The sequence below is a fragment of the Chryseobacterium sp. Leaf405 genome, from assembly GCF_001425355.1.
Classification (GTDB): domain Bacteria; phylum Bacteroidota; class Bacteroidia; order Flavobacteriales; family Weeksellaceae; genus Chryseobacterium.
On record NZ_LMQN01000021.1, the window covers coordinates 11,346 to 69,016 of the forward strand.

A 57,671-nucleotide genomic window follows, 5' to 3' on the forward strand; every position below is an offset into this window, starting at 1 on the left:
ACCAAAGGTGCCGCCGAAATTATTAAAGATATATAAGTTGTGTCTTCAATACCTTTCTCCCCAGGCTTTCAAGGATTCTTTTATAATTCTCAATCTGTTTATCATTTTTCTCAGTTTCTTCACCGGTTTTAAAATCAACAATCATATAGCCTTCATCACTTTTCAAAAGTCGGTCGGGACGATACATTTTGCTTTCTCCGTTTTCTGAGATCATGATATCTTTTTCATTTAGAACTTTCCACTTTTCATCGAAGAATTCAGAATACATCTCAACAATTTCGTGCAGATCCTTTTGAATTTTCGTTCTTTCTTCTATCGTAATCTGACCTTCCAGCACATACCTTTCTAAAACCTTCGCAATATCTTTTTCAGTATTGATTTTTGATAACAATTCATGTACAAAAAGACCGATTCTCACCTTTTCATTTCTTACCTGATAGTTTTTTGAAGGCGTTGCAATCTTTATAGAAGTACTTTTCTCATTAACATTTTTAAGATTTCTAATATTTTGGGTTTTGAAAGATGAGGTCTTGTCCTTTGAATATTTTTTCAGCGTTTCAGGATTCGTTTCGTACAAATCAAATTCATCAAGATTTTCAGAATTTTTAGATTGGAGAAATTCCAGAAGTTCAAGATTATTTGAAGTTTTATTGGCTTTCTGAATGTAAAAAAACAACTGTTCTACGGGTCGGGTGGTTGCCACATATTGCAAACACAATCGGTCTACAAAGTTTTTGTAAGAATTCTGGACATTAAAAAACAGTATTTCTTCATCATACACTTCAAGATTTTTGTTGAACTGATTGATATTAACCGATTTCAACGCCGAATTGTCATTAGTTTCAAACCAATTGGAAAATTCAGCATCACGATTTTTATTCATCATCGGAATAAAAACGATAGGAAATTCCAGACCTTTCGCTTTATGAATCGTCATAATCTGAATGGCATCAATATTTTCCGAAGCCTGAATGGTGTAAGTTGATGCTTCCTCATCCCAATATTTCAAAAATTCTTTCGTACTCGCACTCGCATTTTGCGTGAAGTTGAACAGCATTTCCAAAAAGTTGAGAAGAAAATCTGTTTCTTTATTTTCAAATGAAAATTCGTTGATGTAATATTCTACAAAATTATATAAATTAAACTTAGGAAAATTTTCCTGTTTAAGCTGTAAAGAATAGTTGTTGTGGATGAACTGTAAAATCTCTTCATGCGATTCAATCTCCAGGATTTTCATCATTTCCAAGGTAAAATCGGTCATGCGAATTCTTCCCAGTTTATTAAGGTAATACATCATTATAATCAGATTCTGCTTACTTTTCGGGTTCATTTCCCATTTCAGAAACTCAATGATTGCCTTTAATGTATTGGATAATTCTAAGGTAAGGCCTTTATCAGAAATCGTTTTAATATTGGTTTCTTCACCATGATAATTCACTTTCAGATTTCCTAATTTTTGGGAATAACTGAAAATATCAAAATTTCCGCGGCAAAGAATTGTAATGTCTGAAAATTTAAATCCATTATCAAGACTTTCTTGAATATCTTTCTGCATTCGCTCAGACGTATCATTATAGAAATCTTCGTTGGTGAGATTTTCAATTAAATTAACTTTAACGCGACCTTCTTTGCTAGATTTTGCATTTTGTTCGGCATCAGTCCCGAAAATATTTTTATGTTCCTGCGCCAAATCTCTCGAATGAAATTCATATAATTCATTATTAAAATGAACAATATTTTTTGCACTTCGCCAGTTATCTTTCAACACTAAAAGTTCGGCTTGTTTGGGAGAAAATTCTTTTTTATTGATAATGTCAAGCATTAATTTACTTTCTCCGCCACGAAAACGGTAAATACTCTGTTTTGGATCGCCCACCAAAGTAAAAGAAGTGTTTTCTGAGGAAACGGAATGATCTCTCAGCGGAACAAAATTCTGCCATTGCAATTCCGAAGTATCCTGAAATTCATCGAAGAAATAATGCTGAAACTGCGCACCTACTTTTTCATAAATAAAAGCAGAAGGCTCATTTTTAAGATTTTCATTAATCAGAATATTGAATTTTGAAAGTAAAACCAAGTCATTTTCTTCCTCAATTTTTTTCAATTCGTCCTGAATATCTTTATTAACTTTTAAAGGAAGAAGCGCTGATAAAATTTTCTCTTTTTTCTGCGTTTCAATATATAAAAGAATCAGTTTCATTCTGTTTTCCAGCAATTGTTCTAAAATCTCGCTTACTAAAGATTCTTTAATTTTGGACTTGGCAGCAACAATCTTTTGATAATTATTTATTGCTGTTTCTTCATTAGCTGGAAATGGAAATTTATCTCTTTGTTTATTAAGAAAACGTATTACTTCATTGAAGAATAAACCTAATCCATTTTTTTTCCCACCTGAAAAATCTTCAATTTCAATATTTCTTGATTTAAATAAGTCTATAGATTGTGTTGCTAGTTCTACAGCTAGCTTTTTATTGGTGACGATTTCTTTTCGGAGCGTATTTTTTATTGTTTCATAATTCGTATTGTCGAAATCTTTATTGTCTTTAAGGTGCTCATAATGAATGTCTTTTACAAACTCCTTTGCCGAATTATACAGGTTTTTATTTAAATTAATTCTCTCATTATTCTCCAGACTATAATCTACATAATCCATAAAAGAATTAGAAATTACATCATTTTCCCCGATTTGATCGAGCATTTTGTCAACAGCTTCAATCAAAAAAGGTTCTGCTTCAATTTCAAGGTTAAAATTTTTAGCTAATCCCAATTCATAAGAAAAACTTCTTACCAGACGAGAGTTGAAACGGTCTATCGTACCAATATTCAAAGTAGAATAATTGTGAAGAATGTAATCCAGCAGCTTTTTAGCACGAATATGCAGTTCGTCAATTGTAATCTTCAGGCCTTCTTCCTCAAATGCTTTTTGGATGTTTTTTAAATCTGCATTGTCTGCAAAACTGTCTTTTGAAAAATTTTCCAGCCAGGAAAGAATTCTTTCTTTCATTTCATTGGCGGCTTTATTGGTAAAGGTAAGCGCCAGAATATTTCTGATAGAATACTGCTGATTGGGATATCGAAGACAGATCATCAAAAGTCTCTGAACCAAGGCATAGGTTTTCCCTGATCCTGCAGAAGCATTGATGACTGTATATGAATTTTGCATTTCGTAAATGAGATTGAAAGTGCAAGTTAACTAATTTTTAAAGTAAATTTTAACAATTACAATGCTTCATTTAACAGTTTTTGAAACAAATATCTAAAAGAAATCCCAAAACACGTTAACTGTGGTTAAACTTCTGGTAATGATTAAAAATAACTTTAGTTTTGCTTTATAAAAAACTGTCCGTGAAAATTAAACTATTCTTTATACTATTTACTATCTTCTTCATCAATATCAATGCACAGGATTATATCTTTGGGAAAGCAGTTTCTGAAGACAAGGCTGAAATTCCTGACGTAACAGTTATCAATATCAGAACAGATGAAAGGGTTTCAACCAATCGTGACGGGCACTTTATGATTTCCGGTAGAGCGGGAGACGAATTACGTTTTGTAAAAACAGTGTACGAGCGTACTAACCAAAAAGTTACAAAAGAAAATATCGGCTCACCAATTAATGTAACGTTGATAAAAGCAGCCACTTTGATTGCTGAAGTCGAAATCAAAAAAGAAATCACGGGAGATATTAAAATTGATTCTAAAAATCTGAATCCACCAAAAAAAGTTCAGAAGCTGAAAAGTGATCTTGCCCTTTATATGTCTCAAAAATCCGATCCAAGAATCATGGCAGCCCGACCGGGAGAATTTGTGCAACCTATTACGAAAGGAACATTTTCATTCGGAAAAACCAAAAATAAATGGGATGACATGGATCTGATGAATTATCTGCAGAATGCATTGGGAGAAAAGTTTTTTGAAGATCTCAAAATAGACAAACCTCAGATTCAGCATTTCATCTTATATATTTTAAGAACAGGTTTTGAAAGAAACAAAATCCTGAAATATGGCTACTGTACGGAAGAGGATATGAACAGATTCAAAAACGCTGTTTTTAACAGACTCTCGGCTTACAAAAAGCCTTAAAACCGTAAACGGAGCGAACAATGATTAAGTTAAAATTAGTGGTATTTCTGATTTTTTTATCTATAAATGCATTTTCTCAACAAAAAGTTACCGGCAAAATTTCTGATGAAAACAATATAGATTTAGCTGCTGTTACGGTTATTAATATTACAACAGATCAAAAAGTATACACCAATTCATCCGGCGAATTTGCAATCGATGCTTCTGCTAATGATGAATTAAGATTTATACGGGCTAATTATGAAAGGGCTTCGAGAAAAGTTCTCACTAATGGAGCCAATCCTTTTTTATTTGTTACTTTAATAAGAATTGCTGAAGAAATTGAAGAGGTTAAGGTCGCAAAAATTACCGGAGATCTAGGAAAAGATTCCAAAGCTGTTGCCAAAATTGATCGTGGTGCAATTGTAGAACAGGCTGTCGGTTTACCACAACCTGTCGGAAAAATGAGAGAGAAACCTGCGGAAGTAAAACAAGTTTTAATTCCGATTCTTTTGGGAAGTTTGGATGTTCAAGGTGCTTATAATCTGATTAGCGGGAAGGCGAGAAGACAGAAACGACAGTATAAATATGACGATTTGCAGCAACATATTTTGTGGGTACGAAATAGAGTAGATCCGGAATATTTTACAAAAATGGGAATTCCGGAAGAACGTATTTCAGAATTTATAGAATTTTCTTTTTTAGAAAACCCGCAAATAAGAACGTACGTAAAAGCAAAAAATCTATCAGGAGTTTTACTTCGTATGGAAGAAATAATTCCTAAATATATCGGAAGACTGAAAAAATCTAAGTCTTAAAAAATGTTAAAATTTGGAATGATAATTGATATAACAAAATCATTGAAAAATCAGTTATAAAATTATAACTCTCAAATTCACAAATTTTTATGAATAAAAATATTATTGCGATTGCCATTGGAGCACTAGGTTTTGTAATCGGTCTCGGACTTCTTGGAAATGCCATTAAAAATAGAAATAAGGCTGAAAATACGATTTCTGTGACAGGTTTAGGGACAAAACAATTTGTTTCTGATTTAATTACCTGGTCAGGAAGTTTCTCAAAAAATAATTTTGATTTAAAAGCGGCTTACGACGAATTGGCTTTAGATAGAAAAGCAATTAATGATTATTTACTGTCAAAAGGAGTTAAGCAAAACGAGATCGTTTTTTCTTCTGTTGACATCCAGAAGCAGTTTAAAAATTATACTGACTCAAACGGAAATAATGTTCAGAACGAATTTATAGGATATAATCTTACACAAACGGTTTCTATTGAAAGTAAAGAAGTTGCAAAAATTGAAAATCTTTCAAGAAATATTACAGAAATCATCAATCGTGGAATAGAGTTTACATCATCTTCACCAAGTTATTTTTACACCAAATTAGCAACCGTAAAGCAGGAAATGATTGCTTCTGCAACAAAAGATGCCAAAGAACGTGCAGAGAAAATTGCTGAAAACTCAGGAAGCAGTTTAGGAAGTTTGAAAAAGGCGACGATGGGAGTTATTCAGATTACGGCTCCTAATTCTAATGAAGATTATTCTTATGGCGGAACTTTCAATACAGCTTCTAAAGATAAAGAAGCGAGTATTACGATTAAATTGGAATATGAAGTGAATTAATTTTTTAATTTTCAATGAAAAAAATATAAGAAAATCCGAAGCATAATAACTTCGGATTTATATTTTAATGATAAACAATATCGTAAATTTCGTCTTTTACTTCCTCCAGATTTTCAGGAGAATAATTTGCCAGCAGCCATAAATCTAACGGTTTTTTGTCCTTTCCATAACTCGGTTGAATGTATGATGCATCAATCAGTTTAAAACCGTTTTTCTGATAAAAATAATAGCGCCTTTTGGCATCATCACACAAATGTTCAGGTTCGATTTCCAAAATAATTCGTGGATAATTTTCAAATAAATACCCTGTTATATGAGAACCTAATTTCTGACTTCTGAATTCCTGAAAAACCTCAAAATGCTCTACAAAGGTAAAATTGCTTAATTCCCAAATGATCAAATAACCAATATTTTTTGCTTCATGCAACGCAGAGATAACCTTTACATTTGAATGATTAAAAAGAGGAATAAATTTATCCCAATCTCTTCGTTCATCTTCGGGAAAAGTAGTTGAATACGAATTGTATATTTCCTGAATTCTGTAATCGTCAGGAGAAGTAATAGGTAAAAATTCCATAATTATAAATCAAAAACATTAGGTCGCCTTGTGATGAACATATCTTTGATCCACAGTGTAAACGCCAATCCAAGATAAATCAAAAAGAAAAATCCTGCTGTGGCAAACGTGGAATAAATGAAAAAAACTCTCAGTTTAGATACCGGAATTCCAAGTTTTGCACCGGTTCTTGTGAGAACGCCAAACCATTCTCTTTCCATTTTGTGGCGGATATTATCAAACATTTCAAGATTCTTTTAAAATTTTAAATCCAATACTGCAATGTAAGCAATTTTTTTCTTCACAGGAATTTTTATAATGATAAATCAAACTCTGACTTTCCAAAGCATTTTTGCACTTTAATCCTAATTTTTTCCAATCATCGATAATTGAATTTTTTTCTGCTGAAAGATTTTTATAGAAGTCGAGAATCTCATCTGTAATTTCTTCATGATGATATTTGTGATAAGTATATTTTAAAGGTAAAACCGTATTTAGAATGATCAATTCAATAAAATCCTTACTTACAATTTTTAGTTGATGAGCAGTTGAAATTTTCCCGAAATTAAAATGATGATCCCAATATTCAGAAGCTTTTATATCTTTAAAAATCTCAAATAATTCGTCTGAGCTTTTTGCATGAATGATTTTTGAGAATAAATTTTGCTGAAAATGGTAAAGATTTGCCAATTGTGACAATCGAATCGTGGGAAAATTTGGAGGTCGTAACCGTAGAAACTTCGGGCGAATGATGAGATCAGTAATGTTGAATTTAGCTTTAATAAAGTCAAATTCCCGCTTCCAGATTTTCATTTGATTATCTTCAGGATTTTCTAACCAACCTGAAATTCCGAAAAATAATGCTTCCAACTGTGTTTCGTTTTGTCGGATTTTCAGAAGAGTAGTAAAATCGATGCTTTCTGCAATTTGTTTGAAAATAAAAGCATTAACTTTCAAACCGAAGGAATAAGCGAGGCTATGAAATAAAACAGCTTCAAAATTATTTTTGAATTGCTCCAAACTCTTTTCGAATTCCAAAGATTTTTCTTCTAATTTTTTCAGAATGTTCTCTTCATGAAAATGAATTGGAATTTTAATTGAATCAAAAAGATTTTCACAGGCAATAAACTGACTTTCAGATAGAAGTTTTTCGTGTTTCCAGAGAATATTTTCATCGATGTGAGTTCTCAATTCCAGAGTTGGAATATTTTTATTTTTGAGTTCGTCAATCTCAATATCATTTTGAAAAACGACGTGAAGAATAATGTTTTCATAATTGGGATCCTGAGAGTGATTGTGAAAAATCCAATCGGAGGATTTGATATGAAGTTCGATGTTTCCGGCGAAAATAATATGATTGATCTTAATTTTTGCCGATAAGAAATCCGGACCGGAATCTGTATTCCATTTGCCGAAATCTAGTATTTCAACAGGGTTTCCTTCAAGATCCTTGAAGTCGAAATGCTTGAAAACTTTATAGTTCCAGAGGTATTGAAGTAATTTTTCCGTCATGTGTGTGATACAAATTTAAAATAAAAACCGATATGTTTTATTTAAAATTTTAAAAATCAATTCAATACGGGAAATTATTTACTGAAACATATATTTATGCGTATGATATTAATGGATTGTGAAATTGTATTTAATAAAATTAAAAGGAATAAAAAAAAGACAGCATTCTCTTAAAAGAATACTGTCTTTATATTTTTAAACTTTCTAAGCTTTTGTCAGCTCGCTTTTAAAATTCTCTATAGTAGTTCTGTACATTTCTTCATAAATCGGCAGAATGTTTTTCAAATCAAATTTTATAGCTTGTTCCTTGGCGTTAAGTTTCATTTGAGCTAAAAGTTCATCGTTGCTCAGTAATTTAATGCAGTAGTTACTCATGGCTTCTACATTCCCTATCTCTGCCAAAAATCCGGTTTCTCCCTGAATATTAACTTCCGGAATTCCACCTGCATTTGAACTGATCACTGGAGTGTTTGCTGCCATTGCTTCCAATGCTGCCAAACCGAAACTTTCCTGCTCAGAAGGCAGTAAAAATACGTCAGAAAGCTGAAGAATTCTGTATAAATCATTCACTTTTCCTAATAGACGAATCTTCGAAATCAAGTCTGGATTTTCTTCTAAAAACTGATTTACTTTTTCCATATCCGGACCTTCTCCGATGATGATTAATTTCGATTTTACCTTTTTCTGAACATTTTTGAAAATCTGCAATACTTCGTCCACCCTTTTTACAGGACGTAAATTGGAAACATGAATTAAGATTTTTTCGTCAGGATTGGCAAATTGCGTTCTCTGGCAGTCGCTGGGTTCATCAAATTCTGAATTATCAATAAAATTGGTAATCACCTGAATTTCTTTTTTAATTTTAAAGAACTGTAGTGTATCTCTTTTCAAACTTTCAGAAACTGATGTAATCGCATCTGATTGATTGATTGAGAATTCTACTGCGTGTTTGTAACTTGGATGCTGCCCAACCAGTGTAATATCCGTTCCGTGAAGTGTTGTTACCAAAGGAACATCATTGTTGTCTTCCTTTAGCATTTGTTTAGCTGTAAAAGCTGCATAAGCGTAAGGAATTGCATAATGAGCATGAAGTAAATCCAATTTATAAAGGTTTACAACACGGTAAATCATCGAGCTTAGTGCAATATCATAAGGCTGATACTGGAAAAGTGGATACGTCTGTACATTTACTCTGTGGAAAAAAATATTAGGGTTGGTAATATCTAATCTCGCAGGGAGTGCATTGCTGATGAAGTGAACCTCGTAACCTTTGTTTGCCAGCGACATTCCCAGTTCTGTTGCCACGATTCCGCTGCCGCCGTATGTTGGATAGCAAAGTATGCCTATTTTCATGAGTTTTTTGTTGTTTTGATGTTGTAAATATTTGTATTCACACGTTATTTTGCAGTTATTGAATCTAAATCGATTCCCATTCCTGCTTTTAATTTATCGTTTACCAGGACAGGAAGTCTGCCCCAGATTTTTGTTTTTCCGTTTAATGCATCTGCTGTTGCCCTCATCGAATCATCATTATTTTCATAGGAAACCAAAACGGTTGAAATTTTTGAAATATCAATATCTTTCAAAGCGTAAGCACTACCGAAAACATTTAGAATAATATTTTGCTTTTTAGCTAAATCTTTTAAAACTTTCTTTGATGAATCTGAAATTTTATAAGGCTTATAAGCTGTTGAATTATCTTTGTGTAAACCAACAATCACAGTAGAATGTTTCGGAATTGTATTGATTTCATTAGCTTTTTTGATAATTACATTTGAACCTAATTGATCGGCGAAAGTCTGATACGGAGCTTCTTCCAAAGAGACATAATAAACTTGTTTATTATTTAACGGCAGCAATTTTTTCTCATCTTTTAATAAGGTCAAAGCATTCGAATAGAGATTCTGAACCAAAACTTTATGAGAATCATTATTTAAATCTGAATTAATGTTTTCCGGATTTTTTGGAGTATATGTGTCTAAACCTAAAAAATATTTCGTCAAAAGGATTTTTTTCACACTTTCCTCAACTCTTGATTGTGAAATTTCTCCGTTGTCAATCGCTTTTTGAATTAATTTTTTCCCACTTGCAACACCTTGAGAGAACAGCATAATATCGTTTCCCGCTTTGAAAGCCATTGCATCCAGTTCTCCCGGATTGTATTTGTTAGCTACAGCGCCCATATTAAGAGCATCTGTGATGATTAATCCTTTGTAACCAAATTTTTCTTTCAATAAACCTGTAACAATGTTTTTAGAAATCGAAGCTGGAATTCCTTTCCCTGATTCTAATGCCGGAACGTATAGATGGGCAATCATAACACCGCCTATTCCTTTATCCATTAAAGCTTTGAAAGGTGCCAATTCGATAGTGTTTAACCTTTCTAAATCATGTGAAACAACAGGTAAATCTAAATGTGAATCTGTATTGGTATCCCCATGCCCTGGAAAATGCTTAATTGCCGCCAAAATATTATTATCCTGAAGTCCATTTGAGTAGGAGAGAGCAGAACTTATAACGTTATTTACCTCAGACCCGAAGCTTCTGTTTCCGATAATCGGGTTGCTTGGATTGGTATTGACATCAACGACTGGCGCAAAATCCCAATTTATCCCCATTCTGTGACAGTCTTCTGCAATTTTGGCAGACATCTGATATATTAAATTTTTATCCTGAATTGCTCCTAACGTCATAGCCCAAGGGTATTTATGAGCTGTTGCGATTCTTTGGAAAACTCCCCACTCTGCATCCATTCCAATCATCAATGGGACTTTTGATTTTTGCTGAAATTCATTCACCAGATTAATTTCTCTTGATGCATCATCCTGCATTAAAATCAATCCACCGATTTTATCATTTACGACAATATTTCTAACGGTACTGATCTCATTTTCACCTTTATTGGTATACAATGCAACGATGAAAAGCTGTCCCAATTTTTCGTCCTGAGAAAGCGATGAATAGGTTTTATCAACCCATAAATTTGCCTTTTTTAAATCTTCTGTAGAAATATTTTTGGGCTGATATTGAGCTGATATTTTTGAACTTAAAAATAAGAATATAAAGAGTGAAGTATAAATTAATTTCTTCATGATTTTTTGAATAAGAACAAAAATACAACTAAAAATAGGATGAAAACAAAGTTTTTGCAAATTTTGGTATATGATTTGAATATGCTTTATTAATAATAACAAAAATTTTATAAAATGAAAAAATTTCTTCCACTTTTACTATTAGCTTTTGTAAGCATATTTATATTTAGCTGTAAGGATGATGATGACCAAGATTTTGATACATACTCAAAAGTTGCTGATGTAACGGGTAACTTTACAAGTGGTAATTCTTATGCATTTACTCAAGGAATTAATATTCAAGGTACTGATGTTGTACTAGTTTATAGATATTTAGGAGATTCTTGGCAATTAATCCCAAAAATGATGTACTTACCTGATGCTACAGGTATGCCTACTAACAGAGAATTTCAATACAATTTTGTCTTCGACACTAACAATGTACAAATAAGTATTGATGATCAAAACTTTAATTTATCAACAGGATTAAATTCTACTGAAGCAACTCAATATCTTTCTAATCAAAGATTCAGAATAGTTTTAGTTCCAGCAAGTGCAGCGAAAGGTACTTCAACAGTTGATACAAGTGATTACAATGCAGTAATTAAATATTATAATCTTAATGATTCTAATGTAAAAGTTACTAAAGTTAATTAAGAATATATCTTTTCAATTTTTTATAATTACAAAAAAGCTCTGGAAGAAATTCCAGAGCTTTTGCTTTTATATTGTTTTTTAATTATCCATTATCATCAAGTAAATGACCGAAGTAATCTTTTTTAGTCTGTAAATATCCTTTACTTATTTCAGTTGCTGGAATTTGTAAAGGAATTCTTGAATTAAGATTGATATTACTTTCTGTAACGTATTTTACCTTTTCAGGATTATTAGTTAGTAAATTGATATCTTTTACATCTAATTGGTTTAAAATATCAATAGCAACCTCAAAGTTTCTGTCATCTGCAGGAAGTCCCAATTTTAAATTCGCCTCCACTGTGTCAAAACCTTTTTCCTGTAAAGAATACGCCTTTAATTTATTGATGATCCCAATATTTCTACCTTCCTGACGAAGATAGATAATAATTCCCCCATTTTCATGGATATATTTCATTGCGGCATCTAATTGCTGCCCGCATTCACATTTTTTTGAATGGAAAACCTCTCCTGTGATACATTCTGAATGGAAACGCACATTTACAGGTTTTGTAAGGTCTGTATTTTCTGCGAGAATTGCCATGTGGGGCATCCAGTCATTTTCATTTTCAGAAAAAGCAATCATTCGGAAAGTACCATGCTCGGTAGGAACATTGGCTTCCGCCTGGATTTTAATCATTAAGTATAATTATTTTTTTAATTTCCTTTTATAGAATCTTCAATTACTGAAATATTGGTTTTTAACCTTACCAAATATCTGTTTAAAACCTCATTATCATCCTTGTTAAGACTTTCTCTTAACTTCTGGATTTTTTTATAAGATTTCTCGAAGTCTTTTACAGCTTTATTTTTACCTGACTTATTATTGGCATCGATTGCATATAAATAGTTCTGTAAACTGTATTTTAAAGTAGTAATTTCGTTGTTTAACGGAGTATTTTTAAATTGAGGAAAAGTAGCAATGAGGTTAGAAATTTCTGAAGCATTTACATTTTCTTTTATGTTAATTTCAATGCCTGCTTTAGCTCCTTTTTCTGAGTCAGAACCTTTAGATTCGCTATAAAAACTACTTGACAGCGGAGAAAAGTTAGGCTTTTCCGTTGCGCAAGAAGATGTTATAAGTAATATTACTCCGAAAAAAGATAATCGTCTCATTTTTGTTGCCCCTTTTGATATAGGATTGGGTTAAGACTTTCGTCATTGTACATTTTCATTTGTTTGTACACTTTTATCTTAACGTCACCGTTTTCAATATCAGTAAGCAACTGATTAATAGAAGTTGAGAGATCTTCTTTTTGAGTAAGCAGCACATCAAGTTTTGCTTGGCAGCTTGCTCTGTGCTCTTCAGTAGCAGAATCTCTGTTTGCTTCTAACGACATATGATAAACCTTTAAAGCGAGAATTGAAAACCGATCTACCGCCCAGGCGATAGTTTCAGTATTGATTTTTGCCTCAGGTTTTGGGGTAATTTTTTCAAATTTATTAAGAAACCAACTGTCTATAAACTCCACCAAATCAGTCCTTTTCTGATTCGAAGCATCTATAGTTCTCTTTAATTGAAGAGCTTCAGTCGGATCAATATTTTCATCTCTAATAATATCCTCCAAATGCCATTGAATGGTATCAATCCAGTTTTTAGCATACAAAATTCGTTCCAAAGTATCTTTTTCGAACGGATTATTAATTAGAGTGTTAACATTATCATATAAGTGATAATCTTCAATAGATTGATTGAAGATTTTCCATGCGGTCTCAGTAAAATTCATCAGTTATTTAAAGAAATTTTTTAGTTGCCAGAAGGATTGTTAACGTCAGTCGGAGTCGTTTTTTTCTCTGCTCCCGGTTTGTCTTCTTCTTTTACAGCATCTTTAAATTCTTTAATACCTGAACCTACACCTCTCATTAATTCAGGGATTTTTTTACCACCGAAAAGTAATACAAGAAGTACTGCTACAATTAAGATATGTTGCCATGATAAGGCAAGTATTGTTAAAGTATTCATTTCTAAAATTTTTACAAAGTTAGTCTTTTTTTAATAAGAAACCCATCCTAAAGGATCAACCGGTGTGGTTCCGTTCCATACCTGGAAATCAAGGGTATACGATCCATCAAAATCCTGACCTACGACACCTACCTGTGTTCCTGCAGAGACCTGCTGACCTTTAGAAACACTGGCACTTCCCAAGTTAGAATAAATGGTAAAATAATTACCATGCTTTATCATCACGGTCTTAGTTCCGTCACTGTTTGCAAGAATTGAAGACACTGTTCCCGGGAATACTGATTTTGCTCGTGTATTTGCAGGAACAGAGATTTTAATCCCGTTATTTTCCTCTTTAATATTTTTGAAGACAGGGTGTTGCTGTACTCCGAATCGGTGGGTAATCTGCCCTTTATCCACAGGGAATCCCATTCTTCCTTTATTTTCTGCAAAATTATTTCCGGCAACAGTTGAAACTCCGAAATTTGTCATCGCCTTGGATTCTGCTGCTCTTTTGTCGTCTTCTTTTTTCTTTTCTAGTGCAGCTTCTGCAGCTTTAGCAGCTATTAATTTATCAGCAGCTTCTTTTGATTTTACAGCAGCTTCATCGGATGCTTTTTTGGCTGCAACTTTTCTTGCTGCGTCTCTTGAAGTAGCTTCACTTCTTGCAGCTTCTTCACTTCGTTTTCTTTCTTCTTCCGCTCGTTTTTCTGCAAATTCTCTCGCCTTTTTGGCTTCCGCTTCAGCAATTAATCTTTCTTTCTCTAAAGCTGCAGCTCGTGCTTTATTTTCAGCTTCTATTCTTGCTTTTTCTCTTTCTGCAGCAATTTTTGCTAAACGAATTTTCTCAGCTTCTGCTTTTCTTCTTGATTCTTCTTCGGCTTTTGCAATTCTGATTTCTTCTGCAATAATCGATCTTATCTGCCCTTCAAGAGCTTTAGACTGAGTCTGTTTTTGTCTTAATTCTGAAGTTAATTTAGATTCGTTTTTCTTAAATTCTGTTACAAGCTGTTCTTTTTGGGCTCTTTCAGCGCTGATAGTCGTTAAATCTTTTTGCTGATTAACCAAAAGATTTTCTTTCTCCTTCACATAACCTTGTTTTTGAGCAATCATTTTTTTGATTTGATTGGCAGCATTTGTAATTTCTGCCGCTTTTTTATCTTGATAATCAGAATATTGTTTTAAATATTGAACCCTTCGGATCGCTTCTCCCATATTTTTGGCAGAAAGAATAAAAGTAACTTTATTTTGTACTCCTTTATTTTTATAGGCATTCACCAAAACGGACGCATAATTCTTTCTAAGAACGGCAAGGTCTTTATTTTGGCGGTTAATATCCAATTGACGAAGATAAATATCATCTTCAATAAATCTCTTTTCCTTTTGAGTATTGCTGTAAACTTTTTCTCTTAATAATAATTTTTTATTAACATTATCGAGATAGGCAACAGAGAGTTTAGACTCGTTCCTTGTTTTTGCTAAATCTGTATTTATTTGGGCAATTTGTTTTTTAAGATCAGCATTTTGTTTTTGCAACTGTTCTTTCTTCACGCTCTGTCCGTGGTGAAGACCAAACAATAAAATACCTATTAAAAAGCTAAATTTTTTAATCATTGAATCTCAATTTTCTTATAACTTGACGGAACAGAATAAGGTGTATCCATCCTCGAAAAGTCAAATTTCGTATTTTCTATTAAAATCTGACTGTTTTTACTTCCTTTTATAATTATTTTAACATTTTTCGGAAGGCGTACATTGTTGGATTGTAATTCCCAATCATCGTAAGTAATTTCCATGGAATCATTGGACTTTGCATCTTTCAAATGCAGCATAACAAGATCAAAATCTTCTGAATATTGCATTGATATTTTATACTCCCTTTCAATATCACCAGTCTGGATTTTTATGTTTGATAGAGATTCTACAAGATAACCGTTGTCATTCTTTATTATTTTCGCATTTTTATTACTTATGGTAAAAAATGTTCTTCCTAATAAAAGTTTTTCAAGGTTTTTATAATCAATAAAGTTAACGTTTAAAAGATTATTCAAATAATCAAAATCGGAGTCAATATAGTTTTTATTGTACTTATCCATTGCTTTAATTCCTTCCGGAGTAATTAATGCTCTCGCTGCATTAAAAAACAGGAAGTCGATTCTTGACCATATTTTTTTATCTGTTTCAATATAAATAACGGCGTCAAGCGGACTTACTTTTATATTATCGGCTGTAATTTTACTGTTGATTTTTAAATAATCAAAGGTTGGATGAAGGTAAATTTTCTGATAAAAGTCTAAACGATCTGCCACATTTTTTTCTTTTTTATCGGGATCATTTATATCTACATTTGCTATTGAAAGACTGTCAATATTTTGATTCTGTTGATTGGCAGTTTTTCTCGCCTTACAGCTATAGATAAGAAGTGTAAAAATAAATAAGGGAATCCACTTTTTCATTGTTGAAAATTTGATAAAATGTTGCAATATTAACGCCAAACCACACAAAATATTTGTGTGGTTTGAATATACTTTATTTAAGTTAAATATTTTCTGTTTTTTCAACTATTTTGATAAAAAATCTAAAACTGAATAATCTCCTAAAGAAATTTCTCTTGCAACCCCGAAATACTGAGCCGAATTTCCGATCATAGAATTAGAAAGATTTCCATGATTAATTTTTGTGTTTTCCTGAATCAAAGAATTTTCAATATTAGAATTCACAATGACTGTATTATTTCCTAAAGAAACCCCAGGACCCACTTTAGAGTTTGAAATCTTTACGTTTTCACCAATAAAGCATGGTTGAATAATTAAAGAATTTTCAATTACAGCAGAAGCAGGGAAATGAGACATTTCTTCCATTTCGTATGCTAAAATTTTACTGTTGGTTTCTACGGTTGCATTTTTGTTTCCGCAATCCATCCAGTCATCTACTTTACCCAGAGAGAATTTTGCACCTTTCTGACGAAGATTTTCTAATGCGGTTGTAAGCTGATATTCGCCGCCAACTTTAATATCATTATCCATGATAAAATTAATTTCGGACATCAGTTTTTCGCCTGAGTTGAAATAATAAATCCCAATAATGGCAAGATCGGAAACAAAGGTCTGAGGTTTTTCTATAAAATCTGTAATGAAACCATAATCATCTAATTTAACCACACCAAAAGCAGAAGGGTCTTCTACTTTTTTTACCCAAATTACTCCGTCTGAATTAGTATCCAAAGTAAAATCTGCCTTAAAAAGAGTATCTGCAAAAGCTACAACAACATTTCCCGTCATCGATTGCTCTGCGCATTTTATAGCGTGTGCCGTTCCCAGAGCTTCTTCCTGATGATAAATGCTTCCTTTTGCTCCTAGTCTTTCAGCAATTTGTAATAAAGATTTTTCAATCTCCGGGCCAAAATCTCCGATGATAAAAGCTACTTCTTCAATTTCTTCACCTGCAACTTTAGCAATATCTTCCACTAATCTCTGTACGATAGGTTTTCCTGCAATAGGAATAAGAGGTTTTGGAACTGTCAGTGTATGTGGACGTAATCTGGAACCACGTCCAGCCATAGGGACAATAATTTTCATAAACTGTAATAAGTATGTTTGATAGTTTTAATAAAGTAAAGATAGGAATTAATATCAATGGCTTGGCATGATTTATACCTTTTTAAACATCTGTTAAAATTTGTAATACAAGTAAACCGGATGAAAGCCTATCTTTTAATTTTTGATAACAGCATTTTTTTTTCGGAATAAATCAAAATTCCTGCATAGACTAAGAACAGTAGATTCCCGATCCATATATTATAATCAAAGAATTCAACAATCATATAACTGAAGACGGCCAAAAGTACTACGAAAAAAGATATTTTCCTCATTCTGTAAGGGATTGGATAGTATTTTTGACCTAGCCAATAGGAAAGAACCATCATGAAGAAATATGCAGCTAAGGTCACCCAGGCGGAAACCATGAAACCGTAAGTTTTCAATAAAGTTAAATTTAATATAATCGTAATAATCGCCCCTGTCCAGGAAATGTAAGTTCCGATTCTTGTTCTGTCAGTCACTTTATACCAAGTCGAAAGATTATAATAAATTCCAAAAAATAAATTGGCAATTACAATAATCGGGATGATATTAATGGCAATCCAATAAGAACTGTTTGGAACCAGTAAAAGTTTAAGCCAAGATACATTGGCAATAATTCCCAGTGCAACGATTGATGCAAAAAAAGAGAAATATTCCGTCACTTTTGCGTAGGTATATTTGGCGTTTTCGTTGTTCATCTGCTTAAAGAAAAACGGCTCAATTCCCATTCTGTAAGCGGTCACGAAAAGTGTCATCAAGACTGCCATTTTATAGCAGCCACCGTAAGCTCCGGCATTTTCATCTTCAATTAAAAATTTCTGTATGGATTTATCAAAATTTTCATTCACCATAAAAGCCAAACCGGCAATCATAATCGGCCATGAATATTTGATCATTTGTGTAAAAAGATCTTTTGAAAACTGGAATTTCACTTTTAAAAGTATTGGGAAAACCAATACAACTCCCAAAAAACTTGCTGCCAAATTGCTGTAAAAAGGATAAGATACTTTTTCTTTCAACCCTAATTTTAAACTAAATTCTTGTGGGATATAAAGGAATAAAGCAATCGCAAAAGCACTTTGGAAAATAGCTTGGGTTACCCTGATTGTCGTATATTTTATTGGTTTGTTGTGAAATCTGAACCAAGCTAAAGGAATAACCAAAATATTGTCAAAAAAAGCAATCCATGCAAACCATCGGATATATTCAGGGTTGGAAGAATAATCTAATGCGTCGGCTATAGGTTGGTTAAATAATAAGACAAGTAGTAAAAAAACAGAAGATAAGCCTGTCAGAAACCAAAATGAGGTATTGAAAACTTTCTGTTCATTTTCTTTATCAGATGAAAATCTAAAATAGGCAGTTTCAAAACCGAAAGAAAGTACAATATTTACAAAAGAAATCAATGCATACAGGTTGGTGAAAATTGCAAAAGCACTGTTGTCGATATTTTTAATAAACAGATAATTAAGCAATACAACAATAATCCTCGGCATAATCGCCCCAATTCCATATATAATTGTCTCGTTGAGAAGTTTCTTCAAAATGTGAAATTTTATGCAAATGTAAATAATTAGGAATTGATTTTTTATCAGGGAGGTTAAAATTCATTCATAAATCTTAATTTTGCTTTATTACAGAAGTTAGAGATTGGAGATTAGAAATTAGTGATTACACTTTTTTAATTTTCAATATCAAAACTAACTTCTAAGATCTAACATCTAATTTCTAAGTAAAAAATGAAGACCTTAATCAAAAACGTAAAAATCGTCAACGAAGGAGAGATCGTTGAAGGTGATATTTTAATTGAAAACGATTTAATTTCCAAAATAGATTCTCAAATTTCTGAAGAAGCAGATCAAGTTATTGATGGTGAAGGAAAATATCTTTTACCGGGCGTTATTGATGATCAGGTGCATTTCCGTGATCCGGGTTTGACGCATAAAGGCGATATTGAAACAGAATCCCGTGCAGCAATCGCAGGAGGAATTACCAGTTTTATCGATCAGCCTAACACTGTCCCTAATGCAGTTACTCAGGAATTATTAGCAGATAAATATGAGATTGGATCTCAAAAAGCATATGCCAATTATGGTTTCATGATGGGCGGAACCAATGATAATTTAGAGGAAGTGTTGAAAACAAATCCAAGAAATGTTCCCGGAATTAAATTGTTTTTAGGCTCTTCCACAGGAAATATGTTGGTTGACAATCCTGAAACGCTGGAGAATATTTTCAGCAATACAAAAATGTTGATTGCTGTTCACTGCGAAGATGAAGCGACAATTAAAGCCAATACTCAAAAATATATGGATGAATATGGTGAAGATATTCCTGTAAAATTCCATCATTTGATCAGAAGCGAGGAAGCTTGTTATAAATCTTCTTCAAAAGCGGTTGAATTGGCAAAGAAAACTGGTGCAAGACTTCACGTTTTTCATTTGTCGACGGCAAAGGAAATGGAACTTTTCAGCAATGATATTCCTCTAAAAGATAAAAAAATTACTGCGGAAGTTTGTGTTCATCACCTGACTTTCACCAATGAAGATTACGATACAAAAGGTGGATTGATAAAATGGAATCCGGCCGTAAAAACTCAAAAAGACAAAGACGGACTTTGGGAAGCATTATTGGATGACCGAATTGATGTGATTGCAACCGATCACGCACCTCACACGTGGGAAGAAAAGCAGAATGTGTATACAAAATGTCCTTCCGGAGCACCTTTGGTTCAACATTCTTTGGTTGTCATGTTGGAAAATTACATCAACGGAAAAATTTCTTTAGAGAAAATTGTTGAAAAAATGGCTCATAATCCTGCGATTCTTTTCAGGGTTGAAAAAAGAGGTTTCGTGAGAGAGGGTTACAAGGCAGATTTGGTTTTGGTTGATGTAAACGAAAACTGGACGGTTGCCAAAGAAAATATCCTTTACAAATGCGGTTGGAGCCCGTTGGAAGGAATGAATTTCCATTCTAAAGTTACTCACACTTTCGTCAACGGAAATTTGGTTTATGATAACGGAAAAATTAATGAACAGAAATTCGGGGAGCGTTTGCTTTTTGAGATTTAGTATCAAAAAAATCTAATATTAAATGCTGTTCAGAATGATGAGAATGTTCGTGTTGTTTTTCTTGCTTTTTGTTTCCTGTGATTCTAAATCTCAAGAAAATGATAAAATGGATTTATCGAAGAAAAATATTTCGCATTGGGAGCTGGATAAGGAAACTAATTGGTTTAGGGTAAAGCTCAATAATCCTGATAAATGGGGATTTGTTAATAAAGACAGCATTATACAAATTCCTTTTGAATATGATTTTCTTAATCCATTTGAAAACGGACTTGCTTATGCAAAAAATGATGGGAAAGAATTTTTTATTACTAAGAATAATCTGAAATTAGAAGGAGATTATGATGGGATAAATGTTTTTTCTTACGGATTGGCTGCAGTTCACAAAAATGGAAAATGGGGTTTTATTGATAATTCTGGAAAGTTAATTATTCCATTGGTTTATGACAATGTTGATTATTTCAGATATAGTGGATTGGCTGCAGTAAAAAAAGATGGAAAAAGCGGATTTATAAATAAATTAGGAGCAGAAATTATCCCGATTATTTATGATGGAGCTTATCAGGAAATGAAAGATAGCAATGTTCTTGTTGAAAAAAATAAAAAATGGGCTGTATTTAATAATAAGGGTAAGCAACTTTCAGAATTTAAATATGATAATTTAAACAGTTTTAAAAGAGCTTATATTACAGATTTTTCAAAAGATATTTTTAAAAGAGATGAATCTACATTTTTTGAAAATGGAGCTGCTTTGGTAGAGACTAATGGTAAGTTTGAATTTATTAATTCCAGGGCACAAGCTGCTTTTCCTAATAATAAATTTGATTCTGCAACGGTTTTTGATACATATCATAATGCAATAGTTAAAAGAAATGGAAAATACGGAATTATAAAACCTACTGGTGAATTTAGAATTCCGCTAGAATATGATTTTATTGAATATTATGATACCCATCATTTAAATTCTGAATATTATAATGTCAAAAAAGGAAAAATATTTTTCTTCTATAATAAAGATTTAAAAAAAATAGGCGAATCAGAAGAACCAATATACAACGATTTTTCTGTTTCAAATCCTACAATAACATACAAAAATCTAAAAGGAAAATATGGAATTGTTGATTGGCAAGGGAATGTCGTTATTCCTTTTGACTATGATGGAATTTACAAAATTGAAGGGACTCATTTTTTAAGTGTTAAAAAAGGTAAATATTATGGTGTAATTTCGGAAAGTGGTAAAACGAAAATTCCGACAAAATATGAATCTCTTTTCCCGGTTTATGACAAATTTGATGATGAAGATTTAAGACAAAAAAACCTTTTTGTTGCTGATGAAAAACTCATCGACATCAACAACAAAATACTTATAAGGGAATATGATTCCATTATGCCAATTTTTTACAATCACAATAAGTTGATTGTTTCAAAAAATAAAAAATACGGAATTATTGATGTTGATAATAAAATCTTATTACCCATAGTATATGATGAAATTTCAAATTGGGTAGAATATGGACCAGAAAAAAGACATTTTATCAAAAAAAATGGAAAAACAGGATTGATTGAATCTGAAACATTCAAAATAATTATTCCTCCTATTTATGATAGATTTGAACAAAGGATGAATTTAGTTTTGCAGATAAAAATAACAAATATGGTATTCTGAATATTGATAATGAAACGATTTGTCCTTTTATATATGATGAAATAAAACCAAATGTTTTTTATGGATATAGTTTAAAAAAAGAGAATGATGAAATTTTTGGTAAAAAAGGAAATTACTATTACCAAATCGATGAAAAAGGAAAAATTTTGAAAGATATTTCTCTAAAAATATACGAAGAGAAAACAAATTTTGATAAATAATCTTGACTGTAGAAAAATTCTTTTTTGAAGTTCAGGAATAAATAAAACAAAGCCTTTTCAAATTTGGAAAGGCTTTGTTTTCTGACACTTATTATCTAAAAATTAATCGATAACAATACTGTTAATTGCTTTTTCCATAGAAGTTTCCTGAATTCCTGGAATTGCCAGACCTTCTGCACGGAAAACACTTACATCTTTAACGCCATAAAAACCAAAGATATTTTTGACGTAAGGTACATTAGAATCATTACTTTGATACGGACCTTCTGAATAAATATTGCCAGAAGTGAAAGCAATATATAATTTTTTATCATTCAAAAGACCTTGAGGACCGTTTTCATCATATTTAAAAGTGTACCCAGCCCTTGAAGTAAAATCAAAATAAGCTCTGAGCGTAGCGGGAACTGAAAAATTGTACATCGGAGACTCTACCACAATAATATCTGCTTCCTGCAATTCTGCAATTAATCCCTGAGAATATTTGTTGATTTCTTCCTGTTCCGGCGAATGACTTTCTGCAGGCGAGAAAAAAGTATTGATGTGCACTTCCTCCAAAAACGGAACCGGATTTTTCGTCAGGTCACGTTCCTTTATAACTACATCTGAATATTTTTCCTGAATTTTTTCAATAACAGCATTTCCTAATTTTCTGCTGTCGGATATTCCAACTCTTGGGCTTGAAATAATGTGAAGGATATTTTTCATGTTTTAAATTTTAAAATTTCTTTGACAAAATTATGTACATTTGCTTATCAAAAGTTAGTAGTAAACAAAAGGTTAGCAGTAACCTTTTAGTTAGTTGAAAAATTTGAACTATGGATAATACAGTTGCTTTAGAAGAACCAATAACCGCACAAAGATGTTCTGAAAACCTTTCCTCAGTAGAAGATGCCATTTATGTCATCGGCGGAAAATGGAAACTGAAGATCATTATTGTATTACAGGAAAATGGAAATATCCGTTTTAATGAATTACAAAGAACAATTAAAGGAATTTCAGCAAGGGTACTTTCCAACGAGTTAAAAGATTTGGAATTAAATGGTTTCGTGAAAAGAGTAGTACATACCGAGCAAACGCCGATTGTTGTAGAATATATTTCAACAGATTACAGCCGAACCCTAAAACCTGTTATTATGGCGCTTTCACAATGGGGCAGAACACATAAGCTAAAAATTAAAGAAGATTTTTAAATTTAAAATGTAAAATAATCATCAATAGGAATTGGCTTTAGCCTAAAATTATTAAAACAAAAACGACTGCAAACTGCAGCCGATTTATAATAATAATTTGAACGCTTATTTTTTAGGTTTTGAACTCATATAAAAACTCAGTTTTCCGCCGTTCATAATCTCAGAATGTTTCAGCGTAAAGTTTTCAATTTCTTTTCCATTCAAAAGAACTTTTTGAACATATACGTTTTTCGAATCTTGATTGATCGCTTCAATTTCAAACGTTTTTCCGTTCTCCAAATTTAAAATAGCGTTATCAATTGCCGGACTTCCAATTATATAATTTTCCGATCCCGGAGCAACCGGATAAAAGCCAAGCGAACTTAAAATATACCAGGCACTCATTTGCCCTGCATCATCGTTTCCGCCCAATCCATCGTGAGTTGCTTTATACTGCATTTCTAAAATTCGTCTAATCTGAGCCTGAGTTTTCCAAGGTTGCCCTGCCCAATTGTAGAAATAAGCAACATGATGCGCCGGTTCATTTCCATGGACATAGCCTCCAATAATTCCTTCTCTTGTAATATCTTCCGTGTCTGCGAAAAACTCGTCTGGCAAATGCATGGTGAACAATTCGTCCAGTTTTGCAGCGAATTTTTTCTTTCCGCCCATCAGCGTAATTAATTCATCCGGATTTTGAGGAACAAAGAAACTGTAATTCCATGAATTTCCTTCAATGAAGCCTTGGCCGTGGGTACTCAACTCATTGAAATCTTTCTTAAAACTTCCATCCGCCAAACGGGGACGCATAAATCCGATGGTTTTATCAAAATTATTTTTCCAGTTTTCAGAACGTTTGATAAATTGATTGTAAATTTCCGTTTCGCCCAAATGTTTCGCCAACTGAGCAATTGCCCAATCATCATAAGCATATTCCAAGGTATTGGAAACTGAAGTTCCACTTTTTTCAGCCGGAATATATCCTTTGTCAATGTAAAGTCCGATGCCTTCGTAATCTCTTTTGTTGGCAGTTTCCACGCAAGCTAGTAATGCTGCTTTTTTATCACCTTGATAATTTCCTTTAATAATTGCATCTGCAACCACGCTTACACTGTGATAGCCGCTCATACACCAATTGTCATTCGCATAATGCGACCAGATCGGCAACATTTTCATTGAAAACTGATCGTAATGAGCCATCATCGATTTCACCATATCACCGTTTCTTTTAGGTTGAATAATATTAAAGAAAGGGTGAAGCGCACGGTAGGTGTCCCAAAGTGAAAACGTTGTATAATTGGTAAAATTATCCGCTTTATGAATGTTCTGATCTAACCCTTTATATTCTCCGTTTACATCCATGTAAGTTGTGGGATTGATAAAAGTATGATACATTGCTGTATAAAAATTCGTTTTTTCTGTTTCTGAACCTTTAATGACAATTTTATTGAGTTCTTTATTCCAGTTTTCCTGAGTTTGTTGTTTAACCTGGTCAAAAGATAAATTTCCGGCTTCTGTTTCTAAATTTTCTAATGCGTTGGCCTGACTTACCGGAGAAATTGCCAGTTTAACTTCAATCGCTTCATTTTCATTCGTGTCAAAATCAAAATACATTTTCAGGTTTTTTCCTGCGATTTCCGGAAAGTTTTTAGTCTGATCGAATTTTCTCCAAAATCCATTATAAACGTTTTTTCCATCATAATTTTTCTGACCGTAAGATTTAAATGGCTTCGAAAATTTCATCGCAAAATAAACAGTTCTGGTTCTTGCCCAGCCGTTGGTTTGTCGATATCCTGTAATAGTATTTCCGTTTTCTACACGAACGTAGGTCCAGATATTTTTACCTTCATAATTATAAATTCCTGCCATCAAATCTAAGATGATATGTGCCTGATCTGACTTTGGAAAAGTATATCGGTGAACTCCGACTCTTGTCGTTGCTGTCATTTCAGCTAAAATGTTATGATCGTCTAATTTTACTTTGTAATATCCGGCTTCTGCAATTTCGTTTTGATGGGAGAATCTGCTTCTGTAGCCACTTTCAGGATTGGTTGCCGTTCCGGGATTCAACTGTAATTTTCCAACAGTCGGCATGATTAAAAAATCGCCCAAATCGGAATGTCCCGTTCCGCTGAAATGGGTCGAACTGAAACCTACAATCGTTTTATCTTCATATCGATAACCTGCACAATATTTATAAACGTCACCATTATATTTTCCGTTGAGTTCATAAGAGATAGTATCAGTTTCAGGACTTAGCTGAATGGCTCCGAAAGGTGCGGTTGCTCCTGGATAAGTATGTCCCATTTTTTCCGTTCCGATCAACGGATTGACATATTGATAGAGTTTTTCGAATTTTTGAGCTTTAAGATGTAAACTAAAAAATAGAAGAAATAATAAGACAGCAGTTCCCGAATTTTTCATGAATGATAATTTTTCAAAGGATAAAAATACTTAAAATTCAAGAATAATTAATGAGTGCTTTACTTTAAGGAAAATTCATTTCAAACTTATTCTTTTTCAGAAAACCGGAAGCCAATTCCATGAAGATTTTCAATGACAATGTTTTCCTGATTGGCAAATACTTTTCGTAATCTTGAAATGAAAACATCGAGACTTCGTCCCATAAAATAATCATCGTCACCCCAAACTACCTTCAAAATATCCTGCCTTTTCAAGACGGTATTTTTATTGCGGATGAAATAGAGAAGCAATTCAGATTCTCTTTGAGTAAGAGTTGTTGTATTTTGATTATCTGTTAAGGTATAATTTTTAGGATCAAAATTATATTTTCCTACCTTATATTGTGTTTGAGAATTGTCTGTTTTTTTTGAGCGTTTCAGGAAAACTTCAATTTTTAAAATGAGTTCTTCAATGCTGAAAGGCTTTACCAGATAATCATCTGCGCCAATTTTTAACCCTTTAATTCTGTCTTCTTTCAACGCTTTTGCAGAAAGGAAAATGATGGGGATTTCAGAATTTTTATCACGAATTTGTTGTGCTAATTCAAAACCGTTCAATTCAGGCATCATAATGTCCAACAGGCAAATATCAAAACTTTCCATATTGAAGGCATTCAATGCAGATTTTCCGTCCGAATAATGATTGATTTCATAATAATTTTCCAAGCTGTCCTGAATCAGAAAAGCGATGGTTTGATCATCTTCGGCATATAAAATTTTGGATTTTTCCATCATTTACTATTATTAATTTAAAACGGAAAAAACAAAGTGATGGTAATTCCTTTATCTGAATTGTTTTCGACTGAAATTTTCCAGTTATGCTGCTGAACTATTTTTTTTACATAAAAAAGTCCTAATCCAAAACCGTTGATTTCGTCACTTTTATTAGCGCTCACTCTGTAAAATTTATCAAAAATATGAGGAATATTCTTAGCGGGAATACCCATTCCGTTGTCTTTAAACCTTAAATATAAGCCTTTTGAATCTTTATTTGATGAAATAATAATCTCAGGATGGATTTCACAGTATTTAATGGAATTATCTAAAATATTGTAAATAATATTGGTAAAATGAAATTCGTCTGCAATAATTGAAGTTTTATTTTCTATTTCTATTTGAATGGAAAGATTTTCATTTTTTTGTTTTATGCTTTCTGCAATTTCCTGAATAAGAGGAAGTAAAACTATTTTTTGAGGTTTTAATAATAATCCTGAAGCATCATTTTTAGCAATATTCAATATTTTTTCAATATGATTATTCAGTTTATGACTTTGATTAATGATAATTGAAGTATAGGTCTGAAACTTAGGATTTTCTTTTACAAGATCTTGTTTATTAAGCGATTCTGAAGCTAAAAGGATGGACGAAAGCGGAGTTTTAAACTCATGCGTCATATTATTAATGAAGTCCCGTTGCAGCTCCGAGAATTTTTTCTGCTGAATAATGGTATAAATCGAATAAACGTACACTAAAAGGATGATAATCAGTGCAAACGTTAACAAATACCAGAATCTCAAAGAGCTAATAAGATAAGTGGTTTTGTCAGGAAAACGGATGGAAAAATAATATACCAGATTTTTATGCTTTGGAAACTTTATCACCTCATCTTTGGTTCCTTTTTGATCTTTTTGAACATATTTTCCATAGATCATCTTATCGCTGTGGCAATTGTATAATGCGTAAACGTAATCTGTATTTATCTGAAAACGTGTGAATTCTGTTTTTAGATAATGTTCTAGAACAGTAGGGTGGAATTCATTGTTAATATTCACCACATAATAATCATTAGAAATATTCTCTACGGGATTTTCAGTGAGAGAATTTTTTCCTCCTGATAGTTTTTCCACCACTTCCAGTAGGGCAATATTTACCTTTTGATTAAATTTTTGATCCTCAAGATTATACGCTTGCCGAGTCCACAAAAGCTGGGCAATTAAAATCCCTACAATCGCAATCAGCCCAAGTGTTATAATAATATTGAGTTTCTTTATTTCCATTTTCAGAAGCAATATTATCTAAAAATATCTATTATTCTTTTATCATTAACAACTCATTAACAAATGTTTGATAGCAATTAACAAATAATTTCAAAGATAGCTTTACATTTGTGGTATCAAAATATAACAAACAATATCGTTGAGATTTATTAACTATTAATTTATATATATGAAAAATTTAAAAATTACGTTGCTTTTAGCAGTTTTAGCATGTTCTCCTTTTTATGCAAATGTACTTCCCACTGAAAATACGCCTATTGTAAGAGTACTTGCTGATGCAATCAAATGGAAATCAGAATCTATCGACGTAGGAAATATTCCTCAGGGAAAACCGAAAGTAATCAGATTTGAGTTTACGAATATTACGAAAAAACCAATTATTATCGAAAATGTAGCACCATCATGTGGTTGTACGACAGCAGATTATACGAAAACTCCAATTCTTCCAGGTAAAACAGGATTTGTTGAAGCAAGCTATAATGCAGCAGCTTCCGGTGCATTTATGAAAACGGTAAATGTTACTACAAGTGACAGCAAAACGCCTAAAACACTTTCTTTCAAAGGAACTGTTGTAGCTTCATAATTAGATTTAATCTTGTTCAATATAAAAGCGGTCTGATAATTTATTTTCAGACTGCTTTTGTTTTATAGGAGCTTTTTCCCGCTCTCCACTTTATCTTTTTTGTTATGGCTTCCGCTTCGCTCCAGCCACAACAAAAAAAGGATGCCGTTTCTATCGGGGCTAAGAATTTGCGACGGTTGATTTTTTAATAAAAAGAAGAACTTTTATAACATGAAATTTTCTTTTTTCAATCACTTTTTTGATGTAAAGACGAAATAACTATTTGTAGCATTATTTCTTGATCTATTTTACAACTTGGCACGCCGATATTTGTTATTTTTAAGAAAAAATAAAACGTATGAATCTTTATACACAACCAATGTTGCGTGAAGACGCATTAAAAGATAAAGTTGCCATTGTTACAGGTGGTGGAAGCGGTCTTGGAAAAGCAATGACCAAATATTTTCTTCAGCTGGGCGCAAAAGTTGTCATTACTTCCAGAAATCTGGAAAAATTACAAGTAACAGCAAAAGAATTAGAAGAAGAAACCGGCGGAAAAGTTCTGTGTGTAGCGTGCGATGTAAGAAATTGGGATGAGGTAGAAGCTATGAAAGAAGCCACCTTAAAAGAATTCGGTAAAATTGATATTCTATTAAATAATGCTGCAGGAAATTTCATTTCACCAACAGAAAGATTGACGCATTCTGCATTCGATTCTATTTTAGATATCGTATTGAAAGGAACAAAAAACTGTACACTTTCCGTCGGAAAACACTGGATTGATTCAAAAAATTCGGGAACAGTTTTAAATATCGTCACAACGTATGCATGGACGGGTTCTGCGTATGTCGTTCCGTCAGCCTGCGCAAAAGCAGGAGTATTGGCAATGACAAGATCCTTGGCTGTAGAGTGGGGGAAGTATAATATCAGGTTTAATGCAATTGCACCGGGACCGTTTCCAACAAAAGGAGCGTGGGATAGACTGCTTCCGGGAGATATGAAAGATCAGTTCGATTTAGCTAAAAAAAATCCGCTTAAAAGAGTAGGAGAACATCAGGAACTGGCGAATCTTGCCGCTTATCTGGTATCTGATTTTTCATCTTTTGTAAATGGTGAAGTCGTAACCATCGATGGTGGAGAATGGTTGCAGGGCGCAGGAGAATTCAATATGCTTGAAGATATTCCGCAGGAAATGTGGGATGCACTGGAAGCAATGATTAAAGCCAAGAAATCCAATTAATCTTATTTCAAATTTAAAACTACCGGAATGTAACAATTCCGGTAGTTTGTTTTACTAATAAACCAAACAAAAAATAATTCAATGAATCGTAAATTTCCAATCCTTGTTTCTGCTTTAGCTGTAATGCTGTTTTCACAATCTGCACACGCTCAGGAAGCTCCAAAATATGATTACGTAGAGGCTTTTAAGCCATTTTTTTATACACAGACCGGAACACCGACGAGATCTGCAAGCGGGCAGCCCGGATATGCTTATTGGCAGAATTCTGCAGATTATAACCTAAATGTAAGTCTGAATGAAGCTAAAAATGAAATTACAGGAACGGCAGAAATTACGTATACTAATAACAGTACCGATAAATTAGGTTTTTTGTGGTTACAATTAGATCAGAATTTATTTGAAAAAGATTCAAGAGGAAATGCGGTGGTGCCGGAATCAGGAAGCAGAAACGGAGCTCATGGTGAAACTTTTGAAGGTGGTTACAAGATAAAATCGGTAAAATACGATGGTAAAGATGTAAAATATACCATTACTGATACGAGAATGCAGATCGATCTTCCTTCTGAATTAAAAGCTCAGGGTGGTGTTGCCAAAATTAAAATTGAATATTCTTTTCTCTCTCCGAAATACGGTTCCGACAGAATGGGAATTCAGGATACCAAAAATGGGAAAATCTTTACGATTGCTCAGTGGTATCCAAGAATGTGCGTCTATGACGATGTTATGGGATGGAACACATTGCCTTATCTAGGGGCATCAGAATTCTATCTGGAATACGGAAATATCACGGCAAACATTACTGTTCCCGCAAATCATTACGTTGTTGCTTCAGGAGAATTACTAAACGCAAAAGAAGTGTATTCTAAAGAAGAAAACAACAGATGGGAACAGGCAAAGAACAGCGATAAAACAGTAACCATCCATTCTGAAGCTGAAGTTGGAAAAAATCAGGCAACAGGAACCAAAACATGGAAATTTAAAATAGAAAAAGCAAGAGATTTTGCGTGGGCTTCTTCTTCGGCTTTTGTTTTAGATGCCGCAAAAATTAATCTTCCAAGTGGTAAAAAATCATTGGCGATTTCAGCATATCCTGTAGAGAGTGCGGGAGAAAAGGCTTGGGGGAGATCAACAGAATATACAAAAGCAGCGATCGAACATTATTCTGCAAAATGGTACGAATATACATATCCTGCAGCCACCAATGTTGCCGGAAACGAAGGCGGAATGGAATATCCGGGAATCGTTTTCTGTCATATGGATTCTAAAGGCGAATCACTTTGGGGAGTTACCGACCACGAATTTGGGCACAACTGGTTTCCGATGATCGTAGGCTCCAACGAAAGATTATTCGCTTGGATGGACGAAGGTTTTAACACATTTATCAATGAACTTTCAACTGAAGCTTTCAACAAAGGAGAATATTACGAAAAGAAAAATATTGCTCAGATGGGGTCTTTCCTGATGAGTGATAATTATGAGCCGATTATGGTAGGTCCGGACAATATGAAGGAAAACAGCATCGGAATTTTGGCTTACTACAAACCGGGAATGGGACTTGGCATTTTAAGAGAATCTATTCTGGGACCTGAAAAATTTGATAAAGCTTTCAGAACATATATCGATCGTTGGGCTTTCAAACATCCTACCACTTGGGATTTCTTCCACACGATGGAAAATGTTTCGGGAGAAGAGCTGAACTGGTTCTGGAGAGGTTGGTTCATCAATAAATGGAAAATAGACCAAGGTGTAAAAAATGTGAAATATGTAAACGGAGATTTCAAGAACGGAGCAAAGATCACTATTGAAAATCTCGGACAATTACCTATGCCGACAACGGTTCAGGTTAAATTCAAAGATGGAACAGAAAAGATCGTGAAATTACCGATCGAAATCTGGAAGAGAAATACGGAGTGGACATTTAAAGTGGATTCAGCCAAAGAAATTGATTTCGTAAAAATAGATCCAAATTCTCAGATTCCGGATATTAACAGCAAAAATAATAGCTGGACTTCTGCTGACGCAAAACCTGTAGAGAAAATTAATACGAAGGATTTCACGGGAACGTATGAAAGCAAAGATCTGCCGTTGAAAATTAAGTTTACTGAAAAAAATAATCAGCTTTTCGGTCAGGCAACTGGTCAGCCGGAATTTCCCCTCGATTATACAGGAAATAATACATTTACGTTTGAGCAGGCAGAAATTTCAATGACGTTCAGTCAGGATAAGAAAACAATGACTTTCAAACAGGGTTCAAGAGAATTTAAATTCAACAAAGAATAATTATTTTAAACCATAAGACCAATATCAGGCTCCGGAATTTTTCCGGAGTTTTTTATGAACTTAATTTAATAAGAAACTTCGTATTAATAGTTTTTCTGTCATACAGAAGTTTTATTTTTGTTTACTTTTTAAATCAACAATAATGAATTTTAGATTTTCAATACTATTTCTGATGCTTTTTGGACTGACTTTTTCACAGGATCTTAAGGTAATGAGTTTCAATATCAGGCTGAATGTAGAATCCGATAAAGAAAATTCATGGACCAACAGAAAACAGGACGTTGCAGATTTACTGACATATTATCATCCAGATTATTTCGGGGTTCAGGAAGCACTTCCGGATCAGATGAAGGATCTTAAAAATGGATTGAAAAATTACGATTATGTAGGCGTTGGAAGAGATGACGGAAAAGAAAAAGGCGAATTTTCAGCAATTTTTTATGATACCAATAGACTTCAGATTGTAAATTCAGGAACATTTTGGCTTTCCGAAACGCCGGGAAAACCGTCTAAAGGTTGGGACGCTGCTTTGAACAGAATTTGTACCTACGCTGTTTTCAAGGACAAGAAATCAAAGAAAGAATTCATGGCGCTGAATCTTCATTTCGATCATATCGGAAATGTGGCGAGAGTGAAATCTTCTGAATTAATTTTAAAGAAAATAAAAGAAATAAATCCGAGAAATTTGCCTGTAACCGTGAGCGGAGATTTTAATTTAACGGAAGATTCAGAACCGATTAAAATTATGTCACAAAACCTTCAGGATACTTTTTATCATTCAGAAACGAAACATTACGGTCCGAAAGGAACTTTCACAGCTTTTAATGTGAATGAAATTCCGAAAGACAGAATCGATTATATTTTTGTAAAAGGATTTAAGATTAAATCTCACAGACACATCAATGACAGACGGGAAAATCTGTTGTATCCGTCAGACCATTTTCCGGTGTTGGTAGATTTACAGTTTTAAGAGTTTACAATAGATTCTTGCTTTATCAGAATGTCAATTGCAGTGATCGTTTTGTGGTACTAAAATTAGAAAACGATACTCATTTTCTTGTCGTTTTTTTGCTACTTTTATATCGTCTTAAATACTTATTAAAAAAAGATTTTAATGAAAAAATTGATTTGGGGGATAATGCTTTTAACTTCATGGCAAATAGCTGCGCAAGAGCTGTATATGCCTAGAAATATTAAAAAAGCATACGCAAACGGAACCCGTGATTTGTCGGGTGCTCCGGGGAAAAATTATTGGCAGAATAAAGGGATTTATAATGTTGAGGTAAAAGTGGATGCCAATTCAAAAACAGTTTCCGGAAAAGAAACAATTGTTTACACCAACAACAGCCCAAATGAGCTCAATGAATTAGCAATAAGATTCGTTAATAATTTACATAAACCACAGTCTCCAAGATCGGGAACGGTTTCCAAAGATTTTTTGTCGTCGGGTTTACATATTAAATCATTTATTGTAAATGGTGAAAAATATACTGTAGACAGCGAAAATTGGGGAACGGTGGAAAAGGTAAAGCTAAATTCATCTTTAAAATCTAAATCAAAAACAGAAATTAAGATCGAGTGGGAGTATCCTCTATCCGTACAAAGCGGAAGAGAAGGGCAGATTGATCCTGAAACATTTTATGTAGCGTATTCTTTCCCGAGAGTTTCTGTTTATGATGATTATAACGGTTGGGATATGTTGCCACATTCCGACAGACAGGAATTCTATAACGATTTTAATGATTACAGTTTTGCTATCACGGCACCGAAGAACTTTATGGTATGGTCGACTGGAGATTTCCTGAATCCTGATGCGGTTCTTCAACCTGAATATTTAAAAAGATACAAGTCTTCTTTAAAAAGCGATAAACTTATTCATATTGCTACCGAGCACGAAATGAAGTCCGGAAAAGTAACAAAGCAGAACAAATGGAATACCTGGAAATTTAAGGCAACTCATATCACAGATTTCTGTTTTGCATTAAGCAATCATTACGTTTGGGATGGAGCAAGTGTTCAGCTAAAGACAAAAAGAGCAAGCGTACAGGCGGGGTACAAACCTGGAGCAAAAGATTTTGAACATTATGTGGAATGGATGCAGTATAATCTGAACTGGTTTTCAAAAAATTGGCCCGGTGTAGAATATCCTTATAATGTAATGACGGCGATTCAGGGATATGCCGATATGGAATATCCGATGATGATTAATGATACAAGTATCCCCGATGATTTTCAGGATGCAAGATTAACGGCAGACCATGAGATTGCACATACCTATTTCCCTTTCTATATGGGAATCAACGAAACCCGTTACGCTTTTATGGATGAAGGCTGGGCAACAACTTTGGAATATTTAATCGGAATTGATGAAAACGGTGAAGCAAAGGCCAAAGAATTTTATCAGAATTTCAGAGTAAAAAGGTGGATTAATGATCCTTCTGCCGAACAAGATCAGCCAATTATCACGATGAGTACGCAGGTAAGCGGAGCAGGATACGGAAACAATTCTTATGTGAAAGCCTCTTTATCTTATTTAGCGTTGAAAGATTTATTGGGAGATGATCTGTTCAAAAAAGCACTACATCATTACATGGATAACTGGAACGGAAAACACCCGATTCCTTGGGATTATTTTTACTCGATGAATACAAGATCAGGAAAAAATCTGAATTGGTTCTTTAACAATTGGTTTTATACCAACAATTATATCGATCTGAAAATTGCCGGTGCAGGTCAGATGAATGATCTTCTGTCGGTAAATATTACCAATGTCGGAGGTTTTGCTATCCCTTTTGATACTGTTTTAACGTATGAAGACGGAACTTTGGAAAAGCTTCATTTTTCTCCCGCGCTGTGGGAAAAAGATCAGCAACAAGCCGTACTTACGATTCCTCTCAAGAAAAAAGTAAAATCCGTCACCTTAGATGGTGGTCTGTTTATGGATTACACACCACAGGATAATTCGAAAAATTTATAAATAAAAGCCTTCTTTTTAGAAGGCTTTTTGCTGGGAAAATATCTGAGGATCTATGTAGAAACGACTTAACTGGATTATCCACTTACTTTTTGAATTTCTTGAATTAATCTGACGTGAGATAAACCGAGATCGTCAGTTCGAGTAGATTTTGAATAAAATCGTATCGAGGACTTTTGTATTACCGGTTTTCGATACATTTTTCTTTCTTTTCTTCGAAAAATAATCGAATTGACGAAAGTTTTTTTTGATCTGAATTGAATGAAAAATTCCCCTTTCAATATCTGAAAGAGGAACTCCGTTTAGTTATGATATGAATGTTTTTAAATTTAAGATTCGGCAAAACCATTTTTAATGGCAAAAACGGCAAGACCAACACGGGTTTTAAGGTCTAATTTGTCGCAAAGCTGATCTCTGTAGCTTTCTACCGTTCTTGGGCTGCAGCACATCTTGTCGGCGATTTCTTTGTAGCTCAATTCCGTGACGGTGTAGGTAAGGAATTCTTTTTCGCGGTCAGAAATTTTTACGCTTTTCGATTCTTCATTATTCATATTGGAGAAGATGATTTTTGAAGCCCATTCGGGGTAGAAAAAACCTTCAGAATTCATTTTTGTCAAAGCGTTTTCCAACTCTTTTGGGTTGGTGTTTTTTAGTAAGTAACCTTTTGCTCCGTTTTTAATCATTTTAATGACACTTTTGTCATCACCCTGCATGCTTAGTGCCATTACTTTAATTTCAGGATGGTTTTCTTTAAGCCAAAGTACGGTTTCAAAGCCGTCCATAATCGGCATACTGATATCCATTAAGATAATATCCGGAATTTTACTGTTGTTCTCAAATTTCTGAATCAAATCTCTGCCGTTTTCGGCAACGTAAATGACTTCAAAATCATAAAAATTATCGATAATTCCTTCTAAAGCTTTTGCGATAAGTACGTGATCATCTACGATCACGATCGTTTTTTTCATGGCTGTCTTTTTAAAATAATATTGAGTATAGTTCCCAAATTTTTCTGACTTTCGAGGCTGAAATCTGCCCCGATAATTTCGGCTCTGTTTTTCATATTGGTGAGACCGATTCCGTTTGATTTGATGTTGGTTTTGTCGAATCCGATACCGTCATCTTTTATGGTAAGTTCCCAAAGTAATTCTTCGGAAGTGTTCAGATTGATGAAAATATTCTTACAGTTTGCGTGTTTTATACTGTTCTGGATAAATTCCTGAGTAATTCTTAGTAAAACATTTTTATGGGCAAATCCCAGATCAAGCTGATTAAAATTATGTTCAAAATGAACTTTACACTTTTTAAAGGTATTCGTATTGTCTACTTCTTCCTGGATTAAAGTTACGATTTCCTTTTGATTAATATTATCATCGGTAAGTGTTTTTGAAAGGCTCCTCAAATCCTGAAGAGACTGATCGATGATTTGGGAAACCTGATCTATTCTTTCACTTACTTCCGGAACTTTATTTTCATATAAAAGCTGCTGGGTATAAAGGCTTACCAGGGTTAGTTTTTGTCCGATATTATCATGAAGTTCGCGCCCGATCTGCTGCATGGTTGCCTGTTGAATTTCCAATTGGGTGGCGAGAAGCTCACGTTTATGAATTTCGTTTTTTACTTCAATTTCATTTAAATATTCTTTCTTACGCTGTTTATATTTTCGGATATAAACCATAACGGCAACTACAAACAACACAAAGAATATGTTGAATAGAATCAATGTTATTATGAGCTCTGTTTTCCCCATATGATTGAAGTTGAAAATAATAGATACATAATGATTCCTGAAATCAGGAAGTAATTAAAATATATATTAAAGAGCTCTTTGTATTCATTTAAAAGACTGAAAAATGTCCAAAAAGGTAAAGTTCCGATATAAAAAAGCGTTACCCCAAGATTAATATAAAACATCTTGTTTTTGCTAAAATTTAGAATTTCAGATGAATTAATCTGTTTATAATATTCCATTACAACCAAAATCATTAACATAAGACATCCAAACGTATAGTTAAACGAAAAGATGATCTTTTTCATTTTGAAAAAGTATTCATTGGGAATAAAGGAAAGTATATATAATGCAGAGATAATATAAAATAAATTTAATCTTCCAAAAGATTTTGCGGCATACAGCCAATATAAAAATATAAATTCTAAAGGAATTACAAAATAATTAAAAAATGCAGGCTTATCGTATTCAAACAGATGATGTCCCCATTTCCCAAATATTTCACACAGAAAGATAAGAACTAAATAATAAGAGAAATACTTCCAATACTGATCCTTCACCCGATATAGATATATCAGGGAAATAACAGCAGTAAGTCCTTCAGCCCATATCATAGACTCCTGCAAAACTTTCTGAAATTCACTCATTGTGTTTTTACTTTTATTATTTTCTTAAAATGATTCTACTTTGGGATTGCTTGGCGGAGAAAGAGATCCATGATTTTGAGCAAGACAATCTCCTGTATTCGTTTCTTTTTTTGCTGCCATTGCCATAAATTCTCCCTTGCCGCTTGCATTTGAAAGATTAAAATCATAACTCAAAATTTCACCATTTTCATCTGCCATTTTCATTGTAGGAACCATTACCAAAGTATGTCTTTCTGCATATTCTACTCCGATTGGGGTATTTTGCATCATATTCCATTCATCAGCTTTTGGATAAGCAGCGTAATAAAATCTTATTCCTAAATCCTTTTCTGAAATGTTAGGATTTGTTTTCTGCGTTTCATTTTCGATATCAGAAATAAACTTTTTCAGTGTTGATAAATCGAAATGAATAGAATGTGCATCCTGAATTCCTAAGTCTTTATTAATAGAAATCATTTGATTTTTTCTGTAATTGTCTATCAAAGTCTGAATAAATTCATAGGTCATGGTGTTTGGACTTGAAGTTAATTCCAATGTTTTACCATCTAAAGTTAGTTTTGTTTCCATAAAGTTAGTTTTATAAGTAAAGGTTAGTTGGTTCTGCAAATTTCGGTAAAAAATATGTTGTTATTACACGGTTTTTTCCTGTTTATTTATGGGGTTTTTACGGAATAAATATGTTAATTAAAATTATAAAGAATTTGGATAGGTTTGGTAAAAAAATAAGTGTTGCAGAAAACTACAGCACCTACTTACAAAATAATATATATATGAAAAAGCTACTTATTGCTCAGTAGGCTTTAAAACCTTACTTGTTTCTTCCAAGAATTTCAAATCATAATATTTCAGTGAAAAAAAATTAAAACGGTCTGTTGTTTTTATTGATTAAATGCAACATGATAATTTTTATATTAGAAAACTTCTTTGTGACAGGGAAAATTCTGTAATAAATGATAGATTTGCATCGATTATTTACAAATTATAAAATTATCCAATGAAAAGACAGACTATCGCATTATTTTGCATAGCAATATTCAGTATTTCTTGTGCTGATAAAAGTGGCAAACAAGATGACAGCAAATATACAGATGAACAAAAAGCTTCTTATTATATAGGTTTAAGCATTGCCCAAAATATGAAACGAGAAGGTTTTAAAGTAGATGAAAAACTTTTGGCTCAGGCTATTAAAGAAGAGATGGATGGAACAGAAAAATTGATGCCGGCAGAAGATATGGATGCTTTTATGCAGGAGTTTATGCAGAAGCAACATGAAAAAAAACAAGCTATAGCGGGAGGACAAGCAGATGAAAATAAGAAAAAAGGTCTGGAGTTTCTTGCGAAAAATAAAAATAACCCAAAAGTAAAAACCACAGCTTCAGGTTTACAATACGAAGTGTTGCAGGAAGGTGATGGTAAAACAAAACCAACAGCATCAGACGTTGTACAGGTAAAATATACTGGAAAGCTTCTGGATGGAACCGTTTTCGACTCTACTGACAAAAATGGAGGCGCACCAATGGATATTAATCTGGGCGCGGTAATCAGAGGATGGACAGAAGGAATTCAGCTCATGAGCAAAGGATCTAAATACAGATTTTACATTCCTTCAGATTTGGCTTATGGAGACCAGGGAGCTGGAGCTGACATTCCTGCAGGCGCTACCATCATTTTTGATGTAGAATTAGTGAGTATAAAATAGTAGAGATATTCCTGATTGTAAGATCGGCGACAATAGAATTTGCTTATTTTACAGCTGATGTGTTACAAATAAAATTTCCGCAGATTTTTTTTGTCTGCGGAAATTTTTCAAAAATAATATATATGAAAAAAAACTACTTATTTTTCTGCTGGTCTGAACACCAAACCTGTTTCCTCGAAATAATCTAAAGTGATTCTGTCGCCGTCATTTACGGTTCCTGCCAAAATCTCTTTTGATAATTTATTGAGAACTTCCTGTTGAATAACTCTCTTCAACGGTCTTGCCCCGAAAGCAGGATCATATCCTTTATTCATCAGATAATCCAAAGCATCCTGAGTGCTCGTCATCACAATATTTCGTTTTGCTAACAGATCGTTATAGCCTCTCAACTGATATTGAACGATTTTTCCAATCTCTTTTTTTCTCAATGGCTGGAACAATACCGTTTCATCAATTCTGTTCAGGAATTCCGGACGTAAAGTTTGTTTCAGCAAATCAAAAACTTCAATTTTAGTTTTATCAACAATTTCATCCTGATTCTGTTCTGTAATATTTTCAAAATTCTCCTGAATGATATGTGAACCTAAATTCGAAGTCATAATGATAATCGAGTTTTTGAAATTTACCACTCTGCCTTTATTATCCGTCAATCTTCCATCATCCAAAACCTGTAACAATGTGTTGAAAACATCAGGATGCGCTTTTTCAATTTCATCCAAAAGCACGACTGAATAAGGTCTTCTTCTCACTGCTTCTGTTAATTGCCCACCTTCATCATAACCCACATATCCCGGAGGCGCACCCACCAATCTCGAAACGGAATGACGTTCTTGATATTCACTCATATCAATTCTCGTCATATTGTTTTCATCATCGAATAAAAACTCAGCCAAAGCCTTTGCCAGCTCGGTTTTTCCCACACCGGTTGTTCCTAAGAATAAGAAAGACCCAATTGGCTTTTTCTCATCACTTAATCCGGCTCTGTTTCTTCTGATTGCATCTGCAACCGCTTGAATTGCTTCGTCCTGACCGACAACTCTATGATGGAGTTCGGTTTCAAGATGTAATAATTTTTCTCTTTCAGATTGAAGCAATTTTGTAACAGGAATTCCTGTCCATTTTCCGATTACTTCAGAAATATTATCGGCAGTTACTTCCTCTTTAATTAGTTCATTCTGATGGTTTTGCATCTCCAGTTCCAGTTTCTGCAAAGCATCTTCTTTTTCTTTTATTTTTCCGTACTGAATTTCAGCAACTTTTGCATAATCTCCGGCTCTTGAAGCTCTTTCTGCTTCTAATTTAAGAGATTCAATATCTTTTTTAATGGAAGTTAAATCCTCAGATTTTTGTTTTTCTTTAAGCCATTTTGCGTTGATTTCATTTCTTTCCTCAGAAATTTTCGAAATATCTTCTTTTAGATGGTCAATTTTTGTCTGATTGCCTTCTCTTGAAATGGCTGCCAATTCAATTTCCATCTGCATTAACTTTCTGTCTAAAACATCCAGTTCTTCCGGTTTCGAATTGATTTCCATTCTCAGTTTAGCAGACGCTTCATCGATCAAGTCAATCGCTTTATCCGGTAAAAATCGGTCTGAAATATATCGTTGAGACATTTCTACCGCAGCGATAATTGCCTCATCTTTAATTCTAACTTTGTGATGGGCTTCGTATTTATCCTTAATTCCACGAAGGATCGAGATTGCAGATTCGGTATCCGGTTCTTCCACCATCACCTTCTGGAAACGTCTTTCCAACGCTTTATCTTTTTCGAAATATTTTTGATACTCATTTAAAGTCGTTGCACCGATCGCTCTTAATTCTCCTCTTGCCAAAGCAGGTTTCAGAATATTCGCTGCGTCCATTGCTCCTTCACCACCTCCGGCTCCCACCAATGTATGGATTTCGTCGATAAACAAAATGATTTGTCCGTCTGATTTTGTGACTTCATTCACAACAGATTTCAAGCGTTCTTCAAACTCACCTTTAAATTTTGCACCGGCGATCAAGGCGCCCATATCCAATGAATATAACGTTTTATCCATCAGATTTTCAGGAATATCTCCGGAAATAATTCGGTGTGCAATTCCTTCAGCGATGGCAGTTTTACCAACACCCGGTTCACCAATTAAAATCGGGTTATTTTTAGTTCTTCTTGAAAGAATCTGTAAAACTCTTCTGATTTCTTCATCACGCCCAATTACAGGATCTAATTTTCCTTCCGCAGCGAGCTCATTGAAATTTTTAGCGTATTTTTTTAAGGATTGGTATGTATCTTCTGAACTTGCAGAAGTTGCCGTACTTCCTTTTCTTAATTCTCTAATTCCGCCTTCCAAAAGACTTTTGGTGACTCCCATGTCTTTCAATATTTTTGAAACTTCAGAACTTGTTTCCAAAAGTGATAACCATAAATGTTCGATGGTTACAAATTCGTCACCCATTTTTTTTGCAATATTGGGTGCGTCCAGCAAAACTTTATTTGCCGATTGTGAAAGGTAAATATTTCCTCCCTGTACTTTGGGAAGTTTTTCTAAATTTTCACGATTTCGCTCTCTTACCAAATTGGCATCTGCTTCAGATTTTTTTAATAAGAAAGGCGATATATTTTCATCTACCTGAAAAATTCCTTCCAGTAAATGTTGAGGTTCTATTTGCTGATTGCCAAATTCCATCGCCACTTGTTGTGCAGCCTGGATGGCTTCCTGCGATTTTACAGTATATTGGTTTAAGTTCATATTTTGTATATTTTTGATTCTAAATTTTAGTTTTCAATTTGTAGATTTTAGACATCAGATTTCAGACCATAAGAGTCGAATCATTGTTAGTTTATCAATCAGATTTTCTAATTTCTGATGTCCTCAATCGTATTTAATCATTTAATTCTGATGGGTATATCGCAAAAACTGTTCAATTGTTGAATTTTTAAAGATAACAGACAAAATTTCCGAATTGTATATTTTGAAGTTGTTTAGAAAAGACAAAATTTCCGATTCTAGCGGAAGGAGTTCAAAATATCGGAATTACAGTCATGTTAATTCCAAGCATTTATTCTAGATAAAAATCATTCTCTCAAAATCGAGATATTAAAATCAAAATAATTACTTTTGCGTTTTACCAGATGGAACTTAAAGAAAAACAAAGAAAAATATTAGACGTTGCTGTAGAACTTTTCAAGGAGAAAGGGTATATGGGCAGCTCTGTGAGAGACTTGGCGACAAAACTCAACATTAAAGCGGCTTCTTTGTATGCACACATCCGTTCAAAAGAAGAAATTTTGGAATGGATCTGTTTCGGAATTGCCCAAGAGTTTTTTGATGAGCTTCAGAAAGTAAAAAATACCAATATTCCTCCAAAAGAGAAACTAAATTTATTCATCGATAAGCATTTATCAATTGTTCTCAGAAACCGTGATGTTACGCATATTTATTCTAATGAATGGAAACATTTGGAAGAAAGACTTCCCGAATTTGTGGAATTAAGAAAAAATTATCAACAGGAAGTTGAAAAATTAATTTCTGAAATTTATAAAGCTGAAAATTGGGAATTAAGATCATCTACTTTTACAACAAGATTTATTCTTCATACTTTAAATAATTCCTATTTTTGGTTCAAAAGAAATATTGAATCAACTACCGAAATTACTGATGAGATAAGAGATAAAATACTTTTTGGGCTTCTCGGAAATCATAAACAATAACGTCCTTGTCGTTTTTATAAAAGAAAGAATCTTAACTTATTATTAGAGATTTCTCACTACATTTTGTTTCATTCTGAATGACAAAATCCTCATAAAATCAGTTTAAACACAATTCAACTTTAATTTCAATTATTTAGAATCATTCAAAATGTGACAAAAGTCATAAAAATTTTGCCATGTTCTAAAATCTTTTTACATTTACACCTAACAAATGTTAGTTAGTAATGAGGTTTGATGTTGAATATTTAGAACTTGACCAATTGAGACAGCTTCAGTCGGAAAGATTGGTGAATTTGGTGAGTTATCTTGAGCAGAAATCGGATTTTTATAAAGGAAAATTTGATGAATTAGGAATAGCAGCTGGGGAAATAAGGACAATTGAAGATATCTCTAAACTGCCGATTACTTACAAACAGGATTTAAGAGACCATTATCCGTTCGGATTATTTACAGTTCCGAAGAATGAGTTACAAAGAATTCACTGTTCAAGCGGAACAACAGGAAAACCAACGGTAGTAGGATATACAAAAGAAGATGTTGATTTATTCAGCGAAGTGGTAGCAAGATCTTTGAATGCAGCGGGAGCAAAACCAGGAATGCAGTTGCATAATGCTTACGGTTACGGAATTTTCACGGGCGGGCTTGGACTTCATTACGGAGCTGAAAAATTAGGAATGAGTGTTCTCCCAATTTCGGGAGGAATGACTTCAAGACAAGTGGATTTGATTATCGATTTTAAACCTGAAGTTCTTTGCTGTTCGCCATCTTACGCTTTAACATTGGCTGATGAATTTGCGAAAAGAGGAATTTCTGCAGACGAAATCAGTTTAAAATACGCCGTTTTAGGTTCTGAACCTTGGACGGAAATTATAAGACATCACATCGAAGAAAGATTAGGCGTTCATGCAACCAATATTTATGGGTTGAGTGAAATTATTGGTCCAGGAGTTTCGATGGAGGATTTTGAGGAAAAAGGAGGTTCTTACATTTGGGAAGACCATTTTTACCCTGAAATTTTAGATCCGATTACGAAAGAGCCGGTTCCGTTCGGAGAAGAAGGTGTTTTGGTGATTACGACTTTGACGAAAAAAGCAATGCCGCTTTTACGTTATTGGACGAACGATATTACCAGTCTTTATTATGATGAAAATGCTAAAAGAACGATGGTTAAAATGAAGCCAATTCTTGGCAGAGCTGATGATATGTTGATTGTACGAGGTGTAAATGTGTACCCAAGTCAGATTGAAGAGGCCTTTTCTCATGTGGAAGGTGTGGTTCCGAATTATTATTTGACACCCATTGAGAAAGAACAAATGTGTGTAGCACTGGATATCGACGTAGAAATTAATGACGAACTGGTAGCTTCGGAAAATTTAAATATAAATTCAGATGGATATCTTATTTTCGCAGAAAATTTTGGTAAAACCATCGAAAACGAGATTAAAAAACGAGTAGGAATTACGACGAAAGTGAAAATTCATGCTCAGGACAGTCTTCCGAAATGTGAAGGCGGAAAAATTAACAGAATACTTAAAAAATAAATGAATTCATTTTATAAACTTAAAACTGTAAAAGTTCAGAAAGATACCAGCGATGCAGTAAATGTAGCCGTTGAAATTCCTGAGGAGCTGAAGGATAAATTCAGGTTCAAGCAAGGTCAGTATTTGAACTTTAAAATGATGATCGACGGTAATGAAGAGCGTCGTTCTTACTCAATTTGTAATGCTCCGAGTGAAAAGAGTAATACATTGGAAGTTTTGGTTAAGCTTTTAGAAAACGGAAAAGTTTCAGGGTATTTCAACGAACATCTTCACATGGATGAAATGCTGGAAGTAATGCCTCCGATGGGCGGTTTCAATACTTCTTATCACCCGACAAACGTGAAAACTTACGTTGGTCTGGCAGCAGGAAGTGGGATTTCTCCTGTTTTATCGAATATTAAGGAAAGTCTTTATCAGGAGCCGAATTCAAACGCTTATTTGTTCTACAGCAACAGAAGCATGAATCATGTGATGAAAAAGGCTGAGATCGATAAATTGGTTGAACATTTTAACGGTAGACTGAAAGTAGTTTATTTAGTAAGTCGCGAAACTCATGCAGATCCAATTTTTGAAGGAAGAATTTCTCCAGAAAAATTAGATTTATTGTTTGAACGATATGCAGATATCGATGTTAAAGAATCTACGTTCTTCATTTGCGGACCTTCGGAAATGATTAAAGGAATTGCAGATTATTTAAAGAAAGATAAAAAAGTTCCTGCGATTCAGGTTTTGTTTGAATATTTTACCGCTCCTGATGAAGAAAATACGGAGGAAATGAGTGATGAGTTCAAAGCCATTGCCAATATCGAAAGTATGGTAACGGTAATCATCGATGATGATGAATATTCGTTCCATTTGAATTCAAAAAAAGAGAGTATCTTAGATAAAGCATTGAAAGACAATCTTCCTGTGCCTTTTGCTTGCAAAGGAGGAGTTTGTTGTACGTGTAAAGCGGAAGTTTTGGAAGGAGAAGTTTTCATGGAGAAAAACTATGCGCTTACCGAAGAAGAAGTAGCCAGAGGCTTCGTTCTTACCTGTCAATGTCACCCGACAACGAATGTGGTGATGCTTAATTATGACGTATAATTAAATTAATGTAACAATTTACCAATTTAAAAATGTAACAATCAATTTTGTCGTGCTGAGCTTGTCGAAGCATCTCATTGGTAAACTGTTAGATTGGTATATTGTTAAATTTTAAAATTTAAAAAAAATTTTAATTATGGATTTAGAAAAATTTGTACAATACGTACACGACGAAAATAAAGTAGAACCAAAAGATGTAATGCCTGATGATTACAGAAAACTATTGGTTCGTCAGATTTCACAGCACGCGCATTCTGAGATTGTCGGAATGTTGCCGGAAGCAAACTGGATTTCCAGGGCACCTTCATTGAGAAGAAAAATGGCTCTTTTAGCTAAAGTTCAGGATGAGGCAGGTCACGGTTTATATCTTTATTCTGCAACTGAAACATTAGGAAACGGAACGATCAGAGCCGACAGGGATGCAACGTATGAAGATATGTTGGAAGGAAAAGCAAAATATTCAAGTATTTTCAATTATCCTACATTGAGTTGGGCAGATATCGGCGCCATAGGTTGGTTGGTTGATGGAGCAGCGATTATGAATCAGGTGATGTTGATGGGGAATTCTTATGGACCTTATTCAAGAGCGATGGTGAAAATCTGTAAAGAAGAATCTTTCCACCAAAGACAAGGTTACGAGATTTTGATGGCATTGTGTCGTGGTACAAAACAGCAGAAAGAAATGGCTCAGGCTTCGTTAAACCGTTTCTGGTGGCCAGCTTTAATGATGTTTGGTCCAAATGACGATAGTTCACCAAACTCTAAAATTTCTATGAATTACAGAGTAAAAAGAGAAAGTAACGACAGTCTTCGTCAGCGATTTATCGACGTTACCGTTTCTCAGGCTGAATTTTTAGGATTAACCATTCCGGATAAAGATTTAAAATGGAATGAGGAAAGACAGCATTACGATTTCGGGGAACTTCCATGGGATGAATTCATGGAAATCTTAAAAGGAAACGGCCCTACGAACAAAAAACGTATCGAAACCAAGAGAAAAGCTCAAAGAGAAAATTCTTGGGTAAAAGAAGCTGCGGCAGCTTTCGCAGAAAAACAAGAAAAAATTTCAATATAATAATATACCAGTGTAAAAATGTAGCAATTCAATTGTCATTCTGATCAAAGCGAAGAATCTCATTATTGTTAAACTGGTACATTGATACATTGTTAAATTTAATTTTATTTATGGCAAATTTAGATATGTGGGAAGTGTTTATTCAAACTAAACCGGGATTATCTCACAAACACGTTGGAATAGTACAGGCACCAACAGCAGAAATGGCTTTGCAGAACGCAAGAGACGTTTATACAAGAAGAAAAGAAGGGACTTCTGTTTGGGTTGTTCCAAGTAAATATATCGTGACTTCAGAAGGAATTGATAAAGAAGCTTTCTTTGATCCGGCTGATGACAAACTGTACCGTCACCCGACGTTCTACGACATTCCAAACGATGTAAAAAATATGTAATAAAGAAGTTAGAAGTTAGATTCTAGAATTTAGTCTAATATCTAACCTCTAATATCTAAATTCTATAAAAAAATGAACCCATTATATAATTATTTATTAAAACTAGCAGACGACAGTTTCATTATGGGACAGCGTTTGTCTGCGTGGTGCGGTGAAGGTCCTTATTTAGAGGAAGATATAGCATTAACAAATATCGCTTTGGATGAACTTGGACAGGCAAATAACTTCTATGTTTATGCTTCAAGAGTTATCGAAAACGGTAAAAGTGAAGATGATTTGGCATTTTTAAGATACGAACACGAATATCTAAACGCACACTGGACGGAACTTCCGAACGAAGATTATGCTCAGACGATTTTGAAAGTGTATGTTTTCGCCGTATATCAGAAATTGATGTACGAAGCATTATCAAACTCTACAAACGAAGAACTTTCGGCTATTGCTCAGAAATCGTTGAAAGAGGTAAGATATCACTATACTCATACAGCTTCTTGGATGAAAATTTTCGCTCAGGGAACGGAAGAAAGCAAATCCCGTTTAGAAAAAGCAATTGAGAATATCTGGGAGTACACAAAAGGTTTATTCGCAAAAACAGAAGGAGAAGATGATTTGGTAGCTTTAAATATTGCTCCGAATATAGATTCTCTTTACGAAGAATTTTTAACGATTACGCAGAAAGATTTTGCAGATTTCAAATTAGAATATCCAACAAATCCTTTCATGCAGCCAAAATCAAGAACAGGATATCACACAGAATACTTTGGATTTATGCTTTGTGAATTGCAATATATGCAGAGAGCGTATCCTGGTTGTACTTGGTAAATTTTGATTTATTCTTTGTTGACTTTGTTAAGTGAAACACCTTTGCGAACTTAAAAACAGTTAGTAGTCAAAAAAACTTAGTGCACTTTGCGTTTAAATTTTTAAAGCTTGAAAAGCAAATATTTTAATAAGCTGATTTAGGATTAATTATTTTGTTTATGATCTTTTGTTTCGGAATTTTTAATTCAAAAGTCAGTCTACAATATGAAACAAATAATCCGGGAGATTGTGTTTCACAAATTTCAGGAAGAAATTTATGCCAAGATATAGAACAAGGAAAAATATTAATTATTATTGATATTGTTTTAATTGTTCTTTCAATGTTGTTTAGGAAAAAAATAGTAAGAGATTGAAAAATCCTTTAGAAATATTAGAACTAGTTCCCGATCCGGAAATTCCGGTAATCAATATCGTGGAATTAGGCATTGTAAGAGAAGCTAAAATTACGAGCGAGAATTCTTGTGAAGTAACGATTACGCCGACTTATTCTGCCTGTCCCGCCATGTTTACCATCGAGGAAGATATCATCAAATTGATGAAAGAAAACGGTTGGGATGCTAAAGTAGTCACCAAAATGTTTCCGATTTGGACTACAGATTGGCTGACAGATGAAGCGAGAGAAAAGCTCCGCGTGTACGGAATTACACCTCCCGAAAAAGGAGCCGACGAACACCACATCGGGAAACCGAAAAAATGTCCGCGTTGCGGTTCTATGAATTCAAAACAGATCAGCAGATTCGGGTCTACTTTATGTAAGGCTTCGTATCAATGTTTAGACTGTCTGGAGCCATTTGATTATTTTAAATGTCATTAATTCAAAGTGATTTTACAGATATGATAATTTACATTATAATTAATTTTAACAACAGCTGAATTAATAGTAAATTAGAGTATTATTAAAACCTTAAATTAAAAATATAAGCCATGTACACACAACTTGATATTGAATCACATTTTGACGGGAAATTAAAAATCGCTTATCTCAATCAGCCTGATACAATGAATGCTTTAACCAAGCCTTCGTTAGCAGATTTGAAAGATTTTGTAAAAGAATGCAGTAATGATCCAACAGTAAGATGTGTTGCGATTTCTGGTAGAGGAAGGGCTTTTTGCTCTGGTCAGAATCTGGATGACGCTTTTGTACAGGGAGACGAACATCATGATGACGATATTATAAGAAGAATTGTGACGGATTATTATAATCCTTTGGTGATGGAAATTACACGTTGCAGAAAACCTGTTGTCGCTTTGGTCAATGGTCCTGCAGTTGGAGCCGGAGCAATGTTGGCGTTGATTTGTGACTTCGTTTTAGCCAATAATAAAGCATATTTCGCCCAGGCATTTTCCAATATCGGTTTAATTCCTGATACGGGCGGAACGTATTTCTTGCCTAAGTTATTGGGAAGACAATTAGCAAATTATTTAGCGTTTACAGGGAAAAAATTATCTGCTGAAGAATCTAAATCGTACGGTTTGGTGGCTGAAGTTTTCGCTGAAGAAGAATTCAATTCAAAATCAATGGAAATTTTAGAAAAAGTATCGAATATGCCGACGGTTGGTTTAAAATTAACTAAAAAAGCTTTTGCTGCTTCTTACAACAATACCTTGAAAGAGCAATTGGAGCTTGAAGGCGATTTGCAGCAGGAAGCGGCAGAAACAGAAGATTTTAAAGAAGGCGTAAGTGCCTTTTTAGAGAAAAGAAAACCTAATTATAAAGGAAAATAAGAATTAATATAACAATGTACCAATGTAGCAGTTTGCCAATTACTAAATTATTGGAAGTCAATTAAATTGTTACATTGTTACATTGATACACTGTTACATTATGAACGTAGGAATTATTGGTGCAGGAACTATGGGCGTAGGAATTGCTCAGGTAGCTGCAACAGCTGGTTGCAAAGTCGTATTATTCGACGCAAATACTTCGCAAATAGATAAAGCACTTTCTGGCTTAGAAAAAACACTGAATAAATTAGTTGAAAAAGCTAAAATCTCTCAGGAAAAAGCAACAGAAATCAAAAATAATATCATTAAAGGTGAAACTTTACAGGATTTAAAAGATTCTGATCTAGTAATTGAAGCCATCATCGAAAACAAAGAAATCAAAACCAAAGTTTTTACAGAATTAGAAAAATACGTTTCTGAAAGCTGTGTGATTGCTTCCAATACATCCTCAATTTCCATAACGTCTCTTGGTGCTGAATTACAGAAACCGGAACGTTTCATCGGAATTCACTTTTTTAATCCGGCTCCTTTGATGCCTTTGGTTGAGATTATTCCATCTTTACTTACAGAAAAATCTTTAGCGGAAAAAATCTACACCTTGATGAAAGGTTGGGGGAAAACGCCTGTTATAGCCAAAGATATTCCGGGATTTATCGTGAATAGAATTGCCCGCCCTTATTACGGAGAAGGATTAAGAATCGTTGAAGAAAATATAGCAACGGTGGAACAGGTTGATGATGCAATGAAAACAATCGGAAATTTCAAAATGGGACCTTTTGAATTAATGGATCTCATCGGTGTTGATGTGAATTTCTCAGTTACAAAAACAGTTTATAACGAATATTTTTACGACCCAAAATACAAACCATCCCTTTTCCAACAAAGAATGTCGGAAGCTAAACTTCACGGCAGAAAAACCGGGAAAGGTTTCTATGATTATTCTGAAGGAGTTGAAAAACCGGTTGCAGAAAAAGATGATGCGCTTTATCAACAAATATTTTTAAGAATCATCTCAATGTTAATTAACGAAGCAGTTGAAGCGAAAAGAATAGATATTGCTAATGATGAAGATTTAGAATTGGCGATGCAGAAAGGGGTAAATTATCCAAAAGGATTATTGGCCTGGGGAAAAGAAATCGGATATGCAAAAATCTCTGAAACTTTACAGAATCTTTACGAGGAATATCAGGAGGAAAGATACAGACAAAGCCCGTTACTTCGTAAATTATAAATTTACCAATGTATCAGTTTATCAATGTAACAATATTTAAAAACATTGGTAAACTGATACATTGCTAAATTGTTACATTAATATTATGGATATAGAAGGATTCAGAGCTGAATTGGAAACAAGGCTTATCATTGAAAAACAATACATTATTCAGGAACTTTCTACGATTAATGATGATCAGGAAAAACTTGAATTATTAGGAAAATTCAATGAAAAATATAAAGAGTTAATTAAAAGAATTGCGAACGAAGAAGGAATTGATCTGAATGCTGTTTATCCGACAGAAAATTTATCAAGTTCAGAAAATCTTACTTACGAGCAGATAATTCTTGGTAAAACAATGAGTATTTATGACCAATTGGCTGATGAATTATATGAAGAAATAACAAGTACAAATTAAAAAATGAACCCAAGACAGGTTGCAGAATATATGTTCGATCAGGATGAGTTTTCCCAATGGATGAATATCAAACTGATTGAAGTCAAAGAAAATTATTGTTTAATCGAAATGCCCATTAAAAAAGAAATGATTAACGGGTTGAAGACGGTTCACGGAGGCGTTACATTTGCTTTTGCGGATTCTGCGTTGGCATTTTCGTCCAACAATTCCGGAGATGCAGCCGTGGCCTTGAATTGTATCATCAATTTTACCAAAGCCGGAAAAGAAGGCGATATTTTCAGAGCCGAAAGTATTTTGGTTAATGACACAAGAAAAACCGCTGTGTACGACATTAAAATTAACAATCAAAATGATGAACTGGTGGCGAAGTTTGTCGGAACGGTATATAAAATCGGAAAAAAAGTAATGGAACTTTAGGCTCAATGTACCATTGTATCAATATAACAGTTTACCAATGATAAAATAAAATTAATATTTAACACAAATGATAAATTTTGAAAATAATCCATTGATTACAAAAACTGTTCAATTTTCATTAGATATTATTGAATTTTGCGAATTGTTAGATGAAAACAAAAAGTTTGTTATTGCGAAACAATTATTTCGCTCTGGAACAAGCATTGGAGCAAATGCATTTGAAGCTCAAAATCCTCATAGTAAAAATGATTTTATCAATAAGATAAAAATTTCAGCCAAAGAATTGGAAGAGACCAAATATTGGCTATATCTGTGTAAACACTCCAAAAATTATCCATTTGATGAAAAGCTTGAACATCAAGTAGTGGAATTAGGAAAAATTATTTATAAAATATTAAGTACAAGTTTAAATAAAACCCCACGCATTTAGCATTGTTATACTGTTACATTGCTACATTGTTAAATTAATTTAATTATGAACAAAGTATACATCATAGATTATATCAGAACTCCCATTTCAAAATTAAGTGGAGGATTATCAGAAGTGAGAGCCGATGATTTGTCTGCAATTGTTTTAAAAGAAATAGTTGCAAGAAACCCTGAAGTTCCTGTTGAGGAAATTGAAGACGTTATTTTCGGATGCGCAAACCAAGCGGGTGAAGACAACAGAAATGTTGCAAGAATGGGACTTTTATTGGCTGGGCTTCCGTACAAAATCGGTGGAGAAACTGTCAATAGATTGTGTGCTTCGGGAATGTCGGCGGTGGCAAATGCTTTTCGCTCGATTGCTGCAGGAGAAGGTGAAATTTACATTGCAGGTGGAGTGGAACACATGACACGTTCGCCTTATGTGATGTCAAAACCAAGTGCTGCTTTCGGAAGAGACAGTCAGATGTTTGATACGACTTTCGGATGGAGATTTGTCAATCCGAAGATGAAAGAAATGTACGGGGTTGATGCAATGGGCGATACCGCTGAAAATTTAGCAGAAATGCATAACATCAGCCGTGAAGATCAGGATAAATTTGCCCTTTGGTCACAACAAAAAGCTGCAAAAGCTCAGGAAAGCGGAAGATTAGCGGAAGAAATTGTAAAAGTTGAAATCCCTCAAAGAAAAGGCGAACCGAAAATCTTTTATACCGACGAATTCATCAAACCATCTTCTTCAATGGAAGGATTAGGAAAACTTCGTCCTGCTTTCAAAAAAGAAGGCGGAACAGTAACTGCCGGAAATGCTTCAGGGATGAACGACGGAGCTGCCGCTTTAATTTTGGCAAGCGAAGAAGCCGTAAAAAAATACGGTTTAAAGCCAAAAGCTAAAATTTTAGGATCATCTGTTGCAGGTGTTGAGCCAAGAATCATGGGAATCGGACCAGTTGAAGCCACTCAAAAACTATTAAAAAGACTGAATCTTTCACTAGACGATATGGATATTATCGAATTGAATGAAGCATTTGCAGCTCAGGCTTTAGCAGTAACAAGAACGTTAGGATTAAAAGATGACGATTCAAGAATAAATCCAAATGGAGGAGCAATTGCCATCGGTCATCCACTTGGAGTTTCCGGAGCAAGAATCATTGGTTCTGCTGCTATGGAACTTCAGAAACAAAATAAAAAATATGCATTGTGTACGCTTTGTATCGGTGTCGGACAAGGTTATGCAATGGTAATTGAAAAAGTATAATTTTTTCAATAATGTAACAATATAAAAATGTATCAATGTAACAATTTCTGTTATTCTTAACAAAGTGAAAAACCTCAATTGGTAAACTGTTAGATTGATACATTGTTAAATTAACTTTTCAACAAAAATTTTATGAATATTTACTCATATCACGGAATTCGTCCCATCATCAAACCATCCGCTTACGTTCACCCACAGGCGGTGATTATCGGAAATGTAGAAATCGGCGAAGAAGTTTATATCGGTCCCAACGCGGTCATCCGTGGTGACTGGGGTAAAATTATCATTAAAGACGGTGCCAATGTTCAGGAAAACTGTACGCTTCACGTTTTTCCGGGAATCGAAACTATTTTGGAAGAATCGGCGCACATCGGTCATGGAGCGATTATTCATTCCGGGCATATTGGTAGAAATTGTTTGGTTGGAATGAATGCTGTGGTGATGGACAAGGCCGTTATAGGTGACGAGTGTATTATCGGTGCGTTGGCTTTTGTTCCGGCAAATTTTAAGTGTGATGCAAGAAAGTTAATTGTTGGAAGTCCTGCGAAAATTATCCGTGATGTTTCTGATGAAATGATTAAATGGAAAACAGAAGGAACAAGATTGTATCAGGAATTGGCAAGAGAAGGTAAAGATGCCATTTTGCCTTGCGAACCTTTTACAGAATATGTGCAGCAGATTCCAACCAAAATCGTTGATTACAGCATTTGGGATGATGTGAAATAATTTCTGATAGAAAAAATTAAATATGATCAAAAAAATAATTGTTTTCTTTAGTATTCTATTTGCATTTCAATCTGTAGTTTTTGCTCAGACTGAAAATGTAAAACCCCTGACTATTGGAGAAATCAGAACCATAAAATCTAAAATTTTAAACGAGGAAAGAACGTTAAACATCTATCTTCCGCAAAATTTTGACAAAACAAAATCTTATCCGATCATCTATCTTCTGGACGGAAGCATGAATGAAGATTTTATTCATGTAACCGGATTGATTCAGTTTTTTAATCAAATGTATTCCATGCCGGAAACGATCGTGATTGGAATTGCGAATATCGACAGAAAAAGAGACTTTACTTTTCATACAGATTTAAAAGATTTACAGAAAGATTATCCTACAACAGGACATTCCGATAAATTCATCAGTTTTTTGGAGAAAGAATTAAAACCTTATGTTGAAAGCCAGTTTAAAACGACGGATAAATATTTATTCGGACAATCATTAGGCGGGCTTTTAGCAACAGAAATTCTATTAAAAAAACCTGAAATGTTCAATAATTATTTTATCATCAGTCCGAGTTTGTGGTGGGATGATGAAAGTCTTTTAAAACAGGCTCCTCAGTTATTAAATAAAATTCCGGATACGAAGAAATTTGTTTACGTTTCTGTCGGAAAAGGTGAACATCCGGTAATGGTAAAAGATGCTGAAGACTTATTTGATGTTCTGAAAAAAACCAACAAGAAAAACTGGACCGTAGAATATAAAATGATGGAAACCGACAATCATGCCACTATTCTTCACAGAAGTTTGTATGAAGGTTTGGTGAAATTATTTCCGTATCATCAACCGAAATAATAATACTCTAAATAATACTCTTAAAGTAATCTAAAACACAAATGGAGGAAACGAGGAGAGAAAAAATTAAAGGGAATATCATTATTCTTGTCTTGATGGGCTTATATCTGGTAATTACCGGATATTTCGGTTATCTCACCGGTTCTGGGACGGGAACTAAAGCAAAATACAAAAGAGAATGTGAAATATTAAAAAAAACTACGGCAGATATAGAATATACCTACGATCAGACAACTCTAAGCAAGGGATCTGTGAAAGTGGATATTAACAAATTTCATTATACGTATGTGGTCGATAATCAATATTTTAATGCTGATCAAACATCACTAAAAGAAAAACCTGAAAGTACAATAGATGTTTGGTATAATCCCAATAATCCTTCTGAAAATGAGACTATAGATCCGTGCAAAGAATACAATGAGGTTAAAAATACTAAAGAAGGCAAATATCTTTGGATATTTCAGATCGTAGGGATTTTAGCAGGTCTTTTAATTATTATGAATGTTTTTTCATTAATTAAAAATTTAATCATGCTTGGTGCTGAAACAGCGGAGAAGAAATTCTCAAAGAAAAAGTGATTAGAATAAGTATAATAATCTAAAAATGTATTAATGTCACAACTCATACTGTCATGCTGAGCTTGTCGAAGCATTTCATTGGTAAATTATTAGATTGATACATTGTTAAATTAAAAATATAAAAAACTATATGGAAAAATTAAAAAACTATATCTACGGCGAATGGGTCGAAGGAAACGGAAACGGAATTCCTTTGTACAACGCCGTAAACGGAGAGCAGGTTGCCATTTCCGATACAGAAGGTTTAAATTTTGAGCAGGCTTTAGACTATGGAAGAACAGTTGGTTACAAAAACCTTTCATCCATGACATTCTACGATCGTGGAGAAATGTTGAAAAAAGTAGCGCTTTATCTTTTGGAAAGAAAGAAAAAATATTACGAATTATCATATAAAACAGGGGCAACTCACGCAGATTCTTGGGTAGATATTGAAGGAGGTTTCGGTACTTTTTTCACGTACTCAGGGTTGGCAAAAAGAATGCTTCCAAACACTCCGTTTTGGGTGGATGGAGAAACTCAGAAAATTTCCGCCAACGGAACCTTCTTGGGAACTCACATTTTGACTCCAAGTGAAGGGGTTTCTGTTCAAATTAATGCATATAATTTCCCCGTTTGGGGAATGTTGGAAAAACTGTCGACTTCATTGTTGGCGGGTGTTCCTTCAATTGTGAAGCCTTCGCCTTATGGTTCTTATTTAACGAATGCGGTTTTTCAGGATATAATTGAAAGCGGTGTGCTTCCGGAAGGTGCGCTTCAATTGGTTTGTGGCGAGCCGGGAAATATTTTAGATTACGTTCAGGATGGAGATTCTGTGTTATTTACAGGTTCTGCAACAACAGGTAGAAAATTAAAAGCTTTACCATCTGTTTCAGGAAACTCTGTTCGTTTCAACATGGAAGCTGATTCTCTGAACTGTTCAATTCTTGGTTTGGATGCAAAACCAGGAACGCCGGAATTCGATTTATTCATCAAAGAAGTTCGTACGGAAATGACCACAAAAGCCGGACAAAAATGTACGGCGATCAGAAGAATTATCGTCCCTGAAAATTTAATTGGTGATGTTCAGAATGCTTTATCTAAAGCTTTAGATCAGACAAAAATAGGCAATCCGTTAAGCAGAGAAACAAGAATGGGTTCTTTGGTTGGAAAACAACAGTATGATGAGGTGTTGAGAAAAGTCGATTTATTAAAAGCGGAAACAGAATTAGTTTACGACGGACAACACGAATTGGTAGATGCGAACTATGAAAATGGTGCATTTATGAGCCCAAAATTGTTCTTAAATGATGCTCCTTTCAGTAAAAATATCTCTCACGATGTCGAAGCTTTTGGTCCGGTTTCTACGTTGATGCCTTATAAAGATGCGGAAGAAGCTGCGGCGCTGGCAAAAAGAGGAAAAGGAAGTCTGGTAGGTTCTATCGTTTCTCACGACGAAAAATTTGTTGCAGAAACTTCTTGGAAAATGGCTTCTCAGCATGGTAGAATTTTTGTTTTAAACAGAGATAACGCCAAAGAAAGTACAGGTCATGGTTCTCCGCTTCCGACTTTAATGCATGGTGGTCCCGGAAGAGCAGGTGGTGGTGAAGAAATGGGCGGACTGAACGGTCTTCATTTCTTCCTTCAAAAAACGGCAATTCAAGGTTCGCCGGATATTTTGACGGCAATTACAAAAGTCTATCAGCAAGGTGCTGAGAAAAAATATGCAGATAAGCATCCTTTCCAGAAGTATTTTGAGGAAGTTGAGGTCGGAGATTCTTTGGAAACGGCGGGTAGAACGGTTACTGATGCAGATATTGTGAATTTTTCCAATGTTTCCTGGGATCATTTCTACGCACACACAGATGCAACGAGCTTGACAGGAACTATTTTCGATAAAACCGTAGCTCACGGATATTTCATCCTTTCTGCGGCGGCTGGATTGTTCGTTTCAGGGAAAAAAGGGCCGGTTATCGCCAACTACGGATTGGAAAACTGTTCGTTCTTCAAACCTGTTTATGCAGGAGATACGATTACGGTTTATTTAACGGCAAAAGAAAAAATCAATCGTGGTGTTAAAGGAAGAAATATTCCTTCCGGTGTGGTGAAATGGTTGGTTGAAGTGGTGAATCAAAGAGATGAAATCGTTTGTGTGGCTACAATATTAACTTTAGTAGCAAAACAATCTCCTTTTATTGATCTTAAAAATGTTCAGAAAATTGTAAGTGGTTTAACAGAATCTACTCAGCCAAGTTGGGGTAAAATGTCACCTCAGCAAATGATTGAGCATTTAGATTTTACTGTTTTGGTAAGTTTAGGTGAACCGGAAGCTGATAAATGTTTCACTCCGGAAGAACAGTTGGAAAAATGGCAGGATTCTTTGTACAATCACAGAAAAATGCCGAAGGATTTCCCTGCACCTTTCTTAGCGGAAGATGAAAAATTATTAGAATTAAGACATAAAAACTTAGAGATTGCGAAACAGTCTTTCTTAGATAATTTGAAAAGATTCTCAATTTATTACAAAGAAAATCCGCAAGCAGAACACATGAATTTTGTGTTTGGAAAACTGAACAAAGAGATGTGGGAGTTAATTCATAAAAAACATTTTACGCATCATTTTGAACAGTTTGGATTGATTTAATTTAAATAAAATATCAATTTATGATCCCTTTTAGTTTTACTGAAAGGGATTTTTTATTAACTTTTTAAAATGAATCTA

General features: G+C 33.9%; 54 protein-coding genes (1 of these 54 only partly in view). 31 read left to right on the plus strand and 23 right to left on the minus strand.

The annotated features are described in order from the left end of the window. Positions 1–22 precede the first annotated feature (22 nt). Positions 23–3,163, minus strand: coding sequence for a UvrD-helicase domain-containing protein (locus ASG22_RS20035; protein ID WP_055988436.1), 3,141 nt, complete (start codon positions 3,161–3,163; stop codon positions 23–25). A gap of 182 nt (positions 3,164–3,345) precedes the next feature. On the opposite strand from ASG22_RS20035, the gene ASG22_RS20040 reads away from it, so the two are divergent. From ASG22_RS20040 to ASG22_RS20050, 3 genes are all read left to right on the plus strand, one after another. Further along, on the plus strand, positions 3,346–4,083 hold the full coding sequence (locus tag ASG22_RS20040) for a hypothetical protein (RefSeq protein WP_055988438.1): 738 nt from the start codon (positions 3,346–3,348) through the stop codon (positions 4,081–4,083). A 20-nt stretch (positions 4,084–4,103) separates the two neighbouring features. Then, entirely contained in the window at positions 4,104–4,880 is a 777-nt protein-coding gene (locus ASG22_RS20045) for a hypothetical protein (protein ID WP_055988440.1), read from the plus strand. An 89-nt stretch (positions 4,881–4,969) separates the two neighbouring features. Beyond that, complete coding sequence (locus ASG22_RS20050; protein ID WP_055988442.1) at positions 4,970–5,704, plus strand: SIMPL domain-containing protein; 735 nt, start codon at positions 4,970–4,972, stop codon at positions 5,702–5,704. Positions 5,705–5,768: 64 nt separating this feature from the next. Here ASG22_RS20050 and ASG22_RS20055 read toward each other — a convergent pair whose 3' ends face one another. The 5 genes from ASG22_RS20055 to ASG22_RS20075 form a co-directional block, all read right to left on the minus strand. Next, positions 5,769–6,281 carry a GNAT family N-acetyltransferase gene (locus tag ASG22_RS20055; protein WP_055988444.1) on the minus strand — a complete coding sequence of 171 codons (513 nt, stop codon included), beginning with the start codon at positions 6,279–6,281 and terminating at the stop codon, positions 5,769–5,771. 2 nt (positions 6,282–6,283) lie between these two features. Further along, positions 6,284–6,505, minus strand: coding sequence for a PspC family transcriptional regulator (locus ASG22_RS20060; protein WP_055988446.1), 222 nt, complete (start codon positions 6,503–6,505; stop codon positions 6,284–6,286). Position 6,506: 1 nt separating this feature from the next. Further along, positions 6,507–7,772 carry a DUF2851 family protein gene (locus ASG22_RS20065; RefSeq protein WP_055988448.1) on the minus strand — a complete coding sequence of 422 codons (1,266 nt, stop codon included), beginning with the start codon at positions 7,770–7,772 and terminating at the stop codon, positions 6,507–6,509. Positions 7,773–7,976: 204 nt separating this feature from the next. Further along, positions 7,977–9,125 (minus strand): N-acetyl-alpha-D-glucosaminyl L-malate synthase BshA, encoded by a 1,149-nt coding sequence (bshA, locus tag ASG22_RS20070; RefSeq protein ID WP_055988451.1) that lies wholly within the window; start codon positions 9,123–9,125, stop codon positions 7,977–7,979. A gap of 44 nt (positions 9,126–9,169) precedes the next feature. Continuing rightward, complete coding sequence (locus ASG22_RS20075; RefSeq protein ID WP_055988453.1) at positions 9,170–10,864, minus strand: glycoside hydrolase family 3 protein; 1,695 nt, start codon at positions 10,862–10,864, stop codon at positions 9,170–9,172. Between the two features lie 114 nt (positions 10,865–10,978). Between ASG22_RS20075 and ASG22_RS20080 the strand changes: the two genes are divergently transcribed. Continuing rightward, positions 10,979–11,500, plus strand: coding sequence for a hypothetical protein (locus tag ASG22_RS20080; protein ID WP_055988455.1), 522 nt, complete (start codon positions 10,979–10,981; stop codon positions 11,498–11,500). Between the two features lie 82 nt (positions 11,501–11,582). On the opposite strand, the gene ribA is transcribed toward ASG22_RS20080, so the two are convergent. The 8 genes from ribA to ASG22_RS20120 form a co-directional block, all read right to left on the minus strand. Continuing rightward, complete coding sequence (ribA, locus tag ASG22_RS20085; RefSeq protein ID WP_055988457.1) at positions 11,583–12,176, minus strand: GTP cyclohydrolase II; 594 nt, start codon at positions 12,174–12,176, stop codon at positions 11,583–11,585. Between the two features lie 17 nt (positions 12,177–12,193). Continuing rightward, positions 12,194–12,652 (minus strand): hypothetical protein, encoded by a 459-nt coding sequence (locus ASG22_RS20090; RefSeq protein ID WP_055988459.1) that lies wholly within the window; start codon positions 12,650–12,652, stop codon positions 12,194–12,196. Beyond that, the gene (locus tag ASG22_RS20095; RefSeq protein ID WP_055988461.1) at positions 12,649–13,263 is read right to left on the minus strand and encodes a DUF4254 domain-containing protein; all 615 of its coding nucleotides are present in this window, start codon (positions 13,261–13,263) and stop codon (positions 12,649–12,651) included. Before ASG22_RS20095 ends, ASG22_RS20090 begins: the two co-directional genes overlap by 4 nt. A gap of 20 nt (positions 13,264–13,283) precedes the next feature. After that, the gene (locus ASG22_RS20100; RefSeq protein WP_055988464.1) at positions 13,284–13,499 is read right to left on the minus strand and encodes a twin-arginine translocase TatA/TatE family subunit; all 216 of its coding nucleotides are present in this window, start codon (positions 13,497–13,499) and stop codon (positions 13,284–13,286) included. A gap of 30 nt (positions 13,500–13,529) precedes the next feature. Then, positions 13,530–15,092, minus strand: coding sequence for a peptidoglycan DD-metalloendopeptidase family protein (locus ASG22_RS20105; protein ID WP_055988466.1), 1,563 nt, complete (start codon positions 15,090–15,092; stop codon positions 13,530–13,532). Then, positions 15,089–15,934: a DUF4292 domain-containing protein gene (locus ASG22_RS20110; protein WP_055988468.1), complete on the minus strand. Its 846-nt coding sequence runs from the start codon at positions 15,932–15,934 to the stop codon at positions 15,089–15,091. Before ASG22_RS20110 ends, ASG22_RS20105 begins: the two co-directional genes overlap by 4 nt. A 105-nt stretch (positions 15,935–16,039) precedes the next feature. Next, a complete protein-coding gene (locus tag ASG22_RS20115) occupies positions 16,040–17,056 on the minus strand; it encodes a sugar phosphate nucleotidyltransferase (protein WP_055988470.1) in 1,017 nt (338 codons plus the stop codon). Positions 17,057–17,184: 128 nt separating this feature from the next. Next, positions 17,185–18,603 (minus strand): lipopolysaccharide biosynthesis protein, encoded by a 1,419-nt coding sequence (locus tag ASG22_RS20120; protein ID WP_055988472.1) that lies wholly within the window; start codon positions 18,601–18,603, stop codon positions 17,185–17,187. Positions 18,604–18,798: 195 nt separating this feature from the next. On the opposite strand from ASG22_RS20120, the gene ASG22_RS20125 reads away from it, so the two are divergent. Beyond that, complete coding sequence (locus ASG22_RS20125; RefSeq protein WP_055988474.1) at positions 18,799–20,130, plus strand: dihydroorotase; 1,332 nt, start codon at positions 18,799–18,801, stop codon at positions 20,128–20,130. Positions 20,131–20,236: 106 nt separating this feature from the next. After that, positions 20,237–21,793, plus strand: a complete 1,557-nt coding sequence (locus tag ASG22_RS20130) for a WG repeat-containing protein (RefSeq protein ID WP_185113831.1) — start codon at positions 20,237–20,239, stop codon at positions 21,791–21,793. Between the two features lie 302 nt (positions 21,794–22,095). On the opposite strand, the gene ASG22_RS20135 is transcribed toward ASG22_RS20130, so the two are convergent. Further along, complete coding sequence (locus ASG22_RS20135; RefSeq protein ID WP_055988478.1) at positions 22,096–22,698, minus strand: FMN-dependent NADH-azoreductase; 603 nt, start codon at positions 22,696–22,698, stop codon at positions 22,096–22,098. 110 nt (positions 22,699–22,808) lie between these two features. Here ASG22_RS20135 and ASG22_RS20140 point away from each other — a divergent pair, with 110 nt between their 5' ends. Continuing rightward, on the plus strand, positions 22,809–23,183 hold the full coding sequence (locus ASG22_RS20140; RefSeq protein ID WP_055988480.1) for a winged helix-turn-helix transcriptional regulator: 375 nt from the start codon (positions 22,809–22,811) through the stop codon (positions 23,181–23,183). Between the two features lie 105 nt (positions 23,184–23,288). On the opposite strand, the gene ASG22_RS20145 is transcribed toward ASG22_RS20140, so the two are convergent. The 3 genes from ASG22_RS20145 to ASG22_RS20155 form a co-directional block, all read right to left on the minus strand. Then, positions 23,289–25,586: a GH92 family glycosyl hydrolase gene (locus ASG22_RS20145; protein ID WP_082505065.1), complete on the minus strand. Its 2,298-nt coding sequence runs from the start codon at positions 25,584–25,586 to the stop codon at positions 23,289–23,291. Positions 25,587–25,672: 86 nt separating this feature from the next. Continuing rightward, positions 25,673–26,356, minus strand: coding sequence for a response regulator transcription factor (locus tag ASG22_RS20150; RefSeq protein WP_055988665.1), 684 nt, complete (start codon positions 26,354–26,356; stop codon positions 25,673–25,675). Between the two features lie 17 nt (positions 26,357–26,373). Further along, positions 26,374–27,621 (minus strand): sensor histidine kinase, encoded by a 1,248-nt coding sequence (locus ASG22_RS20155; RefSeq protein ID WP_055988482.1) that lies wholly within the window; start codon positions 27,619–27,621, stop codon positions 26,374–26,376. Positions 27,622–27,790: 169 nt separating this feature from the next. On the opposite strand from ASG22_RS20155, the gene ASG22_RS20160 reads away from it, so the two are divergent. From ASG22_RS20160 to ASG22_RS20180, 5 genes are all read left to right on the plus strand, one after another. Continuing rightward, positions 27,791–28,204, plus strand: a complete 414-nt coding sequence (locus ASG22_RS20160; RefSeq protein ID WP_055988483.1) for a DUF1573 domain-containing protein — start codon at positions 27,791–27,793, stop codon at positions 28,202–28,204. Between the two features lie 337 nt (positions 28,205–28,541). Next, complete coding sequence (locus ASG22_RS20165) at positions 28,542–29,423, plus strand: SDR family oxidoreductase (protein WP_055988485.1); 882 nt, start codon at positions 28,542–28,544, stop codon at positions 29,421–29,423. Positions 29,424–29,504: 81 nt separating this feature from the next. Then, positions 29,505–31,703, plus strand: a complete 2,199-nt coding sequence (locus ASG22_RS20170) for a M1 family metallopeptidase (RefSeq protein WP_055988488.1) — start codon at positions 29,505–29,507, stop codon at positions 31,701–31,703. A gap of 142 nt (positions 31,704–31,845) precedes the next feature. Continuing rightward, positions 31,846–32,673, plus strand: coding sequence for an endonuclease/exonuclease/phosphatase family protein (locus ASG22_RS20175; RefSeq protein ID WP_055988490.1), 828 nt, complete (start codon positions 31,846–31,848; stop codon positions 32,671–32,673). Between the two features lie 144 nt (positions 32,674–32,817). Beyond that, complete coding sequence (locus ASG22_RS20180) at positions 32,818–34,680, plus strand: M1 family metallopeptidase (protein ID WP_055988492.1); 1,863 nt, start codon at positions 32,818–32,820, stop codon at positions 34,678–34,680. A gap of 326 nt (positions 34,681–35,006) precedes the next feature. Here ASG22_RS20180 and ASG22_RS20185 read toward each other — a convergent pair whose 3' ends face one another. The 4 genes from ASG22_RS20185 to ASG22_RS20200 are packed head-to-tail and all read right to left on the minus strand — an operon-like array spanning position 35,007 to position 37,620. Continuing rightward, a complete protein-coding gene (locus ASG22_RS20185; protein ID WP_055988494.1) occupies positions 35,007–35,645 on the minus strand; it encodes a response regulator transcription factor in 639 nt (212 codons plus the stop codon). Then, positions 35,642–36,427, minus strand: a complete 786-nt coding sequence (locus ASG22_RS20190; protein ID WP_055988496.1) for a sensor histidine kinase — start codon at positions 36,425–36,427, stop codon at positions 35,642–35,644. Before ASG22_RS20190 ends, ASG22_RS20185 begins: the two co-directional genes overlap by 4 nt. Continuing rightward, positions 36,406–37,053, minus strand: a complete 648-nt coding sequence (locus ASG22_RS20195) for a hypothetical protein (RefSeq protein WP_055988498.1) — start codon at positions 37,051–37,053, stop codon at positions 36,406–36,408. The genes ASG22_RS20190 and ASG22_RS20195 overlap by 22 nt, the downstream gene beginning before the upstream one ends. A gap of 24 nt (positions 37,054–37,077) precedes the next feature. Continuing rightward, complete coding sequence (locus ASG22_RS20200) at positions 37,078–37,620, minus strand: hypothetical protein (protein WP_055988500.1); 543 nt, start codon at positions 37,618–37,620, stop codon at positions 37,078–37,080. A 427-nt stretch (positions 37,621–38,047) separates the two neighbouring features. Between ASG22_RS20200 and ASG22_RS20205 the strand changes: the two genes are divergently transcribed. Further along, on the plus strand, positions 38,048–38,752 hold the full coding sequence (locus ASG22_RS20205) for an FKBP-type peptidyl-prolyl cis-trans isomerase (protein ID WP_055988501.1): 705 nt from the start codon (positions 38,048–38,050) through the stop codon (positions 38,750–38,752). 137 nt (positions 38,753–38,889) lie between these two features. Here the strand turns inward: ASG22_RS20205 and clpB are convergent, their stop codons facing one another. Continuing rightward, positions 38,890–41,484, minus strand: a complete 2,595-nt coding sequence (clpB, locus tag ASG22_RS20210; protein WP_055988503.1) for an ATP-dependent chaperone ClpB — start codon at positions 41,482–41,484, stop codon at positions 38,890–38,892. A 383-nt stretch (positions 41,485–41,867) separates the two neighbouring features. On the opposite strand from clpB, the gene ASG22_RS20215 reads away from it, so the two are divergent. The 18 genes from ASG22_RS20215 to ASG22_RS20305 all read left to right on the plus strand — a co-directional run. After that, a complete protein-coding gene (locus ASG22_RS20215; protein WP_055988505.1) occupies positions 41,868–42,446 on the plus strand; it encodes a TetR/AcrR family transcriptional regulator in 579 nt (192 codons plus the stop codon). Positions 42,447–42,670: 224 nt separating this feature from the next. Then, positions 42,671–43,987, plus strand: a complete 1,317-nt coding sequence (locus tag ASG22_RS20220) for a phenylacetate--CoA ligase family protein (protein WP_055988507.1) — start codon at positions 42,671–42,673, stop codon at positions 43,985–43,987. Continuing rightward, positions 43,988–45,073: a 2Fe-2S iron-sulfur cluster-binding protein gene (locus ASG22_RS20225; RefSeq protein WP_055988510.1), complete on the plus strand. Its 1,086-nt coding sequence runs from the start codon at positions 43,988–43,990 to the stop codon at positions 45,071–45,073. Positions 45,074–45,209: 136 nt separating this feature from the next. Beyond that, the gene (gene paaA / locus ASG22_RS20230) at positions 45,210–46,148 is read left to right on the plus strand and encodes a 1,2-phenylacetyl-CoA epoxidase subunit PaaA (RefSeq protein ID WP_055988512.1); all 939 of its coding nucleotides are present in this window, start codon (positions 45,210–45,212) and stop codon (positions 46,146–46,148) included. Positions 46,149–46,258: 110 nt separating this feature from the next. After that, entirely contained in the window at positions 46,259–46,540 is a 282-nt protein-coding gene (gene paaB, locus ASG22_RS20235) for a 1,2-phenylacetyl-CoA epoxidase subunit PaaB (protein WP_034679196.1), read from the plus strand. A gap of 72 nt (positions 46,541–46,612) precedes the next feature. After that, positions 46,613–47,362: a 1,2-phenylacetyl-CoA epoxidase subunit PaaC gene (gene paaC, locus ASG22_RS20240; protein ID WP_055988513.1), complete on the plus strand. Its 750-nt coding sequence runs from the start codon at positions 46,613–46,615 to the stop codon at positions 47,360–47,362. A 349-nt stretch (positions 47,363–47,711) separates the two neighbouring features. Beyond that, on the plus strand, positions 47,712–48,176 hold the full coding sequence (gene paaD, locus ASG22_RS20250; RefSeq protein ID WP_055988518.1) for a 1,2-phenylacetyl-CoA epoxidase subunit PaaD: 465 nt from the start codon (positions 47,712–47,714) through the stop codon (positions 48,174–48,176). A 110-nt stretch (positions 48,177–48,286) separates the two neighbouring features. Further along, positions 48,287–49,087, plus strand: a complete 801-nt coding sequence (locus ASG22_RS20255; RefSeq protein WP_055988519.1) for an enoyl-CoA hydratase-related protein — start codon at positions 48,287–48,289, stop codon at positions 49,085–49,087. A 100-nt stretch (positions 49,088–49,187) separates the two neighbouring features. Beyond that, positions 49,188–50,318, plus strand: a complete 1,131-nt coding sequence (locus ASG22_RS20260) for a 3-hydroxyacyl-CoA dehydrogenase NAD-binding domain-containing protein (protein WP_055988521.1) — start codon at positions 49,188–49,190, stop codon at positions 50,316–50,318. An 85-nt stretch (positions 50,319–50,403) separates the two neighbouring features. Next, positions 50,404–50,718: a hypothetical protein gene (locus ASG22_RS20265; RefSeq protein ID WP_055988523.1), complete on the plus strand. Its 315-nt coding sequence runs from the start codon at positions 50,404–50,406 to the stop codon at positions 50,716–50,718. Between the two features lie 3 nt (positions 50,719–50,721). Further along, positions 50,722–51,135: a PaaI family thioesterase gene (locus tag ASG22_RS20270; RefSeq protein WP_055988525.1), complete on the plus strand. Its 414-nt coding sequence runs from the start codon at positions 50,722–50,724 to the stop codon at positions 51,133–51,135. Between the two features lie 67 nt (positions 51,136–51,202). Beyond that, on the plus strand, positions 51,203–51,565 hold the full coding sequence (locus tag ASG22_RS20275) for a four helix bundle protein (RefSeq protein ID WP_055988527.1): 363 nt from the start codon (positions 51,203–51,205) through the stop codon (positions 51,563–51,565). Between the two features lie 45 nt (positions 51,566–51,610). Beyond that, positions 51,611–52,819, plus strand: a complete 1,209-nt coding sequence (gene pcaF / locus ASG22_RS20280; RefSeq protein ID WP_055988530.1) for a 3-oxoadipyl-CoA thiolase — start codon at positions 51,611–51,613, stop codon at positions 52,817–52,819. A 132-nt stretch (positions 52,820–52,951) separates the two neighbouring features. Beyond that, positions 52,952–53,545, plus strand: coding sequence for a transferase hexapeptide repeat family protein (locus ASG22_RS20285; protein ID WP_055988532.1), 594 nt, complete (start codon positions 52,952–52,954; stop codon positions 53,543–53,545). Between the two features lie 22 nt (positions 53,546–53,567). Beyond that, positions 53,568–54,395 (plus strand): alpha/beta hydrolase, encoded by an 828-nt coding sequence (locus ASG22_RS20290; protein WP_055988534.1) that lies wholly within the window; start codon positions 53,568–53,570, stop codon positions 54,393–54,395. Between the two features lie 41 nt (positions 54,396–54,436). Continuing rightward, positions 54,437–54,973 (plus strand): DUF3592 domain-containing protein, encoded by a 537-nt coding sequence (locus ASG22_RS20295; protein WP_055988535.1) that lies wholly within the window; start codon positions 54,437–54,439, stop codon positions 54,971–54,973. Between the two features lie 130 nt (positions 54,974–55,103). Then, positions 55,104–57,593, plus strand: a complete 2,490-nt coding sequence (gene paaZ / locus ASG22_RS20300) for a phenylacetic acid degradation bifunctional protein PaaZ (RefSeq protein WP_055988537.1) — start codon at positions 55,104–55,106, stop codon at positions 57,591–57,593. Between the two features lie 69 nt (positions 57,594–57,662). After that, positions 57,663–57,671: the start of an XAC2610-related protein gene (locus tag ASG22_RS20305; RefSeq protein ID WP_131726225.1), read on the plus strand. The gene runs 714 nt beyond the window's last position; 9 of the gene's 723 nt are visible here — the first part of the coding sequence; its start codon is at positions 57,663–57,665; the stop codon falls past the right edge of the window.

Bases quoted from the DNA above. Each gene is read 5' to 3' on its own strand.
- ASG22_RS20035 (WP_055988436.1), bottom strand. From the start codon at position 3,163: ATGCAAAATTCATATACAGTCATCAATGCTTCTGCAGGATCAGGGAAA.
- ASG22_RS20045 (WP_055988440.1), top strand. From the start codon at position 4,104: ATGATTAAGTTAAAATTAGTGGTATTTCTGATTTTTTTATCTATAAAT.
- ASG22_RS20050 (WP_055988442.1), top strand. From the start codon at position 4,970: ATGAATAAAAATATTATTGCGATTGCCATTGGAGCACTAGGTTTTGTA.
- ASG22_RS20055 (WP_055988444.1), bottom strand. From the start codon at position 6,281: ATGGAATTTTTACCTATTACTTCTCCTGACGATTACAGAATTCAGGAA.
- ASG22_RS20060 (WP_055988446.1), bottom strand. From the start codon at position 6,505: ATGTTTGATAATATCCGCCACAAAATGGAAAGAGAATGGTTTGGCGTT.
- ASG22_RS20065 (WP_055988448.1), bottom strand. From the start codon at position 7,772: ATGACGGAAAAATTACTTCAATACCTCTGGAACTATAAAGTTTTCAAG.
- bshA (WP_055988451.1), bottom strand. From the start codon at position 9,125: ATGAAAATAGGCATACTTTGCTATCCAACATACGGCGGCAGCGGAATC.
- ASG22_RS20075 (WP_055988453.1), bottom strand. From the start codon at position 10,864: ATGAAGAAATTAATTTATACTTCACTCTTTATATTCTTATTTTTAAGT.
- ASG22_RS20080 (WP_055988455.1), top strand. From the start codon at position 10,979: ATGAAAAAATTTCTTCCACTTTTACTATTAGCTTTTGTAAGCATATTT.
- ribA (WP_055988457.1), bottom strand. From the start codon at position 12,176: ATGATTAAAATCCAGGCGGAAGCCAATGTTCCTACCGAGCATGGTACT.
- ASG22_RS20090 (WP_055988459.1), bottom strand. From the start codon at position 12,652: ATGAGACGATTATCTTTTTTCGGAGTAATATTACTTATAACATCTTCT.
- ASG22_RS20095 (WP_055988461.1), bottom strand. From the start codon at position 13,263: ATGAATTTTACTGAGACCGCATGGAAAATCTTCAATCAATCTATTGAA.
- ASG22_RS20100 (WP_055988464.1), bottom strand. From the start codon at position 13,499: ATGAATACTTTAACAATACTTGCCTTATCATGGCAACATATCTTAATT.
- ASG22_RS20105 (WP_055988466.1), bottom strand. From the start codon at position 15,092: ATGATTAAAAAATTTAGCTTTTTAATAGGTATTTTATTGTTTGGTCTT.
- ASG22_RS20110 (WP_055988468.1), bottom strand. From the start codon at position 15,934: ATGAAAAAGTGGATTCCCTTATTTATTTTTACACTTCTTATCTATAGC.
- ASG22_RS20115 (WP_055988470.1), bottom strand. From the start codon at position 17,056: ATGAAAATTATTGTCCCTATGGCTGGACGTGGTTCCAGATTACGTCCA.
- ASG22_RS20125 (WP_055988474.1), top strand. From the start codon at position 18,799: ATGAAGACCTTAATCAAAAACGTAAAAATCGTCAACGAAGGAGAGATC.
- ASG22_RS20130 (WP_185113831.1), top strand. From the start codon at position 20,237: ATGGATTTATCGAAGAAAAATATTTCGCATTGGGAGCTGGATAAGGAA.
- ASG22_RS20135 (WP_055988478.1), bottom strand. From the start codon at position 22,698: ATGAAAAATATCCTTCACATTATTTCAAGCCCAAGAGTTGGAATATCC.
- ASG22_RS20140 (WP_055988480.1), top strand. From the start codon at position 22,809: ATGGATAATACAGTTGCTTTAGAAGAACCAATAACCGCACAAAGATGT.
- ASG22_RS20145 (WP_082505065.1), bottom strand. From the start codon at position 25,586: ATGAAAAATTCGGGAACTGCTGTCTTATTATTTCTTCTATTTTTTAGT.
- ASG22_RS20150 (WP_055988665.1), bottom strand. From the start codon at position 26,356: ATGGAAAAATCCAAAATTTTATATGCCGAAGATGATCAAACCATCGCT.
- ASG22_RS20155 (WP_055988482.1), bottom strand. From the start codon at position 27,621: ATGGAAATAAAGAAACTCAATATTATTATAACACTTGGGCTGATTGCG.
- ASG22_RS20160 (WP_055988483.1), top strand. From the start codon at position 27,791: ATGAAAAATTTAAAAATTACGTTGCTTTTAGCAGTTTTAGCATGTTCT.
- ASG22_RS20165 (WP_055988485.1), top strand. From the start codon at position 28,542: ATGAATCTTTATACACAACCAATGTTGCGTGAAGACGCATTAAAAGAT.
- ASG22_RS20170 (WP_055988488.1), top strand. From the start codon at position 29,505: ATGAATCGTAAATTTCCAATCCTTGTTTCTGCTTTAGCTGTAATGCTG.
- ASG22_RS20175 (WP_055988490.1), top strand. From the start codon at position 31,846: ATGAATTTTAGATTTTCAATACTATTTCTGATGCTTTTTGGACTGACT.
- ASG22_RS20180 (WP_055988492.1), top strand. From the start codon at position 32,818: ATGAAAAAATTGATTTGGGGGATAATGCTTTTAACTTCATGGCAAATA.
- ASG22_RS20185 (WP_055988494.1), bottom strand. From the start codon at position 35,645: ATGAAAAAAACGATCGTGATCGTAGATGATCACGTACTTATCGCAAAA.
- ASG22_RS20190 (WP_055988496.1), bottom strand. From the start codon at position 36,427: ATGGGGAAAACAGAGCTCATAATAACATTGATTCTATTCAACATATTC.
- ASG22_RS20195 (WP_055988498.1), bottom strand. From the start codon at position 37,053: ATGAGTGAATTTCAGAAAGTTTTGCAGGAGTCTATGATATGGGCTGAA.
- ASG22_RS20200 (WP_055988500.1), bottom strand. From the start codon at position 37,620: ATGGAAACAAAACTAACTTTAGATGGTAAAACATTGGAATTAACTTCA.
- ASG22_RS20205 (WP_055988501.1), top strand. From the start codon at position 38,048: ATGAAAAGACAGACTATCGCATTATTTTGCATAGCAATATTCAGTATT.
- clpB (WP_055988503.1), bottom strand. From the start codon at position 41,484: ATGAACTTAAACCAATATACTGTAAAATCGCAGGAAGCCATCCAGGCT.
- ASG22_RS20215 (WP_055988505.1), top strand. From the start codon at position 41,868: ATGGAACTTAAAGAAAAACAAAGAAAAATATTAGACGTTGCTGTAGAA.
- ASG22_RS20220 (WP_055988507.1), top strand. From the start codon at position 42,671: ATGAGGTTTGATGTTGAATATTTAGAACTTGACCAATTGAGACAGCTT.
- ASG22_RS20225 (WP_055988510.1), top strand. From the start codon at position 43,988: ATGAATTCATTTTATAAACTTAAAACTGTAAAAGTTCAGAAAGATACC.
- paaA (WP_055988512.1), top strand. From the start codon at position 45,210: ATGGATTTAGAAAAATTTGTACAATACGTACACGACGAAAATAAAGTA.
- paaB (WP_034679196.1), top strand. From the start codon at position 46,259: ATGGCAAATTTAGATATGTGGGAAGTGTTTATTCAAACTAAACCGGGA.
- paaC (WP_055988513.1), top strand. From the start codon at position 46,613: ATGAACCCATTATATAATTATTTATTAAAACTAGCAGACGACAGTTTC.
- ASG22_RS20255 (WP_055988519.1), top strand. From the start codon at position 48,287: ATGTACACACAACTTGATATTGAATCACATTTTGACGGGAAATTAAAA.
- ASG22_RS20260 (WP_055988521.1), top strand. From the start codon at position 49,188: ATGAACGTAGGAATTATTGGTGCAGGAACTATGGGCGTAGGAATTGCT.
- ASG22_RS20265 (WP_055988523.1), top strand. From the start codon at position 50,404: ATGGATATAGAAGGATTCAGAGCTGAATTGGAAACAAGGCTTATCATT.
- ASG22_RS20270 (WP_055988525.1), top strand. From the start codon at position 50,722: ATGAACCCAAGACAGGTTGCAGAATATATGTTCGATCAGGATGAGTTT.
- ASG22_RS20275 (WP_055988527.1), top strand. From the start codon at position 51,203: ATGATAAATTTTGAAAATAATCCATTGATTACAAAAACTGTTCAATTT.
- pcaF (WP_055988530.1), top strand. From the start codon at position 51,611: ATGAACAAAGTATACATCATAGATTATATCAGAACTCCCATTTCAAAA.
- ASG22_RS20285 (WP_055988532.1), top strand. From the start codon at position 52,952: ATGAATATTTACTCATATCACGGAATTCGTCCCATCATCAAACCATCC.
- ASG22_RS20290 (WP_055988534.1), top strand. From the start codon at position 53,568: ATGATCAAAAAAATAATTGTTTTCTTTAGTATTCTATTTGCATTTCAA.
- ASG22_RS20295 (WP_055988535.1), top strand. From the start codon at position 54,437: ATGGAGGAAACGAGGAGAGAAAAAATTAAAGGGAATATCATTATTCTT.
- paaZ (WP_055988537.1), top strand. From the start codon at position 55,104: ATGGAAAAATTAAAAAACTATATCTACGGCGAATGGGTCGAAGGAAAC.